The organism is Bacillus sp. FJAT-29790, assembly GCF_019039215.1.
Lineage (GTDB): Bacteria > Bacillota > Bacilli > Bacillales > Cytobacillaceae > Cytobacillus.
Genome location: NZ_JAHNZZ010000001.1, coordinates 456,042 through 503,781 on the forward strand (window position 1 = coordinate 456,042; position 47,740 = coordinate 503,781).

51 protein-coding genes are annotated in these 47,740 nt (G+C 39.2%); all 51 read left to right on the forward strand.

The window, feature by feature from the left end; translation table 11 throughout:
- Positions 1 to 167 precede the first annotated feature (167 nt).
- A complete protein-coding gene (gene ftsY / locus BGM26_RS02200) occupies positions 168 to 1,160 on the forward strand; it encodes a signal recognition particle-docking protein FtsY (protein ID WP_217038111.1) in 993 nt (330 codons plus the stop codon).
- A 196-nt stretch (positions 1,161 to 1,356) separates the two neighbouring features.
- On the forward strand, positions 1,357 to 1,689 hold the full coding sequence (locus tag BGM26_RS02205; RefSeq protein ID WP_217038112.1) for a putative DNA-binding protein: 333 nt from the start codon (positions 1,357 to 1,359) through the stop codon (positions 1,687 to 1,689).
- Between the two features lie 11 nt (positions 1,690 to 1,700).
- Positions 1,701 to 3,053: a signal recognition particle protein gene (gene ffh / locus BGM26_RS02210; protein WP_217038113.1), complete on the forward strand. Its 1,353-nt coding sequence runs from the start codon at positions 1,701 to 1,703 to the stop codon at positions 3,051 to 3,053.
- Between the two features lie 108 nt (positions 3,054 to 3,161).
- On the forward strand, positions 3,162 to 3,434 hold the full coding sequence (rpsP, locus tag BGM26_RS02215; RefSeq protein WP_217038115.1) for a 30S ribosomal protein S16: 273 nt from the start codon (positions 3,162 to 3,164) through the stop codon (positions 3,432 to 3,434).
- Positions 3,435 to 3,444: 10 nt separating this feature from the next.
- A complete protein-coding gene (locus BGM26_RS02220; protein WP_217038116.1) occupies positions 3,445 to 3,675 on the forward strand; it encodes a KH domain-containing protein in 231 nt (76 codons plus the stop codon).
- Between the two features lie 363 nt (positions 3,676 to 4,038).
- The gene (locus BGM26_RS02225; RefSeq protein WP_217038118.1) at positions 4,039 to 4,425 is read left to right on the forward strand and encodes a YlqD family protein; all 387 of its coding nucleotides are present in this window, start codon (positions 4,039 to 4,041) and stop codon (positions 4,423 to 4,425) included.
- 14 nt (positions 4,426 to 4,439) lie between these two features.
- A complete protein-coding gene (gene rimM, locus BGM26_RS02230) occupies positions 4,440 to 4,958 on the forward strand; it encodes a ribosome maturation factor RimM (RefSeq protein ID WP_217038119.1) in 519 nt (172 codons plus the stop codon).
- On the forward strand, positions 4,955 to 5,695 hold the full coding sequence (trmD, locus tag BGM26_RS02235) for a tRNA (guanosine(37)-N1)-methyltransferase TrmD (RefSeq protein ID WP_254118926.1): 741 nt from the start codon (positions 4,955 to 4,957) through the stop codon (positions 5,693 to 5,695). The genes rimM and trmD overlap by 4 nt, the downstream gene beginning before the upstream one ends.
- Before the next feature lie 140 nt (positions 5,696 to 5,835).
- Positions 5,836 to 6,180 carry a 50S ribosomal protein L19 gene (gene rplS, locus BGM26_RS02240; RefSeq protein ID WP_217038121.1) on the forward strand — a complete coding sequence of 115 codons (345 nt, stop codon included), beginning with the start codon at positions 5,836 to 5,838 and terminating at the stop codon, positions 6,178 to 6,180.
- Positions 6,181 to 6,404: 224 nt separating this feature from the next.
- The gene (gene lepB / locus BGM26_RS02245) at positions 6,405 to 6,956 is read left to right on the forward strand and encodes a signal peptidase I (protein WP_217038123.1); all 552 of its coding nucleotides are present in this window, start codon (positions 6,405 to 6,407) and stop codon (positions 6,954 to 6,956) included.
- A 175-nt stretch (positions 6,957 to 7,131) separates the two neighbouring features.
- A complete protein-coding gene (gene ylqF / locus BGM26_RS02250) occupies positions 7,132 to 8,004 on the forward strand; it encodes a ribosome biogenesis GTPase YlqF (RefSeq protein ID WP_217038124.1) in 873 nt (290 codons plus the stop codon).
- A gap of 109 nt (positions 8,005 to 8,113) precedes the next feature.
- Entirely contained in the window at positions 8,114 to 8,893 is a 780-nt protein-coding gene (locus BGM26_RS02255; protein ID WP_217038125.1) for a ribonuclease HII, read from the forward strand.
- 13 nt (positions 8,894 to 8,906) lie between these two features.
- Positions 8,907 to 10,844: a hypothetical protein gene (locus tag BGM26_RS02260; protein ID WP_217038126.1), complete on the forward strand. Its 1,938-nt coding sequence runs from the start codon at positions 8,907 to 8,909 to the stop codon at positions 10,842 to 10,844.
- Complete coding sequence (locus BGM26_RS02265; protein ID WP_217038128.1) at positions 10,841 to 11,131, forward strand: EscU/YscU/HrcU family type III secretion system export apparatus switch protein; 291 nt, start codon at positions 10,841 to 10,843, stop codon at positions 11,129 to 11,131. Before BGM26_RS02260 ends, BGM26_RS02265 begins: the two co-directional genes overlap by 4 nt.
- A gap of 203 nt (positions 11,132 to 11,334) precedes the next feature.
- Complete coding sequence (gene sucC, locus BGM26_RS02270) at positions 11,335 to 12,495, forward strand: ADP-forming succinate--CoA ligase subunit beta (RefSeq protein ID WP_217038129.1); 1,161 nt, start codon at positions 11,335 to 11,337, stop codon at positions 12,493 to 12,495.
- A gap of 16 nt (positions 12,496 to 12,511) precedes the next feature.
- Positions 12,512 to 13,414, forward strand: coding sequence for a succinate--CoA ligase subunit alpha (gene sucD, locus BGM26_RS02275; protein WP_217038131.1), 903 nt, complete (start codon positions 12,512 to 12,514; stop codon positions 13,412 to 13,414).
- A 176-nt stretch (positions 13,415 to 13,590) separates the two neighbouring features.
- On the forward strand, positions 13,591 to 14,460 hold the full coding sequence (dprA, locus tag BGM26_RS02280) for a DNA-processing protein DprA (protein WP_217038133.1): 870 nt from the start codon (positions 13,591 to 13,593) through the stop codon (positions 14,458 to 14,460).
- A gap of 813 nt (positions 14,461 to 15,273) precedes the next feature.
- On the forward strand, positions 15,274 to 17,349 hold the full coding sequence (gene topA, locus BGM26_RS02285) for a type I DNA topoisomerase (RefSeq protein WP_217038134.1): 2,076 nt from the start codon (positions 15,274 to 15,276) through the stop codon (positions 17,347 to 17,349).
- 363 nt (positions 17,350 to 17,712) lie between these two features.
- Positions 17,713 to 19,020, forward strand: coding sequence for an FADH(2)-oxidizing methylenetetrahydrofolate--tRNA-(uracil(54)-C(5))-methyltransferase TrmFO (gene trmFO, locus BGM26_RS02290; protein ID WP_217038136.1), 1,308 nt, complete (start codon positions 17,713 to 17,715; stop codon positions 19,018 to 19,020).
- 60 nt (positions 19,021 to 19,080) lie between these two features.
- Entirely contained in the window at positions 19,081 to 19,983 is a 903-nt protein-coding gene (gene xerC, locus BGM26_RS02295) for a tyrosine recombinase XerC (protein ID WP_217038137.1), read from the forward strand.
- Between the two features lie 80 nt (positions 19,984 to 20,063).
- Positions 20,064 to 20,606, forward strand: a complete 543-nt coding sequence (hslV, locus tag BGM26_RS02300) for an ATP-dependent protease subunit HslV (RefSeq protein WP_217038139.1) — start codon at positions 20,064 to 20,066, stop codon at positions 20,604 to 20,606.
- Between the two features lie 18 nt (positions 20,607 to 20,624).
- Positions 20,625 to 22,031 (forward strand): ATP-dependent protease ATPase subunit HslU, encoded by a 1,407-nt coding sequence (gene hslU, locus BGM26_RS02305; protein WP_254118928.1) that lies wholly within the window; start codon positions 20,625 to 20,627, stop codon positions 22,029 to 22,031.
- A 44-nt stretch (positions 22,032 to 22,075) separates the two neighbouring features.
- Positions 22,076 to 22,855 (forward strand): GTP-sensing pleiotropic transcriptional regulator CodY, encoded by a 780-nt coding sequence (gene codY / locus BGM26_RS02310; RefSeq protein WP_217038141.1) that lies wholly within the window; start codon positions 22,076 to 22,078, stop codon positions 22,853 to 22,855.
- Positions 22,856 to 23,301: 446 nt separating this feature from the next.
- Positions 23,302 to 23,697: a flagellar basal body rod protein FlgB gene (gene flgB / locus BGM26_RS02315; RefSeq protein WP_217038143.1), complete on the forward strand. Its 396-nt coding sequence runs from the start codon at positions 23,302 to 23,304 to the stop codon at positions 23,695 to 23,697.
- Between the two features lie 2 nt (positions 23,698 to 23,699).
- Entirely contained in the window at positions 23,700 to 24,158 is a 459-nt protein-coding gene (gene flgC / locus BGM26_RS02320; protein WP_217038145.1) for a flagellar basal body rod protein FlgC, read from the forward strand.
- A gap of 14 nt (positions 24,159 to 24,172) precedes the next feature.
- Positions 24,173 to 24,481, forward strand: coding sequence for a flagellar hook-basal body complex protein FliE (fliE, locus tag BGM26_RS02325; RefSeq protein WP_217038147.1), 309 nt, complete (start codon positions 24,173 to 24,175; stop codon positions 24,479 to 24,481).
- Positions 24,482 to 24,603: 122 nt separating this feature from the next.
- Positions 24,604 to 26,196, forward strand: coding sequence for a flagellar basal-body MS-ring/collar protein FliF (fliF, locus tag BGM26_RS02330; RefSeq protein ID WP_217038149.1), 1,593 nt, complete (start codon positions 24,604 to 24,606; stop codon positions 26,194 to 26,196).
- A gap of 12 nt (positions 26,197 to 26,208) precedes the next feature.
- Positions 26,209 to 27,225 carry a flagellar motor switch protein FliG gene (gene fliG, locus BGM26_RS02335; protein WP_217038150.1) on the forward strand — a complete coding sequence of 339 codons (1,017 nt, stop codon included), beginning with the start codon at positions 26,209 to 26,211 and terminating at the stop codon, positions 27,223 to 27,225.
- A complete protein-coding gene (fliH, locus tag BGM26_RS02340; protein ID WP_217038151.1) occupies positions 27,209 to 27,982 on the forward strand; it encodes a flagellar assembly protein FliH in 774 nt (257 codons plus the stop codon). The genes fliG and fliH overlap by 17 nt, the downstream gene beginning before the upstream one ends.
- A gap of 2 nt (positions 27,983 to 27,984) precedes the next feature.
- The gene (fliI, locus tag BGM26_RS02345; protein ID WP_217038152.1) at positions 27,985 to 29,304 is read left to right on the forward strand and encodes a flagellar protein export ATPase FliI; all 1,320 of its coding nucleotides are present in this window, start codon (positions 27,985 to 27,987) and stop codon (positions 29,302 to 29,304) included.
- 5 nt (positions 29,305 to 29,309) lie between these two features.
- Positions 29,310 to 29,753, forward strand: coding sequence for a flagellar export protein FliJ (gene fliJ, locus BGM26_RS02350; RefSeq protein WP_217038153.1), 444 nt, complete (start codon positions 29,310 to 29,312; stop codon positions 29,751 to 29,753).
- A gap of 8 nt (positions 29,754 to 29,761) precedes the next feature.
- A complete protein-coding gene (locus BGM26_RS02355) occupies positions 29,762 to 30,367 on the forward strand; it encodes a MotE family protein (RefSeq protein ID WP_217038154.1) in 606 nt (201 codons plus the stop codon).
- Positions 30,368 to 30,394: 27 nt separating this feature from the next.
- A complete protein-coding gene (locus BGM26_RS02360; protein WP_217038155.1) occupies positions 30,395 to 31,558 on the forward strand; it encodes a flagellar hook-length control protein FliK in 1,164 nt (387 codons plus the stop codon).
- Positions 31,559 to 31,570: 12 nt separating this feature from the next.
- Positions 31,571 to 32,032 (forward strand): flagellar hook assembly protein FlgD, encoded by a 462-nt coding sequence (flgD, locus tag BGM26_RS02365; RefSeq protein WP_217038156.1) that lies wholly within the window; start codon positions 31,571 to 31,573, stop codon positions 32,030 to 32,032.
- Positions 32,033 to 32,095: 63 nt separating this feature from the next.
- Positions 32,096 to 32,482 carry a TIGR02530 family flagellar biosynthesis protein gene (locus tag BGM26_RS02370; protein ID WP_217038157.1) on the forward strand — a complete coding sequence of 129 codons (387 nt, stop codon included), beginning with the start codon at positions 32,096 to 32,098 and terminating at the stop codon, positions 32,480 to 32,482.
- Positions 32,483 to 32,558: 76 nt separating this feature from the next.
- Positions 32,559 to 33,365: a flagellar basal body rod protein FlgG gene (flgG, locus tag BGM26_RS02375; protein WP_217038158.1), complete on the forward strand. Its 807-nt coding sequence runs from the start codon at positions 32,559 to 32,561 to the stop codon at positions 33,363 to 33,365.
- 53 nt (positions 33,366 to 33,418) lie between these two features.
- Positions 33,419 to 33,640 carry a flagellar FlbD family protein gene (locus tag BGM26_RS02380; protein WP_217038159.1) on the forward strand — a complete coding sequence of 74 codons (222 nt, stop codon included), beginning with the start codon at positions 33,419 to 33,421 and terminating at the stop codon, positions 33,638 to 33,640.
- Positions 33,630 to 34,058 carry a flagellar basal body-associated protein FliL gene (gene fliL / locus BGM26_RS02385; protein ID WP_217038160.1) on the forward strand — a complete coding sequence of 143 codons (429 nt, stop codon included), beginning with the start codon at positions 33,630 to 33,632 and terminating at the stop codon, positions 34,056 to 34,058. Before BGM26_RS02380 ends, fliL begins: the two co-directional genes overlap by 11 nt.
- A 40-nt stretch (positions 34,059 to 34,098) precedes the next feature.
- Positions 34,099 to 35,100 carry a flagellar motor switch protein FliM gene (fliM, locus tag BGM26_RS02390; RefSeq protein WP_217038161.1) on the forward strand — a complete coding sequence of 334 codons (1,002 nt, stop codon included), beginning with the start codon at positions 34,099 to 34,101 and terminating at the stop codon, positions 35,098 to 35,100.
- The gene (gene fliY, locus BGM26_RS02395; RefSeq protein WP_217038162.1) at positions 35,087 to 36,358 is read left to right on the forward strand and encodes a flagellar motor switch phosphatase FliY; all 1,272 of its coding nucleotides are present in this window, start codon (positions 35,087 to 35,089) and stop codon (positions 36,356 to 36,358) included. The genes fliM and fliY overlap by 14 nt, the downstream gene beginning before the upstream one ends.
- A gap of 18 nt (positions 36,359 to 36,376) precedes the next feature.
- The gene (locus BGM26_RS02400) at positions 36,377 to 36,739 is read left to right on the forward strand and encodes a chemotaxis protein CheY (RefSeq protein ID WP_217038163.1); all 363 of its coding nucleotides are present in this window, start codon (positions 36,377 to 36,379) and stop codon (positions 36,737 to 36,739) included.
- Positions 36,740 to 36,769: 30 nt separating this feature from the next.
- Positions 36,770 to 37,432, forward strand: a complete 663-nt coding sequence (locus BGM26_RS02405; RefSeq protein WP_254118930.1) for a flagellar biosynthetic protein FliO — start codon at positions 36,770 to 36,772, stop codon at positions 37,430 to 37,432.
- Complete coding sequence (fliP, locus tag BGM26_RS02410) at positions 37,429 to 38,094, forward strand: flagellar type III secretion system pore protein FliP (RefSeq protein WP_217038165.1); 666 nt, start codon at positions 37,429 to 37,431, stop codon at positions 38,092 to 38,094. Before BGM26_RS02405 ends, fliP begins: the two co-directional genes overlap by 4 nt.
- A 17-nt stretch (positions 38,095 to 38,111) precedes the next feature.
- Positions 38,112 to 38,381 (forward strand): flagellar biosynthesis protein FliQ, encoded by a 270-nt coding sequence (gene fliQ, locus BGM26_RS02415; RefSeq protein WP_217038166.1) that lies wholly within the window; start codon positions 38,112 to 38,114, stop codon positions 38,379 to 38,381.
- A 4-nt stretch (positions 38,382 to 38,385) separates the two neighbouring features.
- Complete coding sequence (gene fliR / locus BGM26_RS02420; RefSeq protein WP_217038167.1) at positions 38,386 to 39,162, forward strand: flagellar biosynthetic protein FliR; 777 nt, start codon at positions 38,386 to 38,388, stop codon at positions 39,160 to 39,162.
- A 3-nt stretch (positions 39,163 to 39,165) separates the two neighbouring features.
- Positions 39,166 to 40,251, forward strand: a complete 1,086-nt coding sequence (gene flhB, locus BGM26_RS02425) for a flagellar biosynthesis protein FlhB (RefSeq protein ID WP_217038168.1) — start codon at positions 39,166 to 39,168, stop codon at positions 40,249 to 40,251.
- A 95-nt stretch (positions 40,252 to 40,346) separates the two neighbouring features.
- Positions 40,347 to 42,383, forward strand: a complete 2,037-nt coding sequence (flhA, locus tag BGM26_RS02430) for a flagellar biosynthesis protein FlhA (protein ID WP_217038169.1) — start codon at positions 40,347 to 40,349, stop codon at positions 42,381 to 42,383.
- Entirely contained in the window at positions 42,380 to 43,543 is a 1,164-nt protein-coding gene (gene flhF / locus BGM26_RS02435; RefSeq protein WP_217038170.1) for a flagellar biosynthesis GTPase FlhF, read from the forward strand. Before flhA ends, flhF begins: the two co-directional genes overlap by 4 nt.
- Position 43,544: 1 nt before the next feature.
- Positions 43,545 to 44,411: a MinD/ParA family protein gene (locus BGM26_RS02440; protein ID WP_217038171.1), complete on the forward strand. Its 867-nt coding sequence runs from the start codon at positions 43,545 to 43,547 to the stop codon at positions 44,409 to 44,411.
- 8 nt (positions 44,412 to 44,419) lie between these two features.
- Positions 44,420 to 45,514 (forward strand): protein-glutamate methylesterase/protein-glutamine glutaminase, encoded by a 1,095-nt coding sequence (locus tag BGM26_RS02445; RefSeq protein WP_217038172.1) that lies wholly within the window; start codon positions 44,420 to 44,422, stop codon positions 45,512 to 45,514.
- Positions 45,515 to 45,534: 20 nt separating this feature from the next.
- Positions 45,535 to 47,589, forward strand: a complete 2,055-nt coding sequence (locus BGM26_RS02450) for a chemotaxis protein CheW (RefSeq protein WP_217038173.1) — start codon at positions 45,535 to 45,537, stop codon at positions 47,587 to 47,589.
- The last annotated feature ends 151 nt before the right edge of the window (positions 47,590 to 47,740 follow it).

The following is a 47,740-nucleotide window of genomic DNA, read 5'->3' on the forward strand; positions in this document are numbered from 1 at the left end:
GGTAACGCCGAGGAGGCTCCCGTCCCTCCCCGCGGAAAGCAAGTGTCCGCAGCGGAAATCAATGGGCAAACTTTGAAGGCTAACACAACAATATATGCGAAAATAGCCTTTTTTATTCATTCAGACAGTTAACTAGCAATAATTATTTATCATAAGGAAGTGAAAAGATGAGCTTTTTCAAAAAATTAAAAGAAAAAATAACGAAACAAACGGATAGTGTAACAGAAAAATTTAAAGAAGGGTTAGCTAAAACCCGCAATAATTTCTCCGGCAAAGTGAATGATCTTGTCGCTCGATATCGAAAAGTGGATGAGGATTTCTTTGAGGAGCTTGAAGAAATCTTAATCCAGGCCGATGTCGGTTTTGACACAGTGATGAAGCTTGTTGAAGAGTTGAAACTGGAAGTGAAACGGAAGAATATTCAGGACCCTCAAGAGGTTCAAAGTGTTATTTCCGAAAAGCTCGTAGAAATTTATGAAGCTGGAGGAAAGAAGACCTCCGAGCTAAACATGCAAACCGACTCATTAACTGTCATCCTTTTTGTTGGAGTAAATGGAGTTGGAAAAACGACAACGATCGGAAAGCTCGCCCATAAATTCAAAAATGAAGGAAAAAATGTCCTTATGGCAGCTGGGGATACGTTCCGGGCTGGAGCTATAGAACAGTTGGAAGTATGGGGAGAAAGAGTCGGAGTAGACGTAATCAAACAAGGTCCGGGTTCTGATCCCGCTGCAGTCATGTTTGACGCGATTCAAGCAGCAAAATCACGAAATGCTGATATCCTTATTTGCGACACGGCTGGCCGCTTGCAAAATAAAGTTAATTTAATGAAGGAACTTGAAAAAGTGAAACGGGTTATTGAGCGTGAAGTTCCCGGTGCTCCGCATGAGGTTCTTTTAGTGCTTGATGCGACAACAGGGCAGAACGCGATGATTCAGGCTAAAACATTTAAGGAAGCTACAAATGTTAGCGGAATCGTATTAACAAAACTTGACGGAACCGCAAAAGGCGGCATTGTTTTGGCGATAAGAAATGAATTGGATATTCCCGTTAAGTTTGTCGGTCTTGGAGAGAAAATGGATGATCTACAGGAGTTCAATGCGGAACAATATGTGTATGGGTTATTTGCCGACATGGTTGAAAGAGAAACTGAAGAGTAATCGTTTTATAAAAGGCTGTTTTCGTAAAGTTTGTTGCTTTTATAATATGATTTTTATTTAATAATCTGAGTTGGTTAGAGACAGCTGACCATACGATCTTCCCTCCTCCAAATGTAAAGATAATATCTTGACATGTTCGAAAGTTCTAGGTAAACTTACTATGTAAAGGCTTTTCACTTAACAAGGGGGAGTAGGGATGTTAGAAAAGACAACGAGAATGAATTATCTCTACGATTTTTATCAATCGTTGTTAACTCCTAAGCAACGAAGCTATATGTCCCTGTACTACTTAGATGATTTTTCACTTGGAGAGATTGCGGAAGAATATGACGTTAGTCGTCAAGCCGTTTATGATAATATAAAGAGGACAGAAGCAATGCTTGAAGAGTATGAAGAAAAGCTGCTATTATTTCATAAATTTCTGGAGCGAAGCAAGCTCTTTTCCAGCATGAAGGCAATGTTCACGGGAGATTCTGAAATCAACAGAAAGATCACGAAGACGATAGCTGAGCTTGAGAAATTAGATTAGGAGGCGGCAACATGGCATTTGAAGGATTAGCCGACCGACTGCAGAATACAATCCAAAAGATCCGCGGCAAGGGGAAAATTAATGAAGCGGATGTAAAAGAAATGATGCGTGAAGTTCGTCTTGCCCTTTTAGAAGCGGACGTTAACTTTAAGGTCGTCAAGGAATTTGTCAAAAAGGTAAGTGAACGTGCTGTCGGACAGGAAGTGTTAAAGAGCTTAACACCTGGACAGCAGGTTATTAAGGTTGTTAAAGAGGAACTGACAGACTTAATGGGTGGAGAGCAAAGCAAAATTGCTGTTTCTAACCGCCCACCGACTGTTATTATGATGGTTGGATTACAAGGTGCAGGGAAAACGACGACAACTGGCAAGCTTGCTAATTTGCTGCGCAAGAAATACAATCGTAATCCAATGCTTGTTGCAGCTGATATTTATCGCCCCGCTGCGATTAAACAGCTTGAAACGCTTGGAAAACAACTGAGTATGACAGTTTTTTCGCTAGGTGATCAAGTAAGCCCTGTTGAAATTGCTAAACAGGCGATCGCAAAGGCAAAAGAAGATCATCAAGATTATGTTCTGATTGATACAGCTGGCCGATTGCATGTGGATGAAACATTGATGGATGAGCTCAAGCAAATTAAAGAGCTTTCTAAACCAGATGAAATCTTCCTCGTCGTTGATGCGATGACTGGACAAGATGCCGTCAATGTTGCGCAAAGTTTTAATGAACAGTTAGGATTAACTGGTGTCGTTCTTACAAAGCTAGATGGTGATACTCGTGGGGGAGCAGCTTTGTCGATTCGCTCTGTCACGAATACTCCGATCAAATTTGTTGGTCTTGGTGAGAAATTGGACGCACTAGAGTCCTTTCATCCCGAACGAATGGCTTCCCGGATTTTAGGGATGGGAGACGTCCTTACACTGATAGAAAAGGCCCAAGCAAATGTTGATGAAGAGAAAGCAAAAGAGCTTCAACAAAAAATGCGGACAGCTTCTTTCACATTAGATGACTTTTTAGAACAGCTTGGTCAGGTCCGAAATATGGGACCTCTCGATGAACTTTTAAAAATGATGCCTGGGGCTAACAAAATCAAAGGCTTGAATAATCTTCAAATTGACGAGAAGCAAATTACTCATGTTGAAGCCATTATTAAATCGATGACAAAGGATGAGAAAATTCATCCCGAAACGATCAATGCAAGCCGCCGTAAAAGGATTGCAAAGGGAAGCGGTACATCTGTTCCTGAAGTGAACCGGTTATTAAAGCAATTTGAAGACATGAAAAAAATGATGAAACAAATGACAGGCATGTCGCCAAAAGGGAAGAAAAAGGGTGGCTTTAAGCTTCCGTTTAACCCTTTTTAAGCAGTTATAAAGTTTTTCTTACTCTGTAAAGAAAAAAACCTTTACAAACTATTTATGTATCTGATATTATACTATCTTGTGTGAAACTATTTGGAGGTGCTTTTTAAAATGGCAGTAAAAATTCGTTTAAAACGTATGGGAGCTAATAAATCTCCTTTCTATCGTATTGTTGTAGCTGATTCTCGTTCACCACGTGATGGACGTTTCATTGAAACAGTAGGAACTTACAATCCAGTCGCAGAGCCGGCTATCGTTGACATCAACGAAGACTTAGCTCTTAAATGGCTTCAAACTGGTGCAAAACCGTCTGACACAGTTCGTAACCTTTTCTCTAAACAAGGCATTATGGAAAAATTCCATAACGCAAAACTTGGTAAGTAATTTTATATAAATGAAAGAACTTATCGAAACGATTGTGAAGCCCCTTGTTGATTTTCCGGAAGAAGTTCAGGTGAATGTTCTTGAAGAAGACAACCGCGTTACCTATCAGCTTTCAGTCAACAAGAATGACATGGGGAAAGTAATTGGGAAGCAAGGGCGCGTTGCAAAAGCAATACGAACTGTTGTTTATGCAGCAGGATCATCACAGCAGAAAAAGATCTTTATGGAGATCAGTGAATAAGAAAAGCGGAGATCGCTGGCGATCAAGGCTGAACAAAAAAAGGAGGGGAAACCCTCCTTTTTTTCCAATTATAAAAACTCTTGGCTGTTTTCTAAAAGATTGTTGCTTTTATCACCATTGAAAACGGTGAGTGGATTGGAGCGGAAGGCACTTGACTCCTGCGGGAGATAGAGGAAAAGTCGAGACCCCGCAGACGGAACGTCGAGGAGGCTTGACTTCCTCCCCGTGGAAAGCAAGTGTTCTGTAGCGGAAAGGAACGGTCATTGTTTATTCCCGATAACAATATTTTTTACGAAAACAGCCTAACTCTTCCTTGTACATAGCAGAATTATTCACGATTTTAGCCTTTAGGAGGCGTTGTTGGTGAAAATACTTCAATCTGTCGTGGTAAAGCAAGTTCTTACGGAAAATAGTAAGGATAAATTATTTGAAAACTATGCTACGAAGAAACAGCAGCTGGAAAAGGAATGTGACCAGCTCCGGTTTGAAATGAAAAAGTTAGAGAAATCCAAGAAGTTCCAACCGATCAGTTTAAAAAAGCATTTCGAAAAAGAAATAGAAATGCGTCAAGAAAAAGTGAAGCTGCTTGATTTTCAAACGGAACAATTACATATGCTACCATTAGGAAGCGAACTGAAAGAAAAAGAGGTAAAGGCGATTATTGAGATCAATGAAGGGGATCGCTGGGAAGATGTTCAAAGCGGGAGAACGATCATTATTAAGGATGGAATTATTGATGAAATTCGCTAGAGGTGAATAACGAGATGGAAAAATGGTTTAATGTTGGAAAAATCGTAAATACTCATGGCATTAAAGGGGAAGCAAGAGTCATTTCAAAAACTGATTTTGCGGACGAGCGCTATAAACCGGGAAATAAATTATCATTGTTTATGCCTGAATCCAATATAGCGACTGAACTGACAATCAAAACACATCGGAAACATAAATCATTCGATTTAGTATCATTTATCGGTTATGAAAATATAAACGACATCGAAAAAATGAAGGGCGGAATTTTGAAAGTTGCAGAAAGCCAGCTCGGCCAGCTAGAAGAGGATGAATTTTATTACCATGAAATTATCGGCTGTACAGTGACAACGGTCGACGGAAAAGAAGTGGGCAAAGTTCGTGAAATCCTTTCTCCGGGAGCAAATGATGTGTGGGTAATTAAAGGTACGGCCGGGAAAGAAATTCTGATTCCGTACATTGAAGATGTTGTGAAGAAGGTAAATGTTCATGAAAAAATGATTATAATTGAGCCGATGGAAGGGCTGCTTTCATGATGAAAATTGATGTTCTCACCCTTTTTCCTGAAATGTTTGCTGGCGTCCTCGGCCATTCGATTTTAAAAAAAGCAGCTGAAAATAAGGCTGTTGAATACAATGTTGTTAATTTCAGAGATTATGCTGACAATAAGCATCAAACAGTCGATGATTATCCATATGGCGGCGGAGCGGGGATGGTTTTAAAGCCGCAGCCAATCTTTGATGCTGTTGCAGACTTACAGAAAAAAGGGGGATCCTCTCCGAGGGTTATCCTTCTTTGTCCACAAGGGGAACGGTATACGCAGAAAAAAGCAGAGGAGCTTGCGAATCTCGAACATCTTATTTTCGTTTGCGGTCATTATGAAGGATACGACGAAAGGATCCGGGAGACGGTTGTAACGGATGAAATCTCAATTGGTGATTATGTTTTAACCGGCGGAGAACTAGGTGCAATGACTGTGATTGATAGCGTTGTTCGTCTTCTTCCAGGGGTTCTTGGGAAAGAAGAATCACACATACAAGACTCTTTTAGTACAGGCCTACTTGAACATCCTCACTATACCCGTCCTGCAGATTTTAGGGGAATGAAAGTTCCTGATGTTCTCCTCTCTGGTAATCATCGCTTAATTGATGAATGGAGAACGAAAGAATCTTTAAGAAGAACTGTTCTTCGCCGTCCAGATTTACTAGAACATATCCAATTATCCAATGAACAGAAAAAATGGCTAGAAGAAATTAAAAAAGAGAACAAATAACATTGATGTTGTAAGCTCGTTATGATAAAATATTTTTTGTGACTAAGGCCGACTCGTTCAGTTTTATGTCCTATAAAGATGTTCCGCTGCAATCAGAAAAAAAGATGTGCAAGAGCGTCTGTTGGAAGGAGTTGAAAACGATGCATAAATTAATCGAAGAAATCACAAAAGAACAACTTCGTGCGGATGTTCCTGCGTTCCGTCCTGGTGATACTGTACGTGTACACGTAAGTATTGTTGAGGGAACTCGTGAGCGTATTCAGGTGTATGAAGGTGTTGTGATTAAGCGTCGTGGTGGTGGAATCAGCGAAACTTTCACAGTTCGTAAGATTTCTTACGGTGTAGGCGTAGAGCGTACATTCCCTGTGCACACACCAAAAATTGCGAAGCTTGAAGTTATTCGCCGCGGTAAAGTACGTCGTGCGAAACTTTACTACCTACGTAAATTACGTGGTAAAAAAGCTCGTATTAAAGAAATTCGTTAATAGTCTAATGGAAGGAGCTTGTTTAACAAGCTCCTTTTTCATTGCTAATATTTTAATGTAAATGTAAAATAATAAGATGAAAATTACTTTAAAAAGCTTTGAGAGATAAGAACGAGGGAAAGCTATCAAGGACAATCATCGTAGGAAAAGGAATGTCTTTTACGAGGATTTGGCATAATTGTCGAATGGATGCACTATGCTTTTCTAAGAACGGGAGGAAATAAATGACGAAGAAGAAAAATGAACTGTGGGAATGGACGAAGGCCCTTGTAATAGCCGTTCTCTTAGCGGCAGTTATCCGATATTTTTTATTTGCACCGATTGTTGTAGATGGGTTATCTATGATGCCAACACTGCATGATCAAGACAGGATGATCGTAAATAAATTCAGCTATAAAGTAGGAAAGCCGAAGCGTTTTGATATCATCGTTTTTCATGCCCCGGAAAATAAAGATTACATAAAGAGGGTTATTGGTCTGCCAGGGGATCGGATTGAATACAGAGATGATACCCTATATGTAAATGGTGAAGCCTATCAAGAACCGTATTTGGATGAGTATAAAAAACAAGTGATTGACGGCCCGCTGACTGAACCATTTACGCTCGAGGAAAAGACTGGACAGGAAACCGTTCCGGAAGGCCATCTTTTTGTCATGGGTGATAACCGCCGATTTAGTAAGGATAGCCGGCATATCGGAACTGTGCCAATGGAAAAAGTGTTAGGTAATACAGGTATCATTTACTGGCCGATCGAAGATATTCGGATCGTTAAATAACAATAATGTTTTTAAAAAAGGCTCTTTTCTAAGAGATTGTTGCTTTTAAAACGAAACCTGTTGTAGGTTGATTGGAGCGGAAATCAACCAATCCGCACTACTTGGTAAATAGCAACAAAGTTTACGAAAACATCCTTGTGAAAAGAGTCCTAAATAAAGTAAGGAGCTGGCAGCATTGACTATACAATGGTTTCCTGGTCACATGGCGAAAGCCCGCAGACAGGTGACAGAAAAACTTAAACTAGTAGATATCATCTTTGAACTTGTTGATGCGAGAATTCCTTACTCTTCCCGAAATCCGATGATTGATGAGATTATTCAGCATAAGCCGAGATTAGTGCTTTTAAACAAGGCTGATATGGCTGACAAAGATGTGACGAAGCAATGGATAAAGCATTTTCAGAGTAAAGGAATAAAAGCGCTGGCAATTAACTCTCAAGCGGGACAAGGCATGAAAGAAATTGTTGCAGCATCACAGGAAATATTAAAAGAAAAATTTGATCGCATGAGAGCAAAGGGCGTAAAGCCCCGGGCGATTCGCGCCATGATTGTAGGAATTCCAAATGCTGGAAAGTCGACGTTAATCAATAGACTTGCGAAAAAGAATATTGCGAAGACAGGTAATACGCCTGGTGTTACAAAAGCCCAGCAATGGATTAAGGTTGGAAAAGAATTGGAACTTCTGGATACGCCAGGAATTCTTTGGCCGAAATTTGAAGATCAAGAGGTCGGCTTGAAGCTTGCATTGACAGGTGCGATTAAAGATGCGATCTTAAACTTACAAGATGTAGCTGTTTATGCACTTCAATTTCTAGAAAAAAGATATCCGGACCGCATGAAAGAACGTTACATGCTTGAGATCATTCCGGAAGATATTGTGGAATTGTTTGACCACATCGGAAAGCTGCGCGGATGCCTAATGGGCGGCGGAGAAATCGATTATGATAAAGTCACGGAGCTCATCATTAGAGAATTCCGAACAGAGAGAATGGGTCCGATTACGTTAGAGCGCCCTGAAGAATTAGTCGTACAAGCTGAATCAGAATAAAGAAATTGAAAATTGATCAATATTGCACTCCGGGCCTTCTTTCATAGAAGGCCTTCATTTTTTCATAAAAAACCCGATACATAGAGTATGGAATTCAAGGAGAATCATCATGGAAAAACTTAAAATTCGTGAAATTGAAGACAGGCTTGCAGAAGAAATAGACCTTGATAGCGTCTTCGTTAAGTCATTGGAAAAAGATGAGCGCAAAGGTGTACAGCTTTTATTGAAAAAATGGCAAAAGCGAAAAGAACGTGAAAAATTGTCTTATGAAAAGCATCTTCAAATGACCTTTTATGAGGAAAAATATCGGAACGAAGGATTTAGGTTCATTGCGGGTATTGATGAGGCCGGCAGAGGCCCGCTTGCAGGTCCTGTCGTAGCGGCTGCAGTCATTTTGTCATCAAACTTTTATTTACCAGGTCTTGATGATTCTAAAAAGCTATCCGAACAAAAGCGGAATGAGTATTATGAAATAATTAAATCTGAAGCCCTTGCGGTAAGCGCCGGAATCATTGATGTCGAGGAAATTGATCGAATCAATATTTTTGAAGCGACAAAAAAGGCAATGCTAACAGCGGTAGCAGGATTGGATATTAAACCAGACTTACTTCTCATTGATGCTGTTAAGTTAATCACTCCGTATCCACAGGAAGCGATTATTAAGGGTGATGCGAAAAGCATCTCAATTGCTGCAGCGTCGATTGTCGCTAAAGTGACCCGTGATCGCATGATGATTGAAATCGGAACAGAATATCCCCAATACGGATTTTCACAAAACATGGGGTACGGGACGAAAGAACATCTTGCTGCTATCCAAACATCCGGCGCTACACCCCACCATCGAAAAAGCTTTGCTCCCGTAAAGGATTATATAGGCGAAAAGAAGTAAGCAGGTGAGATAAATGCGACCATTCAACATCGGACAAAAGTTGCTAAGACAAGAAAAGACAACAGATCAAAAATCTCTTTCTTTTAGATCAGGGCAAATTGTTAACGGCAAAGTATTGAAGCTGTACCCGAATCAGATTGCTAGCGTTCAGATTGGATCACATAAAGTGATTGCGCAATTAGAAACCCCATTATCGGTAAATGATCGTCACTGGTTTCAAGTTCAAGCTGGTGAAGGAAAGGTACACCTCAAAGTGTTTGAGACGCCTAGTGAGAATGGAAAACCTCCTATGGTCGAGAACCTTCTAAAACAGCTTACTCTTCCTGTTTCGAAGGAAAATGCTGCACTGATTCAATTCTTTTTGAGAGAACAGCTCCCTATCACGAAAGACTCAATCCAAATGGCTACAGAATGGCTTAAAGGCAGCCACTCATTCCACGACAGCATGCAGGCTATCAAGCTACAGTTGTCCAAGCAATTGCCATATACGAAGGATGTTTTCCTTTCTATATTATCTGTCATGAAAGATGAATCGCTTTCATCAATGCTGGATCAACTTCAATCACAATTAAAAACCGATCTTTCCTCAGACACCGCGAGCCGATTGTCTTCGCTTATTAATGAAATCAGCATGACTGAAAAGGAAAAAGCCAGCAACATCGCTCTTGTTCAACTTGTGAAGGAGTGGGTAGGATCATTCGGGAAAGAACGTTCTGAAACAGCTTTTAAGCTCTTGCAAAATCTTGGATTTATAGCTAAGGATGAAAGTGAAGATGCAATATTGAATCAGGCTGTGGAAAAATGGGTTGGAAAAGAAAATAAACTGTCAGGTCAAACAAATGGCAGATTATTAAGTGTAAATTTATTTAAAGAAATATTGGCTAACAATCAGCCCGGCAAACGTGAAGAGTTTATTCTTTCCTTAACAAAGCTTCAAAACCATTTAGAAGGCAACCCCGCAGGAAGCTCCGGATATGGAGATGTTAAGGAGCTAAAACATTTATTAACTGAAGTAAGAGCAAATAACCTGCCAATTCCACTAAGTGAAGGTAAGATCACATCTTTGTCTAAAGAGATTTTTCGAGCGCTTATTCCGGAAATAAATATGGATACTAATAAAAGCCCAGATTCAAGCCTTTCATTACTAACCAGCATGATTGCTAAAAACGGAGAACAAGCATTCATGCAACTAGCGAAAGTTCTTTCCATGGACGATTCTGACCTAACAATAAAGTTTTCTGCGCAGGAACAAGCCTTACTTGCAAACTTGAAAAAAGAGGTCCAAATAGGGAGTGTGCAGTGGGAAAATTCGCATGTGGTTAATGAACAAATAAAGAAAGTAATCAGAATAATGGGGCTTTCATATGAACATGAAGCCTTTAAAATATTGAAACAACCAGAAGTGGACGGCATAAACAAAATAGATACACTTAAACCTCTTCTAATGCGGCTATTAAACGAGGAAGCCCCAGCCCATATCAAAGATGCAGCAGAAAAGCTTTTGCACAAAATAACAGGCTTCCAGGTGCTGTCACAGGAAGTTGGTCCGATTCAGCAATATATATTCCAAATCCCATTGTCTTTTTGGGACAAAAAAACCGATTTAACGATGCAGTGGAGCGGAAAGAAAACAGAAAATGGCAAGATTGATCCAAATTACTGTCGTGTTCTTTTTTATTTAAATCTCGATTTTTTAAAGGAGACAATCGTAGATTTGCAAGTCCAAAATAGAGTCATGAATATTACGATTATTAATGACAAAAACGATTTAAAAATGCTTGCAGCACCGTTATTTGCAAACTTGAAAGAAGGTTTAGCTATACTCAATTACCAGCTATCTTCAATCACTTTTGAAAAACCTGCTGACAACAAACAAATCATCGAAGCAAAAGATGCTGTTACATCTCAGATCATGCCTAATCAATTCAATGGAGTGGATTTTCGGATATGAAAAATAGGGAAAAGGAGCTTCGAAAAGTGGCTGTCGCACTTACCTATGACAGCTATGGACAAAATGCCCCGCACATCGCAGCGAAGGGAAAAGGACTGATCGCAGAAAATATTTTAGAAAAGGCAAAAGAATACAGTATTCCAATTCAACAGGATCCGTCATTAGTAGAACTTCTCGGAAAACTTAACATCAATGAACAAATACCAACAGAATTATATCAAGCAGTTGCTGAGGTATTTGCTTTTATTTACAAAGCTGATCAAGTGGCCGGTGGAAAAAAACAATGAAGGCAACCTAATCCTATATTAAAAAATTATTTTCACTCTTGAAAAGAAGGAATCTACTATGAACACAGGGTTATATGGGTAGTTAATGTTAGAAATTTTTAAAGAAAGATAATATTTGCCTAATAAAGGTGGACAAGGTATGTGTCATTTAATAAAATGGAAGCGCAGTCTATATTTTAAAGAGTTTGATAGGAGGATGGGAAATGAATATACATGAGTACCAAGGAAAAGATGTCCTCAGAAAATACGGGGTAGCAGTTCCAAATGGAAAAGTGGCTTTTACGGTTGAAGAAGCAGTAGAAGCTGCAAAAGAATTAGGGACTGAGGTTTGTGTAGTAAAAGCGCAAATTCATGCTGGTGGTCGTGGAAAAGCTGGCGGTGTAAAAGTTGCCAAAAGTTTAGATGAAGTACGTACATATGCGAATGAAATTTTAGGAAAAACGCTTATTACGCATCAAACAGGGCCTGAGGGGAAAGAAGTTAAACGCTTACTTATTGAAGAAGGCTGCGACATCAAAAAAGAATACTATATTGGTTTAGTATTAGATCGCGCAACTTCAAATGTTGTATTAATGGCTTCTGAAGAAGGCGGCACTGAAATTGAAGAAGTGGCAGAAAAAACGCCAGAGAAAATCTTCAAAGAAGAAATCGATCCGATTGTCGGTTTAACTGGATTCCAAGCACGCCGGATCGCTTTTAATATAAACATCCCGAAAGAACTTGTTGGGCAAGCAGTAAAATTCATGATGGGCTTGTACAAAGCTTACATCGAAAAGGATTGTTCAATCGCTGAAATCAATCCGTTAGTTGTTACTGGCGATGGAAAAGTAATGGCACTTGACGCGAAATTAAACTTCGACGCCAATGCTTTATACCGCCAAAAAGATATATTAGAATACCGTGATTTAGAAGAAGAAGATGTGAAAGAAATCGAAGCTTCTAAATATGATTTAAGCTACATTTCTTTAGACGGAAATATCGGCTGTATGGTTAACGGTGCAGGCCTTGCGATGGCGACAATGGATATCGTTAAACACTATGGCGGCGACCCTGCCAACTTCCTTGATGTTGGGGGCGGTGCTACAGCAGAGAAGGTAACGGAAGCATTCAAAATCATCCTTTCTGATCAAAACGTAAAAGGTATTTTCGTAAATATCTTTGGCGGAATAATGAAATGTGATGTGATTGCAACAGGTGTAGTAGAAGCTGCAAAGCAAGTTGGCTTGGAAGTTCCTTTAGTTGTTCGTTTAGAAGGAACAAATGTTGATTTAGGTAAAGAAATTCTTAACAAATCCGGCTTAAATATTGTTGCAGCTGAATCTATGGCTGACGGCGCACAAAAAATCGTTTCATTAGTAGGGTGAGAAAGGAGAATTAACAGTGAGCGTATTTATTAATAAAGATACTAAAGTTATCGTACAGGGGATTACAGGTTCAACAGCCCTTTTCCATACTAAACAAATGCTTGAATACGGCACGAAAATTGTCGGCGGTGTCACTCCTGGAAAGGGTGGAACAGAAGTAGAAGGAGTACCTGTTTTCAACACGGTTGAAGATGCGGTTAAAGCGACGGGTGCTAATGCTTCCGTTATCTATGTTCCAGCTCCATTTGCGGCAGATGCCATTTTAGAAGCGGTTGATGCAGAGCTTGATTTGGCTATTTGTATTACTGAACATATTCCTGTATTGGATATGGTGAAAGTAAAGCGTTATATGGAAGGCAAAAAGACGCGTCTTGTTGGTCCAAACTGTCCTGGTGTTATCACTGCGGATGAATGTAAAATCGGGATTATGCCTGGCTACATTCATAAAAAAGGCCACGTTGGGGTTGTTTCCCGTTCAGGAACATTAACATATGAAGCTGTTCACCAACTAACACAAGCTGGAATCGGTCAGACTACAGCTGTAGGTATTGGCGGTGACCCAGTTAACGGCACTAATTTCATCGATGTTTTAGATGCTTTCAATAATGATCCTGACACATATGCTGTTATTATGATTGGTGAAATCGGTGGAACAGCTGAAGAAGAAGCGGCTGAGTGGGTTAAAGCGAATATGACAAAGCCTGTTGTAGGATTCATTGGCGGACGCACTGCTCCTCCAGGGAAACGCATGGGACACGCTGGTGCGATCATTTCTGGCGGTAAAGGGACGGCAGATGAAAAGATTCGCGTTATGAATGAATGTGGAATTGAAGTTGCTGAAACACCATCCGTTATGGGTGAAACGTTAATTAAGGTCCTTAAAGAAAAAGGCCTTTACGATAAGTGTAAAACGCATTAATTTCGCTTTTATTTAGATATTTAACAGTCTAAAGTCCCCCTTTTATAGGGGGGCTATTTCTACATTCAAGCTACCTTTTTTATAAATTTAGGGGAATAGCGCATCTCGTAATTGTCTTCATGAGCTCATAAGATTAAAATTAGCGGACGAATAAATAACCAATTAGGAGGTTTCCAATGGACGATTTCACATTAAGGCTCGCACATCTGCATCACTGCAGAGATATAGGCTGGAAAACAATATATAAGATATTAAAGTCAGATCCCGAACTTAAATCCATTTACCAATACTCCTTCAATGACTTCATTGTACAGCAAACGCAATTCCCTCTCTCAACTACTCTCAATGACCTTCAATCCGATGTAATTCACGAGCAAATCCGTCAGTACACTCCAAATGGCATCCAAATTATCACAATTTTTGATCAAGAATATCCTGCCTTATTAAAAGAAACTTATCAGCCGCCTTGGGTATTATATGCAAAAGGTGACCTTTCATTATTAATAAAAGACATTCATTTAGCTGTCGTTGGCTCAAGACAACATACGGCATACGGAGAAAACTCAATAAATTACCTATTTCCTAAATTAATAGAAAAGGGTGTCGTTATTGTCAGTGGATTAGCAGCAGGGATTGATACAATTGCTCATCATTCTGCGATTAATCATGGGGGGAAAACGATCGCAGTGATTGCTGGCGGCTTGTATCATATCTATCCTCACACCAATAAAAAACTTGCCTCTGAAATGATGAGAAACCATTTAATCATTTCTGAGTATCCCCCAGATACAAGGCCAACAAGATGGCAATTCCCAATGAGAAACCGAGTAATCAGTGGCATGAGCAAGGGAACATTGATTGTCCAGGCGAAAAGCAAAAGTGGATCATTAATTACAGCTAACTATGCTGTCCAAGAAGGCAGGGATGTGTTTGCTCTTCCTGGAAGTATTTTTAGTCCTTATTCAATGGGAACAAACGAGCTAATACAGCAAGGAGCAAAGCTAGTAAATACCCCTGAAGATATATTAGAAGAATTGATTTTTTAATGGAATTTATCGAGCAAGCTAAGGTGGAAATATGGACGCAAATAACGCCAAGGCGAATTTGATTAATTTTTCATGTATTTTTCTTGATAAATGGATGTATAATCTTAAAACTAATTTGTTAATAACAGTGAAGCATAATATTATTTTTAACAATATTATTCAAAAAGGTTGAAATTCTTTCGAAACTGTTATACATTTTGCAACAGATGTTCGAAATTAAGAATATTTATTCGATGGTCATATGGTTGATAAAAATCTTATACAGTGAATGGGACATTGAAACCAAGTTTTAGAAAATGGCTGTTTTCGCATAGACTGTTGTTTTTAACTTTGAAAGTTTGCTCGTTGATTTCCGCTGCGGGCACTTGCTTTCCGCGGGGAGTGACGGGAGCCTCCTCGGCGTTACCGCCTGTGGGGTCTCCCGTTCCCTCTATTCCCGCAGGAGTCAAGTGCCCTCCACTCCAATCAACTCAGATAGTTAAATTAAAATTATGGTCATAAAACAACAAACATTACGAAAACAACCTAGAAAATAAAAGAATTTGGCTAACTTGCTGGAGACATCCAATCTCAATTCGCATTTCTAACTTCGCACCTCTAGAATGTAACCGTTTTTAGGTTTTTACGATTTTGTTTGACAAAGACGAAAGAGATGTACAATAATAGTGGATATTTCATAAGAATAAATAAGCTGTTATATAATTCAAGGCTAATAAGGCTGTGAAACATAAATAGATAGCAGGATAACCCTGCTAAATTATTAAATAGAGCGCTATTGTTTTTCTAAATATCCCTCTTAAGGAGGATTAATTGATGTCAGAGTTTCTAGTAATCGTTGAGTCTCCCGCAAAGGCGAAAACGATCGAGCGTTATCTTGGTAAGAAATATAAAGTGAAAGCATCGATGGGGCATGTCAGGGATTTACCGAAAAGCCAAATGGGTGTTGACGTAGAAAATCATTTTCAACCGAAGTACATTACAATCCGCGGAAAGGGCCCTGTTTTGAAAGAGTTAAAGACAGCAGCCAAAAAGGCAAAAAAAATCTATCTCGCAGCTGACCCTGATCGTGAAGGGGAAGCGATTGCTTGGCACTTAGCTCATAGCCTGAACATGGATGTCACTTCTGATTGCCGCGTTGTTTTTAACGAAATTACGAAGGATGCGATAAAAGAGTCTTTCAAGCATCCAAGGCCGATTAACATGGATTTAGTCGATGCCCAGCAAGCTAGAAGGATGTTGGACAGATTGGTTGGTTACAACATCAGCCCATTATTATGGAAAAAAGTCAAAAAAGGTTTAAGCGCAGGGCGAGTTCAGTCGGTGGCTGTCCGGTTAATTATAGACAGAGAAAAGGAAATAAAGGCCTTTATTCCAGAAGAGTATTGGTCAATAGATGGCGAATTCCTTAAAGGAAAAGACAGCTTTGAAGCATCTTTTTATGGGGTAGGGAATGAAAAAGTCGAGTTGAAATCTCAATCGGATGTTCAAAACGTACTAAGCCAAATGAAGGGCAATAAGTTTGACGTAACGTCTGTGACAAAAAAGGAACGGAAGCGAAACCCAGCTGCACCATTCACTACATCATCCCTTCAGCAAGAAGCAGCGCGTAAATTGAATTTCCGTGCGAAGAAAACGATGATGCTTGCTCAGCAATTGTATGAAGGAATAGACCTCGGCAAGGAAGGTACAGTCGGTTTAATCACCTACATGAGGACAGATTCAACTCGAATCTCAGAAATTGCCCAAGGAGAAGCTGCTGATTTTATTGAAAGATCCTATGGGAAAGAGTTTCTTCAGACCGAAAAGAAAAAGGAAAAGAAAAAATCAAATACACAGGATGCTCATGAGGCGATCCGGCCAACAAGCGTCGCAAAAGAGCCAAGTAGCTTGAAGGAATATCTTTCTAGAGACCAGCTGCGTTTATACAGGTTAATATGGGAGCGCTTCGTTGCTAGTCAAATGGCATCAGCCGTAATGGATACGATGAGTGTTGATTTGAAAAACGGAGAAGTCATTTTTAGAGCTACCGGTTCGAAAGTGAAATTCCCTGGCTTCATGAAAGTCTATGTTGAAGGCACAGATGATCAGTCGGAGGAAAAAGACAGAATGCTTCCTGATTTGAAAGAAGGAGACGAGGTTCTAAAAAAAGATATTGAACCAAAACAGCATTTTACACAGCCCCCTCCAAGATATACGGAAGCACGACTTGTGAAAACGCTTGAAGAGCGTGGGATTGGCCGGCCTTCCACATTTGCGCCGACTTTGGATACAATCCAAAAGCGAGGGTATGTCGCCTTGGATAACAAAAGATTCATTCCAACTGAGCTCGGAGAAATCGTGTCAGAATTAATTCTTGAGTTTTTCCCTGACATTCTTGATATCGAATTCACGGCGAAAATGGAAAAGGATCTGGACTATATTGAAGAAGGAAAAGTGAACTGGGTTCAGATTATTGACGGCTTCTATGGTGATTTCGAAAAGCATCTTCAAAAAGCTGAAAAAGAAATGCAAGAAGTTGAAATAAAAGATGAGCCAGCTGGTGAAGATTGTGAACAGTGCGGAAATCCGATGGTGTTTAAAATGGGGCGCTATGGCAAATTCATGGCATGCAGTAATTTCCCTGATTGCAGGAACACAAAGCCGATTGTTAAAGAGATCGGCGTTAAATGTCCGAAGTGTAATGAAGGTAATATAATAGAAAGAAAAAGTAAAAAACACCGGATTTTTTATGGATGTGACCGGTTCCCGGCATGCGACTTTATTTCCTGGGATAAGCCTTTACCGCGCAGTTGTCCAAAATGCGAAAAGCATCTTGTTGAGAAAAAACTGAAAAAAGGTGTACAGGTTCAATGTGTTGAATGTGACTACAAGGAAGAGCAACAAAGTTAAGGGTGAGCTAAATTGCTCACTCTTTTTTGTGCGAATCATTAATTGACGGTCACCGCGCAAAACTTGTCCTTGATGACGCAAGGAATAACTAGTGCATGAAAGGTAGTTGAACGACATTTATATACCGGGCGGAAGCGTATACTCATGAATGTTTTTCTATTGGTAAATGAAGTAAGCATAAGGTATAACTGCAAATAATTGGGTAAAAGATAGATTTTTTAATGAAAATAGAACTTTTTTATCCTTAATACGTATTGTTAATTGCAAAATGATTATGATTAAGGGTAAAGTAAGAAAGGATTGTTTTTGGATATAGTGGCGAATTGGGGATTATTTACATATGTACGTTTGGAGGTTTGAAAAATGAAAGATCTAGCAGTAAATGTTATCGGTGCAGGCTTAGCTGGAAGTGAGGCAGCGTGGCAGATAGCGAATCGCGGTATTCACGTTCGCCTATACGAAATGAGGCCGGTGAAGCAAACTCCTGCACACCACACAGATAAATTTGCAGAACTAGTATGCAGCAATTCTCTGAGAGCGAATACGCTTACGAATGCAGTCGGAGTCCTAAAGGAAGAGATGAGATTACTAAATTCCGTAATTATCGATTCCGCCGATGCAAGTTCTGTTCCGGCAGGAGGGGCTTTAGCTGTCGATCGTCATGAATTTGCAGCTCGAGTAACTGAAAAGGTGAAAAACCATCCGAATGTTACGGTTATTCATGAGGAAGTGGCAGAAATTCCTGAAGGACCGACGATCATTGCGACAGGGCCGCTTACAAGTGAAGCTTTATCTATGAAATTGAAAGAGCTCTCAGGTGAGGAATACTTGTATTTTTATGATGCGGCAGCCCCGATTATTGAAAAAGACTCCATTGATATGGAAAAGGTTTACTTGAAATCTCGATATGATAAAGGGGAAGCAGCCTATTTAAACTGCCCGATGACTGAAGAGGAATTCGATCGTTTTTACGAGGCATTGATTACTGCGGAAACCGTCCCATTAAAGGAATTTGAGAAAGAGATTTTTTTTGAGGGATGCATGCCGATTGAAGTAATGGCTAATAGAGGGAAGAAAACAATGTTGTTCGGACCGATGAAGCCTGTTGGCCTCGAAGATCCGAAAACAGGCAAAAGACCATATGCAGTCGTTCAGCTTCGTCAAGATGATGCAGCAGGCACTTTATATAATATTGTTGGATTTCAAACTCACTTGAAATGGGGCCCGCAAAAAGAAGTCATTCAATTGATTCCAGGCTTAGAAAATGCGGAAATCGTTCGTTATGGAGTTATGCACCGAAATACATTCATTAATTCGCCGAAAGTATTGCGATCTACTTATCAATTTAACAATCGAGAAGATTTATTTTTTGCTGGCCAAATGACTGGAGTTGAAGGTTATGTCGAATCAGCTGCAAGCGGATTAGTCGCAGGAATAAATGCAGCTCGTTTTGTTAAAGGAGAAGCTCCGCTTGAATTTCCGCCTGAAACAGTGACAGGAAGCTTGGCACATTATATAACGTCCGCAAATGCAAAAAGTTTTCAGCCAATGAATGCAAACTTTGGTTTACTTCCTGACATCCCTGTGAAAATAAAAGGGAAAAAAGAGCGCAATGAATATCATGCAAACCGAGCTTTAGAAACAATTCAGAACTTTGTGAAAAATACGTAAATTCATTGCAAGGGCTACTAAAATGTGTTAAGCTTTAGAAGCCCTTGTGAGGTGGTATAAATGGATCAAATTGTGAACAATTCGTTAAAGTTGTTTATTGAATATTTACAAATCGAAAAAAGTTATTCACAATATACTATTGAACATTACCAATATGACATTAGAGAATTCTTTATGTTCATATCTGAACAAGCAATCAAAGATTTGGAAGATGTTAAGTATTTTGATGTTCGTATTTATTTAACAAAACTTTTTGATCAAAAGCTTGCAAGAAAATCGGTTGCTCGTAAAATTTCTTGCCTGCGTAGTTTTTTCAAATTTCTGGTGAGAGAAAAGATAGTTGCTGAAAACCCATTTGCTCTCGTTTCAATTCCCAAGGCTGAAAAAAGGCTTCCAGAGTTTTTTTATGAAGAAGAGCTACTACAGCTTTTTCAAGCCTGTGAAACGGATACGCCAATTGGGCAAAGAAACAAAGCACTTCTCGAACTTCTTTATGCTACTGGTATGCGTGTAAGCGAGTGCAGCCAAATCTGCATAAAAGACCTAGATATGTATATTTCAACTGTGCTGGTTCATGGAAAGGGGAAAAAGGAACGCTACATTCCTTTCGGAAGCTTTGCACATGACGCCTTACAGCTTTACATACAAAATGGCCGGAAGCTCCTGCTTACGAAAGAGGCTTCCAACGACGCTTTGTTTCTAAATTATCGAGGAGGTCCATTAACTTCGCGTGGTATTAGACTGATCTTGAATAAGTTGCTTGAACAATCAGCTTTAACTGGAAAAATACACCCTCATAAGCTTCGGCATACGTTTGCTACCCATTTGCTAGCGAATGGCGCCGATATGAGAACAGTTCAGGAGTTGTTGGGTCATTCCTTTTTGTCATCAACACAAGTGTATACGCATGTGACCAATGAATATTTGAGAAAAACATATATGACCCACCATCCTAGGGCATAAGGTCAAACTTTCTTTTAATAAGAGGCAAACAATGGATAGAGTGGGATCGTTTGGGTAAGAACTGCAAAGGAGGGTTATTAATGTCTCAATTTCATGCTACTACTATTTTTGCGGTCCAGCATAAAGGAAATTGCGCTATGTCTGGAGATGGTCAGGTAACTTTTGGGAATGCAGTTGTGATGAAGCACACAGCACGAAAAGTGCGGAAGCTGTTTAATGGAAAGGTAATTGCTGGTTTTGCTGGCTCCGTAGCTGATGCATTTACCTTATTTGAAATGTTCGAAGGAAAGCTAGAAGAGTTTAATGGGAACTTGGAGAGGGCTGCAGTTGAGCTTGCGAAGCTATGGAGAAGCGATAAAGTTTTGCGCAAGTTGGAAGCGATGCTCATAATCATGAATGAGGAGAAATTGCTCCTGATTTCAGGAACAGGCGAAGTAATTGAGCCCGATGACGGGATTTTAGCAATTGGCTCTGGTGGGCATTATGCATTGGCGGCAGGCAGGTCGTTAAAGAGATATGCCGGTGACCATCTGTCAGCAAGGGAAATTGCTCAAGCGTCACTCGAAATGGCAGCTGAAATTTGTGTGTATACAAATAACAATATCATTGTTGAAGAACTTTAAGGGAAGGAGTGCTGATCAATGATTAAAGGAACGAATTTAACCCCGCGTCAGATTGTTGAAAGGCTGGACCAATTTATTATCGGGCAAAAGGACGCAAAGAAAGCTGTTGCTGTTGCACTTAGAAACCGATACCGTCGCGGATTGCTTGATGAGAAGCTCCGAGATGAAATTACGCCTAAAAACATTTTAATGATCGGGCCTACCGGCGTTGGTAAGACTGAAATAGCCCGAAGAATGGCTAAAATAGTAGGTGCTCCGTTTATTAAAGTGGAAGCAACAAAATTCACTGAAGTAGGATACGTTGGAAGAGATGTTGAATCAATGGTGAGAGACCTAGTGGAAACATCTGTGCGCCTTGTGAAAGAAGAAAAGATGGCTAGTGTAAAGGAACGGGCAGAAGATAATGCAAACCGTCTTCTTGTTGAATTGCTTGTCCCTTCAAATAAGAAGACCGCTAATTATAAAAACCCTTTAGAAATGCTGTTTGGCGGCGGAAACGATCAGTCGGACCAAGATTCTACTTTAGATGACGACTTGAGCCTTCAAGGAAAACGCAAGATAGTGAGAGAAAAACTTGCTCTTGGAGAGCTTGAAAACGAAATAGTTACCGTTGAAGTTGATGAACAGCAGCCTTCGATGTTTGATATGCTTCAAGGTTCCGGTATGGAACAAATGGGCATGAATATGCAGGATGCTCTTAGTGGGTTAATGCCGAAACGACGGAAGAAAAGAAAATTAACTGTCCATGAAGCAAGGAAGGTTTTGACAAATGAGGAAGCCCAAAAATTAATTGATATGGATGAAGTGACACAAGAAGCAGTCTTTCGTGCTGAGCAATTTGGAATCATTTTTATCGATGAAATTGATAAGATCGCAAGCAAAAATGGCGGTGGATCCTCTGCTGATGTATCTCGTGAAGGGGTGCAAAGAGATATCCTTCCAGTCGTCGAAGGTTCCACAGTTGTGACGAAGTATGGCTCGGTAAAAACAGACCATGTCCTATTTATGGCAGCTGGAGCATTCCATATGGCAAAACCTTCAGATTTAATTCCGGAACTTCAAGGTCGTTTTCCGATCCGAGTTGAACTGAATAAATTGACGGTAGAAGACTTCTTTAATATTCTTGTAGAGCCTGATAATGCGCTTATTAAACAATATGAAGCATTATTGGAAACGGAAGGTATACAAATTGAATTTTCTGACGATGCTATTCGTAGGGTTGCTGAATTTGCTTTTGAGGTCAATCAAAATACGGATAACATCGGAGCGAGAAGACTCCATACCATCATGGAAAAATTATTGGAAGATTTATCATTTGAAGCTCCTGATATCACAATGGAGAAAATTTCAATTACCCCTCAATACGTTGAGGAGAAACTGGGAGCAATTTCACGCAACAAAGATTTAAGTCAATTCATTTTGTAGAAAAAAATGTCTGCAATTGTTTTAACAAATAGGAGGAAGAAATAATGGATTTATTAACAAGAACAAGAAAAATTAATGCAATGCTGCAAAGAGCAGCTGGGAAACCGGTAAACTTTAAAGAAATGGCGGAAACATTGAGTGATGTCATCACTGCAAATACTTTTGTCGTTAGTCGCCGTGGGAAATTATTAGGTTTAGCAGTAAATCAACAAATCGAAAACGATCGTATGAAGAAAATGTTCGAAGACCGTCAATTCCCTGAAGAATATACGAATAATCTTTTTAATGTTCAGGAGACATCATCAAATCTTGGGATAGATAGCGAATACACAGCGTTTCCAGTTGAGAACAAGGAGCTTTTCAGCAGTGGCTTAACGACAATTGTTCCAATTATCGGCGGTGGGGAACGTCTTGGCACACTTATCCTTGCTAGGCTGGCAGATCAATTCCATGACGATGATTTAATCCTTGCTGAATATGGCGCAACTGTTGTAGGCATGGAGATTCTTCGAGAAAAATCGGAAGAAATCGAAGAAGAAGCCCGCAGTAAGGCAGTTGTTCAAATGGCGATCAGCTCCCTTTCTTATAGTGAACTTGAAGCGATTGAACATATTTTTGAAGAACTTAATGGAAGCGAAGGATTGCTCGTTGCGTCAAAAATCGCTGACCGTGTTGGAATTACTCGCTCCGTAATCGTTAACGCCTTGAGGAAATTGGAAAGCGCTGGTGTAATTGAATCCAGATCCCTTGGAATGAAAGGTACTTACATTAAAGTCTTAAATGACAAGTTTTTATTAGAGCTTGAGAAACTAAAGTCAAGCTAAGGAAAGTTCGGATCTTAATCTAATTCTTAATCATAAAACGCCCGTCTTCGACAAGACGGGCGTTTTATTTGTAATTTAATTGTCTAAAATAAATCTAGGTACGAAGGTCCTAATTCATAAAAAATTGCGGCAAATTCGGAAATAGCTTCTAATTATTCCTCGGAATTCACTACAACTTTAAACAAATCGTTCGCAAATTTGTAATTATTTAAATTGATTTCCCATTTATTAACATCAAGAACAATTCTATAATTAAAAATGGGCCTAATGTCACACCAAAAGTAACCCCAACTACATAGACATATTATTTCATTTTCATTACAATAGAGTTGTTGACAAATTTATTCCTTTATCGCTAAAATTCTACATTTTTTTATAATAATATCAAATTAATTGGCATTTACCCCCATTAATAAAGTAATATGGGTATTGAATGAGGTGGGTTTATGAAATTATTTTCCAACACGATATCAACAATTGAACAAGGTTTAAATTATTCTTCACTAAAACAGAAAGTAATTTCGCAAAATATTGCGAATGAAAGCACACCGGGATATAAAGCAAAAGATGTCAGTTTTAAAGAAACATTACGGTTGGCATCAAATCAATCAATGGCTGCAAATCGCACCGATAATAGACATTTCGAATTCAAAGGAAGGCCCATTTCTAATTCGGGAGTCATCACGAGAAAAAATGTGTCGTTTAACCATAACAGAAACAGTGTAGATATGGACAATGAAATGGCAGATTTAGCTACGAACCAAATCTATTTTAATGCAATGATAGATAGAATGAGTGGGAAATTCTCCAGTCTACAAACTGTCATTCGAGGAGGTAAGTAAGAATGTCAATTTTTCATAGTATGAATAACACAGCCTCTGCCTTAACTGCACAAAGACTGCGAATGGACGTTATTTCATCCAATATGGCGAATGTTGATTCGACTAGAGCGAGAGTTGTAAATGGCGAATGGCAGCCTTACCGTCGTAAATCAGTTGTTCTCGAACCGAAAGAAGGGCAATTCTCCAGTTTTTTAAATACAGCCATGAATAGAACTGGTAGCCATTCAGTTGGCAACGGGGTGAAAGTTTCAAGGATTATTGAAGATCAAACACCATTTAAGCTCGTTTACGACCCTGAACATCCTGACGCAAATAATGAAGGCTATGTTGAGCTGCCTAATGTTGATCCGTTGCGGGAAATGGTTGATTTGATGAGTGCCACTAGATCGTATGAAGCAAACGTGACTGTTTTTAATGCTTCCAAAGGGATGATGATGAAAGCATTAGAAATAGGGAAATAAAGGAGAATGGTTAAATGAATAAGGTGACATTCATGCCTGTTACTCAAATGTTAAAACCACAAAAAAACACCAAGACCCATACATATACACCTTTCGAAGCTCATAGGAGTTTTTCGTCCGTATTGAAAAATTCAATTGAAAAAATTAATGAAGCTCAGATTCAATCAGATAAAATGACCGAAAAACTGGCAAGAGGAGAAAATGTTGATCTTCATCAAGTAATGATTGCTTCTCAAAAAGCCAGTATAACAATGCAGGCTGCATTAGAAATCCGGAATAAAGTGATCGAAGCCTATCAAGAGACAATGAGGATGCAAGTTTAATAGGAAAGCCGAAGCGCCATGTGACCTAGAGGGCGATATTTTAATCTGTTGTTAAAGCTAAAAACTAACGAATAGCGGTTATTAGCTGCCAAAGAATGAGACAGAATAACCGGGGGATTAAGATGAATGAATCATTTCAGAAATATGTAAATAAAGCTAAAGAATACTGGAGAAGCCGAACCAAAAAGCAAAAACTTGTGCTCTTTGGTTCCGCTCTTTTATTTATAGTCATAATTGCATTGGGATCCCTTTTAGCAACTAGAACCACTTTAGTGCCTTTATACAGCAATTTGTCACCATCTGAGACAGGCACAATTAAAGAAAGCTTGGACGGAAGGGGCATTAAATCGGAAATAACCGATGGAGGCTCAACCATAAGAGTCCCTGAAGAGATTGTGGATACACTTAAAGTAGAGCTCGCTGCTGAAGGGATCCCTAAATCGGGAAGCATTGATTATTCATTTTTTAGTCAGAATGCCGGATTTGGCAGCACTGATAATGAGTTTAATATGAATAAGCTAAATTCGATGCAAGGGGAATTAGCGAACCTGATGAAAGCGATTGATGGTGTGAATGATGCCAAGGTGATGATCACCCTTCCACAGAAAGGGATCTTTGTCAGTGATCAAGCAGAGGAAGCTTCCGCATCCATTATTCTTAATACAAAACCAGGCTATCAGTTCGAGGAATCTCAAATTCAAGCACTCTATCATTTAGTTTCAAAAAGCATTCCCAATCTGCCTACTGATAATATCGTCATAACAAACCAGTTTTTTGAGTACTTTGACTTAAAAAATAATAATTCTTCGCCAGGCGCTTCATTTGCTGCACAACATGAAATAAAGAAGCAAATTGAAAGAGATGTCCAACGTCAAGTTCAAGGGATGTTAAGAACCTTGATGGGGCAGGAAAAGGTTGTTGTGTCAGTTACTGCTGATATCGACTTCACCCAGGAGAATAGGCAGGAAGACCTTATAACACCAGTTGATGAGGAAAATATGGCAGGGATTGCGATCAGCGCTCAGAAAATTACTGAAACCTTTACTGGAAATGCAGATCAGGTCGGTGGACTTCCTCAAGGACAAGACCCTGCTGATGCACTTGGATCTTCTTATTTAGAAGGTAACGGCTCAAATGGTGATTACGAAAGAATTGAAGAAACAATCAATAATGAAGTAAATAAAATACGCAAAGAAATTGTTGAGAGTCCCTACAAAGTAAGAGATCTTGGAATTCAAGTAATGGTGGAACCACCAGAAGCGGACGATCCAAACTCACTTCCGCAAGAAAGAATCGATGATATTACGAAAATCCTTGGGACGATCGTCCGCACAACGATTGATAAGAAAGCTGGTAACGCGGAGTTGACTGAAGCGGATTTACAGAATAAAGTCGTTGTTTCAGTCCAACCGTTCAAAGGGAAGGTAGAGTTCCCGAATGAAATTAAGCCAGTCATGCCAATGTGGGCGTATATCGCAGGCGGTATTCTTTTAGCTATTATCGGGGGGCTTATCTTCTTATTTATTAAAGCAAGAAGAAAACGAGCGGAAGCTGAAGAAGAGAACAGTAAACAGGAAGAATTAATTCAAGTCCCAGATGTTAATGAAGAGCATGAAACAGAAAGCACGATGCGCAAGAAACAACTTGAAAAAATGGCAAAAGAAAAACCAGAAGACTTTGCAAAGCTGTTGCGTTCTTGGATTGCTGAAGATTAGGAGGGATGGATAGTGGCGAAAAGAGATCAAAAAGAATTATCTGGTAAACAAAAGGCGGCCATCCTTCTCATTTCACTTGGTCCCGATGTTGCGTCTTCTGTATATAAGCATTTGAGTGAAGAGGAAATTGAAAAATTAACCTTAGAGATCTCTGGTGTCAGAAAGGTTGACTCGCAAACAAAGGTGGAAATTCTTGAGGAGTTTCACAATATTGCGCTGGCGCAAGATTACATTTCTCAAGGCGGGATCGGCTATGCAAAAACCGTCCTTGAAAAAGCACTTGGTACTGAGCAAGCGGCTATTATTATTAACCGACTAACCTCTTCATTGCAGGTTAGGCCATTTGATTTTGCGAGAAAAGCTGATCCGGCTCAAATATTAAATTTCATTCAAAATGAGCATCCGCAAACCATTTCATTGATCTTATCGTATTTGGATGCTGCTCAGGCAGGTCAAATATTATCAGAGCTGCCGCAGGAAATGCAGGCGGATATTGCTAAAAGGATCGCTGTTATGGATAGTACAGCACCTGAAATAATCAATGAAGTTGAACAAATATTAGAGAGAAAACTATCTGCAACCGTTACACAGGATTATACACAGACAGGCGGAATTGAAGCGGTTGTCGATGTCCTAAATGGTGTTGACCGATCGACGGAGCGGACTATTTTGGATGCGTTGGAAATTCAAGATCCGGAGCTTGCTGAGGAAATTAAGAAGAGGATGTTTGTATTTGAAGACATCGTTACTCTTGATAACCGTGCAATTCAGAGAGTTATTCGTGATTGTGAAAGTGAAGACCTAATGCTTTCACTTAAGGTTTCCAGTGATGAAGTGAAAGAGATTATCTATAAAAATATGTCTAAACGGATGGTTGAAACGTTTAAGGATGAGATGGAGTATATGGGTCCTGTTAGACTAAGAGATGTTGAAGAAGCACAATCAAGAATAGTTGCCATTATTCGCCGTCTAGAGGAAGCTGGGGAGATCGTCGTTGCACGCGGCGGGGGAGATGATATTATTGTCTAGATTAATCAAATCCCATTGGACTGAACCGAATAAGACGGAAAAAAAGGTCATTTCAATTAAAATTCTTGAGCGCCCTAACCAGCCAGAGAAAACGGAAACAGCTCCCGTAAACACAGACATTCAAGTTGAGGCAATTTTGAAGAATGCTCAACTTGAAGCTGAGGCCATTATTAATGAAGCGAAGCTTGAAGCAGAATACATGCAACGGCAAATGAACGAACAAAAACAGGCATTTGAACTTGAAAAAGAAACGATTGCAGAGCAGGCGCGGGAAGCTGGTTTTTCAAACGGATTAGAAGAAGGCCATAAGAAAGGTTATACAGAGTATGCTGAATTAATTCAGTCTGCTAAAGAGGTAGTCGAATCAGCAAAGAAAGATTTTCGAAGGCATGTTGATTCCTCAGAAAAAACGATTCTTAATATTGGCTTAAAGGTAGCACAGAAAATTTTAGGTAAATCATTGCAGGATAATAACGAAGAATTTCTATCTATTGTAAAACTTGCGTTAAAAGAAGCAAGGGAAAATCAGGAAGTCCAACTCCATGTTCATCCTGTTCATTATGAGTTCCTCCTTTCAAATAAGGATGAGCTGATCACATTGTTTCCTAAAGAAATCGATTTTTATATCTTCCCGGATGACGACCTATCGGAATCCAGCTGCATTATTGAATCTGTTAACGGCAAAATTGACGCTAGTATTGATAGTCAGCTCGAAGAAATTAAACAAAAGCTTATCGAAATGCTGGAGGGTGAATAGGAATGAAGCTTGCCGATTTAATCGAGCAGATTGACCAGCTGGATTCCTTCAAACGTTATGGACGTGTAAATAGAGTAGTAGGATTGATGATTGAATCGCAAGGTCCACCTGAAAGCTCCATTGGAGACGTATGTTTTATTCATGTTGGAAATAAACAAAAAAGAAAGATTCAGGCCGAAGTTGTCGGGTTCAATAATGAAAATGTTATTTTAATGCCTTACACAACGATCAATGATATTTCTCCCGGGAGTTTAGTGGAAGCAACTTCTAAACCTTTAGAGATAAGGGTCGGAGCGCAGTTAATCGGGTCCGTTATTGATTCGCTTGGACTTCCGCTTGATGGGTCTCCGTTACCGAAAGGTTTGTCATCTGTTCCTACTGAACAGTCTCCGCCTAATCCGATGCAAAGACCCCCTATTTCATCAGCGATTGAAGTAGGTGTCAGAATGATTGATAGTCTTTTGACAGTAGGGAATGGGCAGCGGGTCGGTATATTTGCAGGTAGTGGAGTTGGTAAAAGTACTCTTCTAGGGATGATTGCACGAAATACAACAGCGGATTTGAATGTGATTGCGCTAATTGGAGAACGTGGGAGAGAAGTACGCGAATTTATTGAACGTGATTTAGGACCTGAAGGCTTAAGCCGATCCATCGTTGTTGTTGCTACTTCTGATCAGCCTGCATTAATGAGAATAAAAGGGGCTTATACGGCAACCGCGATTGCCGAATATTTCCGCGATAAAGGCTTAAATGTCATGATGATGATGGATTCTGTTACCCGGGTTGCGATGGCCCAAAGGGAAGTCGGACTAGCAATCGGGGAACCACCGACAACAAAAGGGTACACACCGTCTGTTTTTGCTGTACTGCCAAAACTTTTAGAAAGAACAGGAACAAATGAACATGGATCGATCACAGCTTTCTATACAGTCCTAGTTGATGGCGATGATATGAATGAGCCAATTGCTGATACAGTTAGAGGAATATTGGATGGCCACTTTGTACTTGATCGATCACTAGCAAATAAAGGTCAATATCCGGCCGTAAATGTATTGAAAAGCGTGAGCCGCGTGATGAATAATATCGTTCAGTCTGATCACGTGAAAGCAGCGGAGAAACTACGGGAAACATTAAGTACCTATATAAATTCAGAGGACTTAATTAATATCGGTGCGTACAAAAGAGGTTCCTCGATAGAAATTGATGAAGCGATCAGGCTTTATCCGACGATTATTTCTTTTTTAAAACAGGGGACGAATGAAAAAGTTTCCTTTCAGGAAAGTATTCAGCAATTATCCAGTCTCGTGGGGAAAGGAGATTGATCTCCATGCAATACCAATTTAAATTCGAAAAAATCCTGACAATCAAAGAAAGAGAAAAGGATGAAGCTTTTAATATTTATAATCAGGCAGTGAAAAGATTTGAAGAAGCTGCTGAGAAATTGTATGAGTACTTGAAGAAAAAAGAGGAACTGGAAGTTTATCAGTCTTCAAGGCTCGTTAGCGGATTGCCTGTGCAAGAAATTAGGCATCATCAGCTTTTTATTCATAATTTAGAAAAGACCATTAATCATTACCAACAAATGGTTGTAAATGCACGCCATCATATGAACTATCATCAAGAAAAGCTGATGGAAAAAAACATCGAAGTGAAAAAGTATGTCAAAATCAAAGAAAAAGATTTAACAAATTTTGTTGAAATGACTAAACAAATAGAGGGAAGACAAATGGATGATATCTCGATTCAGCAGTTTATGAATCGGGGAAATTAGGTGGTAAAATGGACAAGGTTTTAGAAGAAAAAGAATCGAAAAAGTATACGAAGTTTCAAAGCTTCATATTAATTGTCTTTATTCCGTTGCTATTTGCAATAACAGTCGCCCTCATTGCTATGACTATTCTTGGCTATAATGTCTTTGAAATAACGAAGGAATACAGTCAGAAAATCCCTTTTATCTCTACAGAGGAAAAAACGCAATCAGTCGAGGAACTTGAAACGAAGATGATTGAACTAGAAGCCGAGATCAAAGATCGTGAAGCAAAAATCTCACAGCTAGAAACGAAATTGGACAGTAAAGATCAGGAAATTTCGAAGGCACAAAAGGAAAGAGAACGTCTAGAAGAGGAAATTGATGAATTGACTGCGATGAAAGAGGAAAACAAACGGGCATTTAAAGATATTGTAAAAACGTATGAAACGATTTCTGCCAAAAAGGCTGCTCCCATCATTTCGCAAATGAGTGAACCGGAAGCGATAAAAATTCTATCTAATCTAAAAGCAGCGACATTAGCCGGGATAATGGAAAAAATGGACCCTAAGGATGCGGCGCGATTTACTGAGTTATTAACGGTTGAGAAGGAAAATAATGCTTTGAACTCGCCATAATATAACGGATCGAAGGGAGGTGAAGATATGGAAATTGGCGGATTAGGAGCAATTAGCACACTAATTCCTCGGGAAGCGGAACCAGTTTTATCAGGCAAAGGTACGAATGGTTTTTCTGCTCTGTTTGCAAATTTAACCAATAACCCTCCTGTTGCTCTAGAAGGTCTAACTGAAGGAGAAGAAAAAGATGAGTTATCTAGCGAGGAACTAGCTGGACTCATCCAGTTTTTGCAGATCAATGATATTCTGGAGCTTGAAAATGGGTCTGAGTTATTGGAGAAAACAGCGTATCAAAGTATTGATGAAATTATGCGTATGATAGAAGAACAGATAGGCTTGTCATCAGCTGAACTTTTACAGGTATTGAATAGTTTATACGGGAATTTGGTTTTACTACAGGATTTTGAACCTAATAAAGAATTTGGACAAACACTGAAAGCATTAAAGCTTTATGAATTATTAGCAGCCCATCAGGATTCTTTAGGCGATCAAATGAAATTACGGGAATTTATGAAAAATATTAATGAGAAGCTAGAGATGAAATTAGCTAGTGCTGATACTTCTAATAGGGAAGAGTTTCTGCACAAAGCGTTTTCATCTGTAGTCCAAGAGATGAATAGAAAGAATTCAACCGTTTCTGCGGGCTTTGAAAATCTTGAGAACATATCTAAAGTATTGCACAAAACTGAAACGATTCATCCAGGCTTTATTCAATATCAGCAATTATCCAAACCTGAACAATTAACACTAATGGTCAATCATTCCGGTAAGCAAGTGTCGGCAGAGCAATTGATCGATCAGTTTGAATCGATTCTGTCAAAGAGCCAATTTATTAAAAACGGCGGCACGCAAAAACTGTTCATAAAGTTAAATCCGGAACATTTAGGCGCTCTTAGAGTGGAATTGATTCAGAAAGATTCAGCAATTATTGCCCGAATTCTCACATCTACTACTGTTGCGAAGGATATGATGGAATCCCATCTCAATGGATTAAAGCAAGCGTTCAGTTCTCAAAATATCCAAATAGAGAGAGTAGAAATCTCGCAGCAGTTTACTGGGCAGGAACGCACATTTAATCGTGAGCAGCAGCAAGGGCAGGAAAGACAGCAGAACAGGGACGATCAGAAAGAACAGCATAAAGAAGATTTTACCCACTCGTTTGAAGAGGCACTCCTCAATACTGAAGTATAGGTGTGATTACGAATGACAAATACAATTGATTCATCATTGTTTCTATCAAACTATCAAAAAGAGAACCGAAAAACAGGATCAGATATTTTAGGAAAAGATGATTTTTTGAAAATCTTAATGGTTCAGCTTCAAAACCAAGATCCATTAAGCCCGATGGATGATAAAGACTTTATTGCACAAATGGCGACATTCTCCACATTGGAGCAAATTACAAACATGAATAGTACGCTCCATAGGTTTGTCGAATCTCAAGAACAAAGCCAATTAATTGCCTACAATTCGTTTATTGGCAAAGACATAACTTGGCATAATATTGTGGACTCAGCAGATCCGGATCAGGGGCCAACTATACAAGAAGGGATTGGAACGGTTGTTTCAATATCATTCAAAAATGGTCGTGTATATTTAACTCTCGATGATGGCACAAAATTAGAACCGGCCAATATTTCAGAAGTTAGTTTAAAACAAATTTGATTCACATGATTGATGCACGAAATGACCTTAATATAAAATTGAATAAATAAAGGAAGTGATTGGGTGGAAAAGTCAAATTTTAGACCGGTTCAATCACAGCCCGTAAACAACCAACATATTCAGCGACTAAAATCGAATCAAATAAGTGGAAATACTTTTTCCCTTCATTTTCAACAAGCATTACAATCTAACAAATTAACAGTAAGTAAGCATGCTCAGGAACGATTACATCAAAGAGGTATCCAAATTAATGATCTTCGTTGGCAACAAATTGAAGAAAAAGTAAATGAAGCGAAAAAAATGGGTGTAAAGGAATCACTGATATTGCTAAAAGACGCTGCATTAATTGTAAGTGCAAAAAACAATACTGTGATCACTGCAATGGACCGGGAAGAAGCAAGAACACAAATATTTACGAATATTAATGGAACAATTATTATGGATCAATAAATATTGGCTGGACCTAAATAGGAAGCCATTGCTGCGGAATGACAGAAGCAGCTAATACGAAAGGGGTTAAAGTTAAATGCTGCGTTCAATGTACTCAGGTATAGGTGGAATGAAGAACTTTCAGACGAAACTTGATGTAATTGGTAATAATATTGCAAATGTAAATACCTATGGGTTTAAGAAGGGGCGTGTGACCTTCAAGGAAATGGTTAGCCAGACGATTTCAGGAGCTAGTGGGCCTGGAGATAATTCTGGAGGGGTGAATCCAAAACAAGTAGGACTAGGTTCTCAGTTATCTTCAATAGATACAATAGATACACAAGGTAGTTTACAAACAACCGGGCGGGTGCTTGATATAGGTATTCAAGGTGATGGATATTTAATGGTTGATAGAGGGGGTACAACCTATTATACCCGCTCAGGAAACTTATACCTTGATGAAGATGCTCAACTTGTAACATCTTCAGGTGATTTAGTTCTTACTAAGGGCGGACTAACTATTAAATTAAACGGTGGGGATGCAAATCAGATAAAAAGTTTGAGTATCTCTAATGACGGAATGATTAATTTTTTAGTTGATGGATCTGATATAGTAAACCAAGAAGGACCAATAGGCATTGCTAGATTTAATAATAATGGCGGCTTAGATAGGGTTGGAGACAATTTGTTTAAAGATACAGTGAACTCCGGTACACCATTGCCTTTAAGTCCTGGTGAAGATGGGGCTGGAACATTAATTTCTGGTACCCTAGAAATGTCCAACGTAGACCTTTCCGAAGAATTCACCGAAATGATCGTTGCCCAACGTGGTTTCCAAGCAAACACGCGCATTATCACAACATCTGATGAAATTTTACAAGAGCTAGTAAACTTAAAACGATAGTTTAAGGGAGGGACAGGGTTAGAGGAGTCGTTCCTTTAGCCCTGATAATTACATTGATTAAAGTATCGCGACTAAACGGTAAAGCATTTATGATAAATGCAGTGTATATCGAAACGATAGAATCGTTCCCTGACACAACGATTACGTTAACAAACGGGCGGAAATATGTTGTGAAGGAGACAGCGGATATTGTTTTGCAATTGGTAAGAGAATTCTATCAATCTGTTAGCCTTCTTGGAAGGCATCATCTGGGGGAAAGTGTGAATGAAGAATAATAAGCTGGTAATGATCATGTTAATTCTGCTTGTTGCCATTGCCCTTGTTGGAACTGTTGCAGTCATTGTTGTGAAGCAGCTTAACGACAATTCCAGTTCGAAAGAGCCTTCCATTGATCAAGTATTAGAGGCATCTGTTGATATTCCGCAAGTAACAACTAATCTAGCAAGCAATGATTTTATTCGTATTTCATTAAAGATTCAAACAGATAGCAAAAAGGCGAAACAAGAACTAGAAAAAAGAGATTTTCAAGTGAAAGATCTCATTATTCAAGAATTGTCTGAAATGAAGGCAGATGAAATCCAAGGGAAATCAGGTCAAACGAAGCTAAAAGAGGACCTAAAGACAAAGATAAATAGCCTGATGCAAAAAGGAAAGATTGAAAACGTCTATATCACCGAATCGATCCTCCAATAAAAAATCTGGCAGAAATTAGTTAAACTGGAGGTGAGGCAACATGTCCGGCGAAGTTTTATCCCAAAACGAAATAGACGCACTGTTATCGGCTTTATCTACAGGTGAAATGGATGCAGATGAGCTAAAAAAAGAACAGACTGAGAAGAAAATAAGGGTCTATGATTTTAAAAGAGCGCTCAGATTTTCTAAAGATCAGATTAGAAGTTTAACAAGGATCCATGAAAATTTTGCAAGACTATTGACTACGTTCTTCTCTGCCCAATTAAGAACATATGTCCAAATTACCGTTGCTTCGGCTGATCAAATTCCATATGAGGAATTTATTCGTTCGATTCCAAATATGACCATTTTAAATGTATTTGAAGTACCCCCATTGGATGGCCGAATCCTAATGGAGGTCAATCCAAATATTGCGTACGCATTAATGGACAGAATGATGGGCGGCAAAGGATCGAGCATTAACAAAGTTGATAATTTAACAGAAATTGAAACGAAGATTATGTCGAATACATTTGAACGTGCGTTCGAAAATTATCTCGAAGCATGGAGCACAATCGTTGAAATCGATCCGCAACTGATGGATTTTGAAGTGAATCCGCAATTTTTACAAATGGTCTCGCCGAACGAAACCGTTGTTGTCATTTCTTTAAATACAACCATTGGTGAAACTAGTGGAATGATTAACATTTGTATTCCTCATGTTGTTCTTGAGCCAATTATCCCTAAATTATCTGTCCGTTATTGGATGCAGACAGATAAAAAGGAAAGAGTCCCTGAAGAACTCAGCCGCTTAGAAAAACATATACAAAGTGCTGAAGTGCCGGTAGTCGGTGAACTGGGGCATTCTGAAATTAGTATTCAAGATTTTCTAATGCTCGGGATTGGAGATGTTATCGAGTTAAACAGGCAAATCGATCAGCCACTCGTCATAAAAGTTGGCAACATCCCTAAATTTGTTGGACAGCCAGGGAAGATTAATAAAAAGTTAGCAATACAAGTATTAGACATTGTGAAAGGGGGAGATGACGATGATGAGCGATGATATGCTTTCACAAGATGAAATAGATGCTCTGTTACGTGGGTCTGACGACGATGATATGGACGTAGCAGACGATATTTTTCACGTTGAAGATTATCTCTCGCATATGGAACAAGATGCATTAGGGGAAATCGGTAATATTTCATTTGGCAGTTCGGCAACAGCATTGTCCACCTTGCTAAATCAAAAAGTAGAAATAACGACACCTGCTGTATCTGTCATCCCACAAAGAAAATTGCCTGAGGAATTTCCTCATCCATACGTTGCGATACAAGTCAGTTACACAGAGGGATTTCACGGGACAAACTTATTAGTAATTAAACAATCAGACGCAGCTATAATTGCTGATTTAATGCTCGGAGGTGACGGACAAAATCCCGCCGATCTATTGGGTGAGATTCAATTAAGTGCCGTCCAAGAAGCGATGAATCAAATGATGGGATCTGCGGCTACATCGATGTCAACGATATTTAGCAAAAAAGTGGATATTTCTCCTCCATCCATCGATATTTTAGATGTAAATCAAGGAGAAGGGACAGATAAAATACCGGGCGATGATATTCTAGCGAAAATATCTTTTCGGCTGAAAATAGGGGATTTAATTGATTCCAATATCATGCAGCTTTTGCCGCTTCAATTTGCTAAAAGCTTAGTCGAGGAATTATTAAACCCAGGTGGTAGCTCTATGGATGAAGCCGCTCCTATGGAAGAAATAACGATGCAAACGCCAGTTTCTCAAAATCATTCAGAGATGACGTTTGATAAACAACCAATCGAACAAGAACCTATGTATTCCCAGGCGCCTATCCAGCAAAGTGAACCTGTATTAACACAAGGAGGCTGGCAGCAAGCACCACCTGCCTTTCAACAGCCTACCCAGCATGCAGGTCATCATAACGGGCCTCAGCATTTTGGTTCGGTATACCAAGGGGCTGTACAACCGAATGTTCAGCCGGCAGTATTTTCTAATTTTGAACCATACCCGCTTCAAGAATCGGAATCAAAAAATTTAAATATGCTCCTTGACATTCCGTTACAGGTAACAGTAGAACTTGGAAGGACAAAGCGGTCTGTAAAGGATATTCTCGAGTTATCTGCTGGATCAATCATCGAACTTGATAAACTTGCAGGTGAACCAGTTGATATTTTAGTAAACAATCGTCTCATTGCTCAAGGTGAAGTGGTTGTCATCGATGAAAACTTCGGAGTACGTGTGACAGATATAATCAGTCAAAGTGACCGAATAAAAAAACTTAGATAAAGCATGGGGGTAAATGTTATGGCGCATAAAATTTTAATTGTAGATGACGCAGCTTTTATGAGAATGATGATCAAAGATATTCTATCGAAAAATGGATTTGACGTGGTTGGTGAAGCAGCGGACGGTGCCCAGGCAGTAGAAAAATATAAAGAGTACCAGCCGGATTTAGTCACAATGGACATTACAATGCCCGAAATGGACGGGATTACAGCCTTAAAGGAAATTAAAAAAATAAATCCAAATGCGAAAGTGATTATGTGTTCAGCGATGGGGCAGCAGGCAATGGTTATTGATGCCATCCAAGCCGGTGCGAAGGATTTTATCGTTAAACCATTTCAGGCTGACCGTGTCATTGAAGCAATCTCGAAAACATTAGGCTAATGAATGATTATTTTTAGAGGGTGCAGTCAATTGCGATATGTAAAACGAACATTACTTTTGCTGCTTCTTATTACTATTGCTCTGCAAGGGTTGGAGGGATCAGCTTATGCAGAGCAATTGAATAATAGTGTGAAAGATTGTTATGAACATCCTGAAACTTGTAATTATAACGAATTGCCAAAGCAGGAAGGACAACAAACGAATAGTGAAGCAAAAAAGATAGGCCTCAATGCTTGGGATTTTATCAAAATGATTTTTGCAACTGTATTTGTTGTAGGACTGCTTTACTTTTTGCTCAAATTCATTAATAAGAAAAGCAAAATGTATAAAAGCTCACAGATGATTGAGAATTTGGGCGGAACTGCACTAGGCACAAATCGTTCCGTGCAATTAATAAAGGTAGGAAATCGAATTTTGGTCGTCGGTGTAGGCGAGAATATTCAACTTTTAAAAGAAATTAATGATTCTGAGGAATATAGTCAAATCATCTCTGAATACAACGAAAAAATGGAACTGCTTGTCCAGCCAAGCGATATTGTGACAAAGGTCCTTCAAAGAACGAAGAAGGGTCAATCGAATGAAGGAAAAGGGAACCATTTTCAAACATTGCTTAAAACTCAATTAGAAGATATCACAAAAGGAAGAAAAAAAGTATACGAAGAGATGGAGAAGAAAGGGTCAGACGAGCGATGAATGAATTTATGGAGTTTTTTAACAACAGTTCGCCCGAAAATGTTTCGACATCAGTTAAGCTCGTTTTAATGCTGACGGTGTTGTCACTGGCACCGAGTATTCTCATTCTAATGACATGCTTTACAAGAATTGTGATCGTTCTCTCCTTTGTCAGAACGGCGCTTGCTACACAGCAAATGCCTCCGAATCAAGTTTTGATCGGATTGTCGTTATTTCTATCTTTCTTCATTATGGCTCCTACATTTCAGCAGGTGAATGAAGAAGCGCTGACACCGCTTTTTAATGAAGAAATTAATTTGGAACAAGCATATGAAAAAGCTTCCATCCCATTTAAAGAATTTATGAGCGCCCATACAAGGCAAAAGGATTTAGCGTTATTTCTTGAATATTCCAAAGCAGACCGACCAGAATCAATCGAAGATATTCCTTTGACAGCGCTTGTACCAGCCTTTGCTATTAGTGAAATAAAGACAGCTTTCCAAATTGGATTTATGATTTTTATTCCTTTTTTAGTGATCGATATGGTTGTTGCCAGTGTTTTAATGTCCATGGGAATGATGATGCTTCCGCCAGTAATGATATCATTGCCATTTAAAATATTGTTGTTTGTCCTTGTTGACGGTTGGTATCTCGTTGTTAAATCACTTTTACAAAGTTTTTAAGCAGGTGAACGTCCAATATGAGTCCAGAAACAGTTATTTCAATTGCGAAACAAGGTATTACAACCGTTTTGCTTATTTGTGGGCCGATACTGCTGCTCGCACTCGTTGTTGGCTTAGCCGTCAGTATCTTTCAAGCAACCACACAAATTCAGGAACAAACGTTAGCTTTCATTCCAAAAATCGTCTCCGTTTTAGTCGGGATTGTTTTCTTTGGACCATGGATGCTCAGCCATTTGATTTCCTATGCCAACGAAATTTTTTCGAACTTAACGAGGTTTGTGGGATGATTAAATGATAGATTTAGCCCCAGCGTTTCCAGCTTTTTTACTGATTTTTGTAAGGGTAACATCTTTTTTCCTGATGATGCCCCTTTTTTCATATCGCTCTATTCCAACAGCTCATAAAATCGGATTCGGTTTTTTTATGGCCTTAATCATGTTTTTTACAATGGATACACCGATTTTAGAGATTAATAGCACTTATTTCTTATTGATTATTAAAGAGGCGCTTGTCGGTTTGCTAATCGGTTTTATTGCCTATTTGATTCTCGCTGCGATCCAAATTGCTGGCGGCTTTATCGACTTTCAAATGGGATTTGCGATTGCAAACGTAATCGATCCGCAAACTGGCGCCCAAAGTCCCCTTATGGGTCAATATTTATATACGATCGGTCTCTTCTTTTTACTGACGGTAAATGGCCATCATTTAATGCTTGATGGGGTGTTTTATAGTTATCGGTTTATTCCGCTAGATCAGCCGTGGATCCCATTTGGCAACGAAAAGATGGTGGAATATGTTATTAGATCTTTCAACTCTATGTTCGTTATTGCATTCCAAATGGCAATTCCAGTTGTTGGCAGCCTCTTCCTTGTTGATATCGCATTAGGAATTGTTGCACGAACGGTTCCCCAGCTTAACGTTTTTGTCGTTGGGCTTCCATTGAAAATCGGGGTGAGCTTCATTGTGCTTATCGCCGTGATGAGTATCATGCTGCTTGTTGTTTCGCAATTGTTTGAAACGATGCTAACCACGATGCGCGATCTCATGGCTCTTATTGGAGGTTCATAACGGATGAAACACTTATTAACTTTAGATTTACAGTTTTTTGCCGGAGAAAAGACAGAGAAAGCAACCCCGAAGAAAAAGCAGGATTCGAGGAAAAAAGGACAGGTTGCCAAAAGTCAGGATGTGAACACTGCTGTTGTCCTATTAGGCGTGTTTCTGATACTGCTTTTTGCCGGTTCCTATTTAAAGGATATTATTATTTCAATTATGAGACATACCTTTCAAGAATTTATGCTAATGGAATTAACGGAAGCTACTATTCAGACTATTTTCCTTGCGATATTAAATGAACTTGTTTTCTTTTTAGCTCCAATCATGCTTGTAGCTATGGTCGCAGGAGTCGTGGCTAATTATATGCAAGTCGGTTTTTTATTTTCACCTGAAGCGATCCAGCCGAAGCTGGAAAAGTTAAATCCAATTAAAGGATTTAAACGAATTTTCTCTATAAGAGCCATCGTTGAGCTGTTTAAATCAATTTTAAAAATTAGTTTTGTTGGCTTTGTTACTTTTATGGTTTTATGGAACAGTATCGATGAAATCCTTAATTTATCACAAAAGTCAGTTGGCGCTGCCATGATTACGATCGGGAGCTTAACAGTTAAAATGGGGTTGTATGCATCTGGTGCGCTCCTATTTCTATCAATGTTAGATTTTCTTTATCAGAAATATGATTTTGAAAAAAACATCCGCATGTCCAAACAGGATATAAAAGATGAGCATAAAAACAGCGAAGGGGATCCCCTTATTAAATCAAAAATCAAGCAGAGACAACGGGAAATGGCGATGAGAAGGATGATGCAGGAAGTTCCAAATGCTGATGTCGTAATTACAAATCCTACCCATTATGCGATCGCCTTAAAATATGATGAGTCTAAATTAGACGCTCCATATGTTGTCGCAAAAGGAGTCGACTTTGTCGCTCAAAAGATAAAATTAATCGCGAAAGAACAAGATATTATCACTGTTGAAAACAGGCCTCTTGCGAGAGCTTTATATAGCCAGGCGGAAATCGGCGATGCAATCCCAGAAGAATTTTTCAAAGCTGTCGCAGAAATTCTTGCTTATGTTTACCGGATTAAAAATAAAATTTAACTTTGAAAGTAAGTGTTCAACTGAGCTAGTTGTAGTCTAGTTCAAGGCACCATTTAGTTGGTGTCTTACGCTTTTCTTGCGAGGAGAGAAGATTGATGTCAGCAAGAGACTTATCAGTATTATTAAGTGTAATTTTAATCGTAGCTATGCTAATTATCCCTTTTCCATCATGGCTATTGAGCGTACTTATCCTTATTAATATTACATTAGCCTTATTAGTTTTACTTACAACGATGAATATGAGTGAGGCACTTGAATTTTCAATTTTTCCATCACTTTTACTATTATTAACTCTATTTAGATTAGGCTTAAATGTTTCCACAACCCGTTCAATTCTTTCAAAGGGTGAAGCAGGTGGAGTTGTTGAAACATTTGGTACCTTTGTTGTTGGCGGAAATATAGTTGTTGGGATGGTTGTCTTTTTAATCTTAGTTATTATTCAGTTTATCGTCATCACGAAAGGAGCGGAGCGTGTATCCGAGGTTGCGGCTCGCTTTACGCTTGATGCCATGCCAGGAAAGCAAATGAGTATTGATGCGGATTTAAATGCTGGGATGATTTCCGAGCAGGAAGCACGCGCGAGGCGGGATAAAATAAGCAGGGAAGCAGATTTTTACGGCTCAATGGATGGTGCGAGTAAATTCGTTAAAGGAGATGCGATTGCTGGGATCATCATCGTATTGATCAACTTAATATTCGGGATTGTCATCGGTGTGATGCAGTTAGGACTATCGGTTGCCGATTCCGCTGCTAAGTTTTCCCTGTTAACCGTTGGGGATGGGATTGTAAGTCAAATTCCAGCGCTTCTAATCTCTACTGCGACTGGAATTGTTGTGACAAGGGCTGCATCGGATGGAAATCTCGGAAAAGATATTACTGCCCAGTTGTTTGCTTTTCCGAAGATGCTTTATGTAGCTGGAGCAACGATCCTTTTGCTCGGAGTTTTTACTCCTATTGGCATTCTTTTAACTTTGCCGATTGCCCTCCTTCTTGGTATCGGAGGTTATACGATCTCCCGTACGCCAGAACCAGATAAGGAACAATTGCAGGAATTGGATGAAGAACTTGAATCAGGTGAGATGAAAAGTCCTGAAAGTGTTGTCAGTTTATTAAATGTCGATCCCATCGAATTTGAATTTGGCTATGGACTCATCCCGCTTGCTGATGCCAACCAAGGTGGAGATCTACTAGATCGGATTGTCATGATCCGCAGGCAGCTTGCCATCGAGCTTGGTCTTGTCATACCTGTCGTCAGGATACGGGATAATATTCAGCTTCAGCCTAATGAATATCGGCTCAAAATTAAAGGCAATGAACTTGCCCGTGGAGAGCTCTTGCTCGATCACTATTTGGCGATGAGCCCGGGTATTGATGACGATTCGATCGAAGGAATTGACACAATTGAACCTTCGTTCGGCTTGCCAGCTAAATGGATAACAGAAGATATGAAGGAACAAGCTGAAATTTTTGGCTATACAGTTGTTGATCCGCCCTCTGTCGTTTCTACCCATATTACCGAAATAATTAAAGGAAATGCACATGAATTACTAGGTCGACAAGAAACGAAACAATTAATTGACCATCTAGGTGAAAGCTACCCAATTCTTGTTGAAGAAGTTACTCCTAATCCCCTTTCAGTGGGTGAAGTCCAAAAGGTTCTTGCTAAGCTTTTAAAGGAGAATGTGTCCGTTCGGAACTTGCCGATTATTTTTGAAACACTGGCTGATTTTGGAAAAGTAACGAGTGATACGGATTTGTTAGCGGAATATGTACGGCAGGCACTAGCACGTCAAATTACCAATCAATTTTCGCAGGGCGATGATTCACTGAAAGTTGTCACATTATCTGGAAAAGTGGAGAAACTAATTGCAGAAGGAATCCAACAGACAGAGCATGGCAATTTTTTATCAATCGACCCGACTGCTTCACAAGGAATACTTGAAGCGATTGCTTCCCAAGTGGAGCAATTATCGCTTATCGAGCAAACGCCAATTGTTCTATGTTCACCTGCAGTTAGAATGTATGTGAGGCAATTAACTGAGCGATATTTTCCGCAAATACCGATTTTATCATATAACGAGCTAGAAGCGAATGTAGAAGTACAAAGCGTTGGGGTGGTGAATATTGATTGAAGGTAAAAAAATATGTTGCTTCTTCGATGGCTGAGGCGATGAAACAAATACGCGCAGAGCTTGGCAGCGATGCTGTGATTTTAAACTCGAGAGAAATTCAAACCGGCGGCTTTCTTGGTCTTTTTAAAAAGCGAAATATTGAGGTGGTCGCAGCTGCTGATCAACAGCAAAAACGGCATTCCTTTCCAATTACGAAGCAAAAACAGATCGTTCAAGCAGTAGCAAGCCCGGCCCAACCTAAAGCGGGTTCTCTGAAGCAGGAGAGTTCTGCTGCTGGGCAAAAGCCTGCTGAAGATCTTTTAAAGGAAATGAATGAATTAAAAACGCTGATCAAAAATATGTCCCCAGACAATAGCGGATTAGCGATATCCTATCCGGCCCCGCTACAAATCATGAATAAGTTATTGATGAATCAGGAGCTTGATGTGTCAGTTCAAGAAGAATTATTAAGTTCAATCCTTGAAAAGTGGTATGTTGAAGGAGCGAATGCTTCAATCGATACAGTCTATTCTTGGCTTGAGAAGGAACTTTCGGATCGGATTTCTCATATCCCATTTGGGGGGATTTCTTTTAAGAAAAAATACATCAATGTAGTAGGTCCAACGGGTGTCGGCAAAACGACAACCCTTGCAAAAATGGCCGCAGAATGCGTGATTAACCATAAAAAGAAAGTTGCCTTTATTACAACGGACACATATCGAATTGCGGCGATCGATCAATTGAAAACATATGCAAAAATATTGAATGTACCAATGGAAGTTTGCTATACGATTGAGGATTTTAATAATGCTGCACGAACGTTTGAAAACTATGACCTTGTATTAGTAGATACAGCCGGTAGAAACTTTAGAAATAAGCAATATGTGGATGACCTAAAAAAGGTGATTGATTTTGAGAACGATATAGAGACCTATTTAGTTCTTTCATTAACAGCTAAGCAACGTGATATGGAAGACATATATGATCAATTTTCAATTATTGAAATCGATAAACTTATTTTTACAAAAGCGGATGAAACTTCAAGCTATGGGGCTATGTACAATTTGATTAGCAAATACAACAAGGGTGTAGCATATATGACAAATGGCCAAAATGTTCCAGATGATATGATCGCCGCAAAACCAAGTCTAATAGCAAAAACAATTATTGGGGTCGAATAAGATGAAAGACCAAGCAGAAGAATTACGTTTAAAGCTTAAAATGGCAGCTAATGAAAAGACCCCGAAGACTCTAGCAGTTGTAAGCGGAAAAGGGGGAGTGGGGAAATCGAACTTTTCGTTAAGTTTTGCCATCTCACTATCTTTAAAAGGAAACAAAGTGTTGTTATTTGATATGGATATGGGAATGGGAAATCTTGATATCCTAATGGGGAAAACATCTGAATATTCAATTGTTGACTTTTTTGAAGGAACTGTTCCGCTAAAAAAGGCTATTATGAATGGTCCGGAAGGTCTTCGTTATATCGCGGGAGGATCGGGGCTTTCCCATTTAGTCAAACTAGATGAAGAACATGTTGAAAAATTTACACAGGAGCTATCCGGATTATTTATAGAATACGATTATGTAATTTTTGATATGGGGGCTGGTGTAACTGACGAGTCATTAAAATTCATCCTCTCTGTTCAGGAAATCGTTGTAATTACTACTCCTGAACCGACCTCCATCACCGATGCATACGCGATCATGAAACATATACATTTAGTAGATTCTAGTATTCCTTTTTACATAGTAATCAATCGCGTACAATCAGAGCAAGAAGGACAACAGACATATACGCGAATTTCAAAGGTCCTAAAGAGCTTTCTTGACAGGAATTTAATTCGCTTGGGAACGCTGCCAGATGATCGCAACATTCAACAAGCGGTTAGAAGGCAAATCCCATTCATCCTTTATAATGAGAAATCTTCCGCTTCAAAATCCTTGTCGGATATAACCGAACGATATTGCAGGCAGCAATTTAGTGAAAAACCTGCAACAAATACTTTTCAATTTATTTCAAAACTAAAGCAATTTCTCTTTGAAAGGTAGGCATCGCTATGAGGAAAATTAATGTGCTTGTAGTAGATGATTCGTCGTTTATGAGAAAGCTTATTTCTGATTTCCTTTCTGAAGATCCACAAATTCAAGTTATTGGTACGGCAAGAAATGGAGAAATCGCAATTAAGAAGATAAGAGAGTTAAAACCGGATGTAATCACGATGGATGTTGAGATGCCAGTTTTAAATGGTTTAGAGGCATTGAAGTTGATCATGGCCAAACAGCCTATTCCGGTCGTGATGCTTTCTAGTACAACAAAGGAAGGTGCAGATAATACGTTAACCGCTATTCAATATGGGGCGATTGACTTTATCCCAAAACCTTCGGGTGCGATTTCTCTTGATTTACATAAAATAAAGGAAGATTTAGTTCAAAAGGTTATCTCTGCTAGCAAAGTTAATCAAAAACAACTGAATAAATTTACAACAAATAGAAATTTGACTACTAAACAAGTCGAAAGATATAGTAAAATAGAACTAATGAATCCTTCTAATCACAACTCAGTTAAGAAATGGAATACTGATGCAAATAAGATTGTTTGCATCGGGACATCAACGGGCGGACCGAGGGCTCTTCAAGCTGTTTTGACAAAGCTGCCTGCGGATTTGGATGCAGCAGTTCTTATCGTTCAGCATATGCCGGCCGGTTTCACAAAATCATTAGCGGCTAGATTGAATTCGATTTGTGATATTTCTGTCGAAGAAGCAAAAGATGGTGAGGTTGTTCAGAAAGGAACTGCGTATATTGCTCCGGGCGGGTTTCATATGAAAATAAAGCAGGCCGGAACAAATCTATTGATTCACCTTGATCAAACAGAAGCTAGAAACGGTCATAGACCAGCAGTGGATGTTCTATTCGAATCAGTAAGTGAGATTAAGGATTCTTTGAAAGTGGCAGTCATTATGACTGGGATGGGATCTGATGGGGCAAAAGGGCTTATTGCATTAAAAAACAGCGGAATTGTTATAGCAATCGCAGAGTCGCACGAAACTTCGATTGTGTACGGGATGCCGAAAGCCGCGATCGCAACAAAGTTAATTGATGAAGTCCAAGATGTTGAAAATATTGCAGAAACTATATTGAAATATGTTTAATGCCGAGGGGTGTGGGGCACGTGGATATGAATCAGTATTTAGAGGTATTTATTGAAGAAAGTAAAGAGCATTTGCAATCATGTAATGAACAGCTTCTAGAATTAGAGAAGAACCCGGAAGATATTAATATTGTCAACGAAATTTTCCGATCAGCTCATACATTAAAAGGGATGTCGGCGACAATGGGATATGAAGACTTAGCAAAGCTCACCCATCAAATGGAAAATGTTCTGGACGCCATTCGTAACCATAAGATTAAATTTAATCCAGAAATTCTAGATGTGGTTTTTCTCGCTGTTGATGATCTTGAAGCGATGGTACAATCGATTGCCGATGGAGGCGATGGCAAAAGAGATGTGTCAGATGTCGTTGCCAAATTATTATTAATCGAAAAAGGCGAGAGTCCTGTTCAAGCTGTTGCAAAATCAGAGGTAGCTGTTGCCGTTGCCGAACGTATTCCAACTGTTAAGAGCATATATGATGAATTTGAAATGACTGTTCTTCAGCAATCAAAAGAACAAGGCTTTGAGACGTTTGAAATAACCGTTTCGCTCCGAGAAGACTGTTTATTAAAAGCTGCAAGAGTATTTATGGTATTTGAAATTTTAGAGAAAATCGGAGAAGTGATCAAGTCAAATCCTTCAGTAGAGCAATTGGAGGAAGAACAATTTGACCATGAGTTTACAGTAACGATCGTCTCAAAGGATACGAAGGATGATATTCAAAAGAAAGTGATGAAAGTTTCTGAAGTGGAAAGAGTAGATGTAAACCTGCTTTCTCTAGCTGATCTCCGCCTAATTGATAATGAAACTAAAGAGCCAGTAACATCTAAAGAAAAAGTGGATGAAGAAAAAGAAATGGCGTCAAACGGTGAGCTTAAAAATCAGGAGGAGAAAAAGACAGCGTCCTCCGCTAAACAATCGAGCAGTAAAACGATTCGGGTAAATATTGAAAGATTAGATATACTAATGAACTTATTTGAAGAATTGGTGATCGATCGTGGCCGCCTAGAACAAATTTCACGTGACTTAAATAATCAAGAGCTTTATGAAACAGTTGAGCGTACTTCAAGAATCACGGGTGATTTACAGAACATTATTTTGAACATGCGGATGGTTCCAGTTGAAACTGTTTTTAATCGCTTTCCACGCATGGTCCGTCAATTAGCCCGTGACTTAAATAAAAAAATTCACCTTGAGATTATCGGTGCTGAAACAGAGCTTGACCGGACGGTTATCGACGAAATCGGTGATCCGCTTGTCCATTTGATCAGAAATGCACTGGATCATGGCGTAGAAACACCTGAAGTAAGGAAAGCCAGCGGAAAAAGCGAAGAAGGTACGGTTGTGCTAAAGGCTTACCACAGCGGAAACCATGTCTTTATCGAAATTGAAGATGATGGTGCTGGTATAAGCAGGGAGAAAGTATTGGCAAAGGCTTTAAAGAGCGGAATTGTGACGGAACAAACAGCAGCAGCTATGACGGATCAGCAAGTTTATGAACTGATTCTTGCATCAGGCTTCTCAACTGCAGAAAAGATTTCCGATGTATCGGGGCGGGGAGTAGGCCTAGATGTAGTAAAAAGCACGATTGAATCATTAGGCGGGTCCATTTCTATTGATTCAAAACTAGGACATGGTTCTGTTTTTTCAATTCAATTGCCACTGACCCTATCGATTATTTCAGTTATGCTTACTGAAATTCAACAAGAAAAATTTGCTATCCCGCTTTCATCTATAATTGAAACGGCAATTGTTAAAAAATCCGATATTTTAAATGCCCATAATCAAAGAGTCATTGATTTTAGAGGCAAGGTTGTTCCGCTCTTATTCTTAAAAGATCTATTTGAAGTCCCTGTTTTAGAAGAAGAAGAAGATGAATTCTACTCAGTTGTCATCGTAAGAAAAGGGGACAAAATGGCGGGATTAGTTGTCGATTCCTTTATTGGGCAGTTAGAAGTTGTATTAAAATCATTAGGAAATTACTTAACAAATGTATTTGCAATTTCGGGTGCAACCATTCTTGGCGATGGCCAGGTTGCATTGATTGTTGATTGCAATGCGCTTATAAAGTGATAGGACGCATTCAAAGAAAAATAGATTAGCTGTCACGGTTGCAGATTAAATGAACAAGACTGTTTTCGTAAAGTTTGTTGCTTTTATAATGTGATTTTATTTAAAAATCTGAGTTGATTGGAGCGGAGGGCACTTAACCCCTCGAAAATGT

What these genes read in the sequence shown, in the direction of transcription:
- lepB (WP_217038123.1), top strand. Translation starts at nt 6,405, where the DNA reads ATGACGAAGAAGAAAAATGAACTGTGGGAATGGACGAAGGCCCTTGTA.
- codY (WP_217038141.1), top strand. Translation starts at nt 22,076, where the DNA reads ATGGATTTATTAACAAGAACAAGAAAAATTAATGCAATGCTGCAAAGA.
- BGM26_RS02445 (WP_217038172.1), top strand. Translation starts at nt 44,420, where the DNA reads ATGAGGAAAATTAATGTGCTTGTAGTAGATGATTCGTCGTTTATGAGA.
- BGM26_RS02255 (WP_217038125.1), top strand. Translation starts at nt 8,114, where the DNA reads ATGGAAAAACTTAAAATTCGTGAAATTGAAGACAGGCTTGCAGAAGAA.
- ffh (WP_217038113.1), top strand. Translation starts at nt 1,701, where the DNA reads ATGGCATTTGAAGGATTAGCCGACCGACTGCAGAATACAATCCAAAAG.
- ftsY (WP_217038111.1), top strand. Translation starts at nt 168, where the DNA reads ATGAGCTTTTTCAAAAAATTAAAAGAAAAAATAACGAAACAAACGGAT.
- BGM26_RS02400 (WP_217038163.1), top strand. Translation starts at nt 36,377, where the DNA reads ATGGCGCATAAAATTTTAATTGTAGATGACGCAGCTTTTATGAGAATG.
- trmFO (WP_217038136.1), top strand. Translation starts at nt 17,713, where the DNA reads ATGAAAGATCTAGCAGTAAATGTTATCGGTGCAGGCTTAGCTGGAAGT.
- BGM26_RS02260 (WP_217038126.1), top strand. Translation starts at nt 8,907, where the DNA reads ATGCGACCATTCAACATCGGACAAAAGTTGCTAAGACAAGAAAAGACA.
- dprA (WP_217038133.1), top strand. Translation starts at nt 13,591, where the DNA reads ATGGACGATTTCACATTAAGGCTCGCACATCTGCATCACTGCAGAGAT.
- trmD (WP_254118926.1), top strand. Translation starts at nt 4,955, where the DNA reads ATGATGAAAATTGATGTTCTCACCCTTTTTCCTGAAATGTTTGCTGGC.
- flgG (WP_217038158.1), top strand. Translation starts at nt 32,559, where the DNA reads ATGCTGCGTTCAATGTACTCAGGTATAGGTGGAATGAAGAACTTTCAG.
- BGM26_RS02265 (WP_217038128.1), top strand. Translation starts at nt 10,841, where the DNA reads ATGAAAAATAGGGAAAAGGAGCTTCGAAAAGTGGCTGTCGCACTTACC.
- fliE (WP_217038147.1), top strand. Translation starts at nt 24,173, where the DNA reads ATGAATAAGGTGACATTCATGCCTGTTACTCAAATGTTAAAACCACAA.
- flhA (WP_217038169.1), top strand. Translation starts at nt 40,347, where the DNA reads ATGTCAGCAAGAGACTTATCAGTATTATTAAGTGTAATTTTAATCGTA.
- fliM (WP_217038161.1), top strand. Translation starts at nt 34,099, where the DNA reads ATGTCCGGCGAAGTTTTATCCCAAAACGAAATAGACGCACTGTTATCG.
- BGM26_RS02360 (WP_217038155.1), top strand. Translation starts at nt 30,395, where the DNA reads ATGGAAATTGGCGGATTAGGAGCAATTAGCACACTAATTCCTCGGGAA.
- flhB (WP_217038168.1), top strand. Translation starts at nt 39,166, where the DNA reads ATGAAACACTTATTAACTTTAGATTTACAGTTTTTTGCCGGAGAAAAG.
- BGM26_RS02205 (WP_217038112.1), top strand. Translation starts at nt 1,357, where the DNA reads ATGTTAGAAAAGACAACGAGAATGAATTATCTCTACGATTTTTATCAA.
- hslV (WP_217038139.1), top strand. Translation starts at nt 20,064, where the DNA reads ATGTCTCAATTTCATGCTACTACTATTTTTGCGGTCCAGCATAAAGGA.
- fliY (WP_217038162.1), top strand. Translation starts at nt 35,087, where the DNA reads ATGATGAGCGATGATATGCTTTCACAAGATGAAATAGATGCTCTGTTA.
- BGM26_RS02355 (WP_217038154.1), top strand. Translation starts at nt 29,762, where the DNA reads ATGGACAAGGTTTTAGAAGAAAAAGAATCGAAAAAGTATACGAAGTTT.
- rplS (WP_217038121.1), top strand. Translation starts at nt 5,836, where the DNA reads ATGCATAAATTAATCGAAGAAATCACAAAAGAACAACTTCGTGCGGAT.
- flgB (WP_217038143.1), top strand. Translation starts at nt 23,302, where the DNA reads ATGAAATTATTTTCCAACACGATATCAACAATTGAACAAGGTTTAAAT.
- rimM (WP_217038119.1), top strand. Translation starts at nt 4,440, where the DNA reads ATGGAAAAATGGTTTAATGTTGGAAAAATCGTAAATACTCATGGCATT.
- topA (WP_217038134.1), top strand. Translation starts at nt 15,274, where the DNA reads ATGTCAGAGTTTCTAGTAATCGTTGAGTCTCCCGCAAAGGCGAAAACG.
- BGM26_RS02440 (WP_217038171.1), top strand. Translation starts at nt 43,545, where the DNA reads ATGAAAGACCAAGCAGAAGAATTACGTTTAAAGCTTAAAATGGCAGCT.
- rpsP (WP_217038115.1), top strand. Translation starts at nt 3,162, where the DNA reads ATGGCAGTAAAAATTCGTTTAAAACGTATGGGAGCTAATAAATCTCCT.
- sucC (WP_217038129.1), top strand. Translation starts at nt 11,335, where the DNA reads ATGAATATACATGAGTACCAAGGAAAAGATGTCCTCAGAAAATACGGG.
- xerC (WP_217038137.1), top strand. Translation starts at nt 19,081, where the DNA reads ATGGATCAAATTGTGAACAATTCGTTAAAGTTGTTTATTGAATATTTA.
- fliF (WP_217038149.1), top strand. Translation starts at nt 24,604, where the DNA reads ATGAATGAATCATTTCAGAAATATGTAAATAAAGCTAAAGAATACTGG.
- flgC (WP_217038145.1), top strand. Translation starts at nt 23,700, where the DNA reads ATGTCAATTTTTCATAGTATGAATAACACAGCCTCTGCCTTAACTGCA.
- hslU (WP_254118928.1), top strand. Translation starts at nt 20,625, where the DNA reads ATGATTAAAGGAACGAATTTAACCCCGCGTCAGATTGTTGAAAGGCTG.
- fliQ (WP_217038166.1), top strand. Translation starts at nt 38,112, where the DNA reads ATGAGTCCAGAAACAGTTATTTCAATTGCGAAACAAGGTATTACAACC.
- fliI (WP_217038152.1), top strand. Translation starts at nt 27,985, where the DNA reads ATGAAGCTTGCCGATTTAATCGAGCAGATTGACCAGCTGGATTCCTTC.
- fliL (WP_217038160.1), top strand. Translation starts at nt 33,630, where the DNA reads ATGAAGAATAATAAGCTGGTAATGATCATGTTAATTCTGCTTGTTGCC.
- fliP (WP_217038165.1), top strand. Translation starts at nt 37,429, where the DNA reads ATGAATGAATTTATGGAGTTTTTTAACAACAGTTCGCCCGAAAATGTT.
- fliJ (WP_217038153.1), top strand. Translation starts at nt 29,310, where the DNA reads ATGCAATACCAATTTAAATTCGAAAAAATCCTGACAATCAAAGAAAGA.
- fliH (WP_217038151.1), top strand. Translation starts at nt 27,209, where the DNA reads ATGATATTATTGTCTAGATTAATCAAATCCCATTGGACTGAACCGAAT.
- flgD (WP_217038156.1), top strand. Translation starts at nt 31,571, where the DNA reads ATGACAAATACAATTGATTCATCATTGTTTCTATCAAACTATCAAAAA.
- fliR (WP_217038167.1), top strand. Translation starts at nt 38,386, where the DNA reads ATGATAGATTTAGCCCCAGCGTTTCCAGCTTTTTTACTGATTTTTGTA.
- BGM26_RS02220 (WP_217038116.1), top strand. Translation starts at nt 3,445, where the DNA reads ATGAAAGAACTTATCGAAACGATTGTGAAGCCCCTTGTTGATTTTCCG.